Source organism: Lentzea sp. NPDC037011 (assembly GCF_055607425.1).
In genome coordinates this window covers 1-55,136 of the sequence record NZ_JBVJRT010000024.1, presented here as the reverse complement: position 1 = coordinate 55,136, position 55,136 = coordinate 1, and the positions used below count along the sequence as shown (strand labels likewise).

At 71.2% G+C, this 55,136-nt stretch carries 53 protein-coding genes and 2 tRNA genes (1 of these 55 running past the window's edge); 35 read left to right on the top strand and 20 right to left on the bottom strand.

Translation table 11 applies throughout. The features are described 5' to 3' along the window. Positions 1–447: the 5' portion of an NAD(P)/FAD-dependent oxidoreductase gene (locus tag ACZ7CH_RS39805; protein WP_360400838.1), read on the bottom strand. The gene continues 360 nt to the left of window position 1, outside the view; the window shows 447 of its 807 coding nt (coding positions 1–447); it begins with the start codon at positions 445–447; its stop codon lies beyond the left edge, outside the window. Positions 448–498: 51 nt separating this feature from the next. Here ACZ7CH_RS39805 and ACZ7CH_RS39800 point away from each other — a divergent pair, with 51 nt between their 5' ends. Both ACZ7CH_RS39800 and ACZ7CH_RS39795 read left to right on the top strand, forming a co-directional pair. Continuing rightward, positions 499–1,056, top strand: a complete 558-nt coding sequence (locus ACZ7CH_RS39800) for a helix-turn-helix domain-containing protein (RefSeq protein ID WP_360400840.1) — start codon at positions 499–501, stop codon at positions 1,054–1,056. 9 nt (positions 1,057–1,065) lie between these two features. After that, on the top strand, positions 1,066–1,335 hold the full coding sequence (locus ACZ7CH_RS39795) for a DUF2277 domain-containing protein (RefSeq protein ID WP_360400843.1): 270 nt from the start codon (positions 1,066–1,068) through the stop codon (positions 1,333–1,335). Here the strand turns inward: ACZ7CH_RS39795 and ACZ7CH_RS39790 are convergent. Next, entirely contained in the window at positions 1,332–1,520 is a 189-nt protein-coding gene (locus tag ACZ7CH_RS39790) for a hypothetical protein (protein WP_360400846.1), read from the bottom strand. The genes ACZ7CH_RS39795 and ACZ7CH_RS39790 overlap by 4 nt on opposite strands. Before the next feature lie 378 nt (positions 1,521–1,898). On the opposite strand from ACZ7CH_RS39790, the gene ACZ7CH_RS39785 reads away from it, so the two are divergent. After that, positions 1,899–2,549: a hypothetical protein gene (locus ACZ7CH_RS39785; RefSeq protein ID WP_360400849.1), complete on the top strand. Its 651-nt coding sequence runs from the start codon at positions 1,899–1,901 to the stop codon at positions 2,547–2,549. A 329-nt stretch (positions 2,550–2,878) separates the two neighbouring features. Here ACZ7CH_RS39785 and ACZ7CH_RS39780 read toward each other — a convergent pair whose 3' ends face one another. Together ACZ7CH_RS39780 and ACZ7CH_RS39775 are read right to left on the bottom strand one after the other, a co-directional pair. Next, complete coding sequence (locus tag ACZ7CH_RS39780) at positions 2,879–3,526, bottom strand: HNH endonuclease family protein (RefSeq protein ID WP_360400852.1); 648 nt, start codon at positions 3,524–3,526, stop codon at positions 2,879–2,881. A 72-nt stretch (positions 3,527–3,598) separates the two neighbouring features. Further along, a complete protein-coding gene (locus ACZ7CH_RS39775; RefSeq protein ID WP_360400855.1) occupies positions 3,599–4,549 on the bottom strand; it encodes a methionyl-tRNA formyltransferase in 951 nt (316 codons plus the stop codon). An 86-nt stretch (positions 4,550–4,635) separates the two neighbouring features. Here ACZ7CH_RS39775 and ACZ7CH_RS39770 point away from each other — a divergent pair, with 86 nt between their 5' ends. Together ACZ7CH_RS39770 and ACZ7CH_RS39765 are read left to right on the top strand one after the other, a co-directional pair. Continuing rightward, positions 4,636–5,892 carry a lysine N(6)-hydroxylase/L-ornithine N(5)-oxygenase family protein gene (locus ACZ7CH_RS39770; RefSeq protein WP_470376327.1) on the top strand — a complete coding sequence of 419 codons (1,257 nt, stop codon included), beginning with the start codon at positions 4,636–4,638 and terminating at the stop codon, positions 5,890–5,892. Continuing rightward, the gene (locus tag ACZ7CH_RS39765) at positions 5,889–7,424 is read left to right on the top strand and encodes an amidohydrolase (RefSeq protein ID WP_470376326.1); all 1,536 of its coding nucleotides are present in this window, start codon (positions 5,889–5,891) and stop codon (positions 7,422–7,424) included. The genes ACZ7CH_RS39770 and ACZ7CH_RS39765 overlap by 4 nt, the downstream gene beginning before the upstream one ends. On the opposite strand, the gene ACZ7CH_RS39760 is transcribed toward ACZ7CH_RS39765, so the two are convergent. Both ACZ7CH_RS39760 and ACZ7CH_RS39755 read right to left on the bottom strand, forming a co-directional pair. Further along, a complete protein-coding gene (locus tag ACZ7CH_RS39760; protein WP_360400864.1) occupies positions 7,402–7,728 on the bottom strand; it encodes an ArsR/SmtB family transcription factor in 327 nt (108 codons plus the stop codon). The two genes, ACZ7CH_RS39765 and ACZ7CH_RS39760, sit on opposite strands and share 23 nt — an antisense overlap. A 39-nt stretch (positions 7,729–7,767) precedes the next feature. Continuing rightward, positions 7,768–8,577 carry a hypothetical protein gene (locus ACZ7CH_RS39755; protein ID WP_360400867.1) on the bottom strand — a complete coding sequence of 270 codons (810 nt, stop codon included), beginning with the start codon at positions 8,575–8,577 and terminating at the stop codon, positions 7,768–7,770. 150 nt (positions 8,578–8,727) lie between these two features. Between ACZ7CH_RS39755 and ACZ7CH_RS39750 the strand changes: the two genes are divergently transcribed. Together ACZ7CH_RS39750 and ACZ7CH_RS39745 are read left to right on the top strand one after the other, a co-directional pair. Further along, the gene (locus ACZ7CH_RS39750) at positions 8,728–10,197 is read left to right on the top strand and encodes a CYTH and CHAD domain-containing protein (RefSeq protein WP_470376325.1); all 1,470 of its coding nucleotides are present in this window, start codon (positions 8,728–8,730) and stop codon (positions 10,195–10,197) included. A gap of 170 nt (positions 10,198–10,367) precedes the next feature. Beyond that, the gene (locus ACZ7CH_RS39745; protein ID WP_458434013.1) at positions 10,368–11,927 is read left to right on the top strand and encodes a beta-N-acetylhexosaminidase; all 1,560 of its coding nucleotides are present in this window, start codon (positions 10,368–10,370) and stop codon (positions 11,925–11,927) included. A 4-nt stretch (positions 11,928–11,931) separates the two neighbouring features. Here the strand turns inward: ACZ7CH_RS39745 and ACZ7CH_RS39740 are convergent, their stop codons facing one another. Next, positions 11,932–13,269: an aldehyde dehydrogenase family protein gene (locus tag ACZ7CH_RS39740; RefSeq protein WP_470376324.1), complete on the bottom strand. Its 1,338-nt coding sequence runs from the start codon at positions 13,267–13,269 to the stop codon at positions 11,932–11,934. 158 nt (positions 13,270–13,427) lie between these two features. Between ACZ7CH_RS39740 and ACZ7CH_RS39735 the strand changes: the two genes are divergently transcribed. The 6 genes from ACZ7CH_RS39735 (at position 13,428) to ACZ7CH_RS39710 (ending at position 18,280) form a co-directional block, all read left to right on the top strand. Continuing rightward, positions 13,428–14,822, top strand: a complete 1,395-nt coding sequence (locus ACZ7CH_RS39735; protein ID WP_470376323.1) for a GAF domain-containing protein — start codon at positions 13,428–13,430, stop codon at positions 14,820–14,822. A 58-nt stretch (positions 14,823–14,880) separates the two neighbouring features. After that, a complete protein-coding gene (locus tag ACZ7CH_RS39730) occupies positions 14,881–16,155 on the top strand; it encodes an FAD-dependent oxidoreductase (RefSeq protein WP_360400882.1) in 1,275 nt (424 codons plus the stop codon). After that, positions 16,133–16,690 carry a DUF402 domain-containing protein gene (locus tag ACZ7CH_RS39725; RefSeq protein WP_360400885.1) on the top strand — a complete coding sequence of 186 codons (558 nt, stop codon included), beginning with the start codon at positions 16,133–16,135 and terminating at the stop codon, positions 16,688–16,690. Before ACZ7CH_RS39730 ends, ACZ7CH_RS39725 begins: the two co-directional genes overlap by 23 nt. Beyond that, a complete protein-coding gene (locus ACZ7CH_RS39720) occupies positions 16,687–17,274 on the top strand; it encodes a nucleoside/nucleotide kinase family protein (RefSeq protein WP_360401014.1) in 588 nt (195 codons plus the stop codon). The genes ACZ7CH_RS39725 and ACZ7CH_RS39720 overlap by 4 nt, the downstream gene beginning before the upstream one ends. A gap of 67 nt (positions 17,275–17,341) precedes the next feature. Beyond that, the gene (locus ACZ7CH_RS39715; RefSeq protein ID WP_470376339.1) at positions 17,342–17,623 is read left to right on the top strand and encodes a DUF6412 domain-containing protein; all 282 of its coding nucleotides are present in this window, start codon (positions 17,342–17,344) and stop codon (positions 17,621–17,623) included. Positions 17,624–17,662: 39 nt separating this feature from the next. Beyond that, positions 17,663–18,280 carry a YidC/Oxa1 family membrane protein insertase gene (locus ACZ7CH_RS39710; RefSeq protein ID WP_470376322.1) on the top strand — a complete coding sequence of 206 codons (618 nt, stop codon included), beginning with the start codon at positions 17,663–17,665 and terminating at the stop codon, positions 18,278–18,280. Here the strand turns inward: ACZ7CH_RS39710 and ACZ7CH_RS39705 are convergent. Next, positions 18,262–19,770: a PucR family transcriptional regulator gene (locus ACZ7CH_RS39705; RefSeq protein ID WP_470376321.1), complete on the bottom strand. Its 1,509-nt coding sequence runs from the start codon at positions 19,768–19,770 to the stop codon at positions 18,262–18,264. The genes ACZ7CH_RS39710 and ACZ7CH_RS39705 overlap by 19 nt on opposite strands. A 203-nt stretch (positions 19,771–19,973) precedes the next feature. Here ACZ7CH_RS39705 and pruA point away from each other — a divergent pair, with 203 nt between their 5' ends. Together pruA and ACZ7CH_RS39695 are read left to right on the top strand one after the other, a co-directional pair. Then, the gene (pruA, locus tag ACZ7CH_RS39700) at positions 19,974–21,599 is read left to right on the top strand and encodes an L-glutamate gamma-semialdehyde dehydrogenase (RefSeq protein WP_470376320.1); all 1,626 of its coding nucleotides are present in this window, start codon (positions 19,974–19,976) and stop codon (positions 21,597–21,599) included. An 87-nt stretch (positions 21,600–21,686) separates the two neighbouring features. Then, positions 21,687–22,610 (top strand): proline dehydrogenase family protein, encoded by a 924-nt coding sequence (locus ACZ7CH_RS39695; protein ID WP_360400900.1) that lies wholly within the window; start codon positions 21,687–21,689, stop codon positions 22,608–22,610. On the opposite strand, the gene ACZ7CH_RS39690 is transcribed toward ACZ7CH_RS39695, so the two are convergent. After that, positions 22,597–25,017, bottom strand: coding sequence for a hypothetical protein (locus tag ACZ7CH_RS39690; protein ID WP_470376319.1), 2,421 nt, complete (start codon positions 25,015–25,017; stop codon positions 22,597–22,599). The two genes, ACZ7CH_RS39695 and ACZ7CH_RS39690, sit on opposite strands and share 14 nt — an antisense overlap. Positions 25,018–25,202: 185 nt before the next feature. On the opposite strand from ACZ7CH_RS39690, the gene ACZ7CH_RS39685 reads away from it, so the two are divergent. The 4 genes from ACZ7CH_RS39685 to ACZ7CH_RS39670 all read left to right on the top strand — a co-directional run bounded on the left by ACZ7CH_RS39685 (position 25,203) and on the right by ACZ7CH_RS39670 (position 29,319). Further along, positions 25,203–26,846: a bifunctional 3'-5' exonuclease/DNA polymerase gene (locus ACZ7CH_RS39685; protein ID WP_360400906.1), complete on the top strand. Its 1,644-nt coding sequence runs from the start codon at positions 25,203–25,205 to the stop codon at positions 26,844–26,846. A 155-nt stretch (positions 26,847–27,001) separates the two neighbouring features. Continuing rightward, complete coding sequence (locus ACZ7CH_RS39680; RefSeq protein WP_470376318.1) at positions 27,002–28,384, top strand: carbohydrate-binding protein; 1,383 nt, start codon at positions 27,002–27,004, stop codon at positions 28,382–28,384. Positions 28,385–28,439: 55 nt separating this feature from the next. Next, positions 28,440–28,511, top strand: a tRNA-Val gene (locus tag ACZ7CH_RS39675). 169 nt (positions 28,512–28,680) lie between these two features. Further along, the gene (locus ACZ7CH_RS39670) at positions 28,681–29,319 is read left to right on the top strand and encodes a helix-turn-helix domain-containing protein (RefSeq protein ID WP_470376317.1); all 639 of its coding nucleotides are present in this window, start codon (positions 28,681–28,683) and stop codon (positions 29,317–29,319) included. Here the strand turns inward: ACZ7CH_RS39670 and ACZ7CH_RS39665 are convergent. Next, positions 29,312–30,139 (bottom strand): hypothetical protein, encoded by an 828-nt coding sequence (locus ACZ7CH_RS39665; protein WP_470376316.1) that lies wholly within the window; start codon positions 30,137–30,139, stop codon positions 29,312–29,314. The genes ACZ7CH_RS39670 and ACZ7CH_RS39665 overlap by 8 nt on opposite strands. Before the next feature lie 152 nt (positions 30,140–30,291). Between ACZ7CH_RS39665 and ACZ7CH_RS39660 the strand changes: the two genes are divergently transcribed. Genes ACZ7CH_RS39660 through ACZ7CH_RS39645 form a run of 4 tightly spaced genes read left to right on the top strand, consistent with a single transcriptional unit; the run spans position 30,292 to position 33,421 of the window. Continuing rightward, positions 30,292–30,705 (top strand): hypothetical protein, encoded by a 414-nt coding sequence (locus ACZ7CH_RS39660; RefSeq protein ID WP_470376315.1) that lies wholly within the window; start codon positions 30,292–30,294, stop codon positions 30,703–30,705. Between the two features lie 7 nt (positions 30,706–30,712). Beyond that, positions 30,713–31,294, top strand: coding sequence for a DUF3558 domain-containing protein (locus ACZ7CH_RS39655; RefSeq protein ID WP_470376314.1), 582 nt, complete (start codon positions 30,713–30,715; stop codon positions 31,292–31,294). A gap of 3 nt (positions 31,295–31,297) precedes the next feature. Further along, positions 31,298–32,632 (top strand): PPE domain-containing protein, encoded by a 1,335-nt coding sequence (locus ACZ7CH_RS39650; protein ID WP_470376313.1) that lies wholly within the window; start codon positions 31,298–31,300, stop codon positions 32,630–32,632. 9 nt (positions 32,633–32,641) lie between these two features. Next, the gene (locus ACZ7CH_RS39645; protein ID WP_360400926.1) at positions 32,642–33,421 is read left to right on the top strand and encodes an ESX secretion-associated protein EspG; all 780 of its coding nucleotides are present in this window, start codon (positions 32,642–32,644) and stop codon (positions 33,419–33,421) included. Positions 33,422–33,427: 6 nt separating this feature from the next. Here ACZ7CH_RS39645 and ACZ7CH_RS39640 read toward each other — a convergent pair whose 3' ends face one another. The 6 genes from ACZ7CH_RS39640 to ACZ7CH_RS39615 all read right to left on the bottom strand — a co-directional run bounded on the left by ACZ7CH_RS39640 (position 33,428) and on the right by ACZ7CH_RS39615 (position 39,364). Further along, the gene (locus ACZ7CH_RS39640) at positions 33,428–34,588 is read right to left on the bottom strand and encodes a lactate 2-monooxygenase (protein ID WP_360400929.1); all 1,161 of its coding nucleotides are present in this window, start codon (positions 34,586–34,588) and stop codon (positions 33,428–33,430) included. Between the two features lie 40 nt (positions 34,589–34,628). Continuing rightward, positions 34,629–36,788 (bottom strand): protein translocase subunit SecD, encoded by a 2,160-nt coding sequence (gene secD / locus ACZ7CH_RS39635; protein WP_470376312.1) that lies wholly within the window; start codon positions 36,786–36,788, stop codon positions 34,629–34,631. A 47-nt stretch (positions 36,789–36,835) separates the two neighbouring features. After that, the gene (locus tag ACZ7CH_RS39630; RefSeq protein ID WP_360400935.1) at positions 36,836–37,162 is read right to left on the bottom strand and encodes a hypothetical protein; all 327 of its coding nucleotides are present in this window, start codon (positions 37,160–37,162) and stop codon (positions 36,836–36,838) included. After that, a complete protein-coding gene (locus tag ACZ7CH_RS39625) occupies positions 37,162–38,109 on the bottom strand; it encodes a tetratricopeptide repeat protein (protein WP_470376311.1) in 948 nt (315 codons plus the stop codon). Before ACZ7CH_RS39625 ends, ACZ7CH_RS39630 begins: the two co-directional genes overlap by 1 nt. A gap of 271 nt (positions 38,110–38,380) precedes the next feature. Continuing rightward, entirely contained in the window at positions 38,381–38,773 is a 393-nt protein-coding gene (locus ACZ7CH_RS39620) for an NUDIX hydrolase (protein WP_360400941.1), read from the bottom strand. A gap of 9 nt (positions 38,774–38,782) precedes the next feature. Then, a complete protein-coding gene (locus ACZ7CH_RS39615; protein WP_360400944.1) occupies positions 38,783–39,364 on the bottom strand; it encodes an FMN-dependent NADH-azoreductase in 582 nt (193 codons plus the stop codon). A gap of 82 nt (positions 39,365–39,446) precedes the next feature. On the opposite strand from ACZ7CH_RS39615, the gene ACZ7CH_RS39610 reads away from it, so the two are divergent. Together ACZ7CH_RS39610 and ACZ7CH_RS39605 are read left to right on the top strand one after the other, a co-directional pair. After that, positions 39,447–39,920 carry a MarR family winged helix-turn-helix transcriptional regulator gene (locus ACZ7CH_RS39610; RefSeq protein ID WP_458434032.1) on the top strand — a complete coding sequence of 158 codons (474 nt, stop codon included), beginning with the start codon at positions 39,447–39,449 and terminating at the stop codon, positions 39,918–39,920. A gap of 207 nt (positions 39,921–40,127) precedes the next feature. Continuing rightward, positions 40,128–40,451 (top strand): hypothetical protein, encoded by a 324-nt coding sequence (locus ACZ7CH_RS39605; RefSeq protein WP_470376310.1) that lies wholly within the window; start codon positions 40,128–40,130, stop codon positions 40,449–40,451. Here ACZ7CH_RS39605 and ACZ7CH_RS39600 read toward each other — a convergent pair. Further along, positions 40,448–41,635: an NAD(P)/FAD-dependent oxidoreductase gene (locus ACZ7CH_RS39600; protein WP_470376309.1), complete on the bottom strand. Its 1,188-nt coding sequence runs from the start codon at positions 41,633–41,635 to the stop codon at positions 40,448–40,450. The two genes, ACZ7CH_RS39605 and ACZ7CH_RS39600, sit on opposite strands and share 4 nt — an antisense overlap. A 178-nt stretch (positions 41,636–41,813) precedes the next feature. Here ACZ7CH_RS39600 and ACZ7CH_RS39595 point away from each other — a divergent pair, with 178 nt between their 5' ends. The 3 genes from ACZ7CH_RS39595 to ACZ7CH_RS39585 all read left to right on the top strand — a co-directional run bounded on the left by ACZ7CH_RS39595 (position 41,814) and on the right by ACZ7CH_RS39585 (position 44,931). Further along, positions 41,814–42,014: a hypothetical protein gene (locus ACZ7CH_RS39595; RefSeq protein WP_360400956.1), complete on the top strand. Its 201-nt coding sequence runs from the start codon at positions 41,814–41,816 to the stop codon at positions 42,012–42,014. 73 nt (positions 42,015–42,087) lie between these two features. Beyond that, the gene (locus ACZ7CH_RS39590) at positions 42,088–43,587 is read left to right on the top strand and encodes an AMP-binding protein (RefSeq protein ID WP_470376308.1); all 1,500 of its coding nucleotides are present in this window, start codon (positions 42,088–42,090) and stop codon (positions 43,585–43,587) included. A gap of 33 nt (positions 43,588–43,620) precedes the next feature. Continuing rightward, positions 43,621–44,931 (top strand): LuxR C-terminal-related transcriptional regulator, encoded by a 1,311-nt coding sequence (locus ACZ7CH_RS39585; protein WP_360400962.1) that lies wholly within the window; start codon positions 43,621–43,623, stop codon positions 44,929–44,931. Positions 44,932–45,156: 225 nt separating this feature from the next. On the opposite strand, the gene ACZ7CH_RS39580 is transcribed toward ACZ7CH_RS39585, so the two are convergent. After that, positions 45,157–46,395, bottom strand: coding sequence for a helix-turn-helix domain-containing protein (locus ACZ7CH_RS39580; protein WP_470376307.1), 1,239 nt, complete (start codon positions 46,393–46,395; stop codon positions 45,157–45,159). A gap of 30 nt (positions 46,396–46,425) precedes the next feature. Here ACZ7CH_RS39580 and ACZ7CH_RS39575 point away from each other — a divergent pair, with 30 nt between their 5' ends. The 3 genes from ACZ7CH_RS39575 (at position 46,426) to ACZ7CH_RS39565 (ending at position 48,676) form a co-directional block, all read left to right on the top strand. Beyond that, entirely contained in the window at positions 46,426–46,557 is a 132-nt protein-coding gene (locus ACZ7CH_RS39575; protein ID WP_360400968.1) for a hypothetical protein, read from the top strand. Between the two features lie 125 nt (positions 46,558–46,682). Continuing rightward, a complete protein-coding gene (locus ACZ7CH_RS39570; protein ID WP_458434469.1) occupies positions 46,683–47,165 on the top strand; it encodes a PH domain-containing protein in 483 nt (160 codons plus the stop codon). Further along, entirely contained in the window at positions 47,162–48,676 is a 1,515-nt protein-coding gene (locus tag ACZ7CH_RS39565; protein WP_360400971.1) for a PH domain-containing protein, read from the top strand. The genes ACZ7CH_RS39570 and ACZ7CH_RS39565 overlap by 4 nt, the downstream gene beginning before the upstream one ends. Before the next feature lie 10 nt (positions 48,677–48,686). On the opposite strand, the gene ACZ7CH_RS39560 is transcribed toward ACZ7CH_RS39565, so the two are convergent. After that, complete coding sequence (locus ACZ7CH_RS39560) at positions 48,687–49,622, bottom strand: GlxA family transcriptional regulator (RefSeq protein ID WP_360400974.1); 936 nt, start codon at positions 49,620–49,622, stop codon at positions 48,687–48,689. A 71-nt stretch (positions 49,623–49,693) separates the two neighbouring features. Between ACZ7CH_RS39560 and ACZ7CH_RS39555 the strand changes: the two genes are divergently transcribed. Next, positions 49,694–50,959 carry an MFS transporter gene (locus tag ACZ7CH_RS39555; protein ID WP_470376306.1) on the top strand — a complete coding sequence of 422 codons (1,266 nt, stop codon included), beginning with the start codon at positions 49,694–49,696 and terminating at the stop codon, positions 50,957–50,959. Here the strand turns inward: ACZ7CH_RS39555 and ACZ7CH_RS39550 are convergent. Continuing rightward, a complete protein-coding gene (locus ACZ7CH_RS39550; RefSeq protein ID WP_470376305.1) occupies positions 50,891–52,429 on the bottom strand; it encodes a helicase HerA-like domain-containing protein in 1,539 nt (512 codons plus the stop codon). The genes ACZ7CH_RS39555 and ACZ7CH_RS39550 overlap by 69 nt on opposite strands. Positions 52,430–52,501: 72 nt before the next feature. On the opposite strand from ACZ7CH_RS39550, the gene orn reads away from it, so the two are divergent. From orn to ACZ7CH_RS39535, 3 genes are all read left to right on the top strand, one after another. Then, a complete protein-coding gene (gene orn, locus ACZ7CH_RS39545; RefSeq protein WP_470372101.1) occupies positions 52,502–53,107 on the top strand; it encodes an oligoribonuclease in 606 nt (201 codons plus the stop codon). A gap of 66 nt (positions 53,108–53,173) precedes the next feature. Continuing rightward, positions 53,174–53,246, top strand: a tRNA-His gene (locus ACZ7CH_RS39540). 58 nt (positions 53,247–53,304) lie between these two features. Beyond that, a complete protein-coding gene (locus tag ACZ7CH_RS39535) occupies positions 53,305–54,930 on the top strand; it encodes an ABC-F family ATP-binding cassette domain-containing protein (RefSeq protein WP_470376304.1) in 1,626 nt (541 codons plus the stop codon). Positions 54,931–55,136: the final 206 nt, after the last annotated feature.

Here is a 55,136-nt window from a genome sequence, read left to right as displayed (position 1 = left end):
CACCTTCTTCTCCTCGCCGAACACGACAAGCCGCTGGTCGCGCACCTCGTAGCCGTGGCAGTACGGGCAGCCGAAGACGTCACGGCCCCAGCGCTCGCGCAGGTTTTCCGGCACCTCGTCGACCAGCCCGGTCGCGAACAGCACGGCGCGCGCTCCGACGGTGCGCTCAGCCAGCCGGACGGCGAACCCGTCGTCCCGTTTCGCCACGGACCGCACCTCGTCCCGCACGATCTCGCCGCCGTAGCCCTCGACCTCGGCACGGCCGTGCTTGAGCAGCTCCAACGGTGAGAAGCCGTCTCGGGAGAGGTAGTTGTGCATGTGCGCGGCGGGCTGGTTGCGCGGTTCACCGCTGTCGACCACCAGGACGCTGCGGCGCGCCCTGGTCAGCATCAGGGCGGCGCTCAGGCCGGCCGCTCCCCCGCCGATGATCACCACTTCGTAGTCCATGGGACCGAGGATGTGGTCGACAGCCCGAAAACGGCAACGTATGTTGCTGAAATGGCAACACTGGGACATCGGCTCGCCGCGTTGCGGGCCGAGCACGACCTGACCTTGGCGGAGCTGTCCGAGAGGACGGGCATCTCCAAGTCGACGCTGTCGCGCCTGGAGACCGACCAGCGCAAGCCGACGCTGGAGCTGCTGCTGCCGCTGTCGCGCACCTACCAGGTCACGCTGGACGACCTGGTCGGAGCGCCGGAGGTCGGTGACCCGAGGGTGCAGCTGAAGCCGCGCCAGCTCGACCACGGCCGCGTCGCCGTCCCGCTGACCCGCTCGATCGGCCCGCTGCAGGCGTGGAAGATGATCATCACCGACGACCGGCTGCACGAGCCGCGCGTGCACGAGGGCTACGAGTGGTTCTACGTGCTCAGCGGACGGGTCCGGCTGCGCCTGGGCGAGAAGGAGGTCGTGCTGCGGGCCGGCGAGGTGGCCGAGTTCGACTGCCGCCAGCCGCACGCGATGAGCAGCGCGGACGGCAGGCCCGCGGAGATCATCAGCCTGTTCGGCAAGCAGGGCGAACGCATCCACACCCGCGCCGCGCCGCCGAAGCGGTCATAGAGTGGGCGCATGTGCCGAAACATCCGGGTGCTCCACAACTTCGAACCGCCGGCCACCTCGTCGGAGGTGCAGGCCGCCGCGGTGCAGTACGTGCGCAAGGTCAGCGGTGCGGCCAAGCCGTCCGCCGCGAACCAGGAGGCCTTCGACCGGGCGGTGGCGGCCGTCGCGGCGGCCACGCAGGAACTGCTCGACGCGCTGGTGACGTCGGCGCCGCCGAAGGACCGCGAGGTCGAGGCGGCCAAGGCGAAGGCGCGGGCCGCCGAGCGCTACGCGCGCTAGTCCCCGGTGCGGGTGTCGAGGTACATGCAGATGAGCTTGGCGGCGACACCGGCGGAACCGACGATGAACGCCTGGTCCGGGCCGAGGGTGAGGGCGATGGCCCACAGCAGCAGCGCGATCAGCACGAGGATGACCGTCACCTGCGCGGCGTGCGGCCACTGGCCGAGGCGGACGGGCCACCTCATCGGCCGACGGGCACCCTCCCTTTCGGGTGAACGTCCAGCGGCCTGAACCGCCTTTCCCGCCATCGTGCTCCCTCGCTGCGAAATCTCCTGGTGAACCCATTGTCTTCAGTTGATCTTCTACGCAGGGTTACTCCTGCTGGTCGTGCGGTGAGCGTTGGGTGAGCGTCGGCGAACGGCAGACGAGCGGTCGGGTGGCTGATCGGTTGCCGGTCCGTCACGGTCTGTTCACCGAATGAGGCCCAGGGCACCACCCTGAGTGCCACACGATTGAGTGAACAAGCAACACTACGTAATCACTAGCCCGTTCGGAGCAGCGCCGTTTTTGTCAGACCCCTCCGCTAACGTCAGGTGAAGAAGGCGGTACGAGGGGAGAAAACGTTGCCGGACAACAACGTCAGCGTCACCGCACTGTCGTTCACCGAGTACGTCATGAGCGGTCAGCGTGGACGCATCAACATCGTGTCGGAACAACGGGGGATGTACCTGACCGACGACCCGAGGGTCTGCGGCTTCTACAACCCGATCCGCGACGCCATGCGCCGAGCGGTCAACTCCACCGAACCCGAGCTGGAGCTGAAGAAGGCCGTCATGGCCGCCAACCGCACCGGCCAGCCGCGGGCGTTCGAGGAGATCGCCGACGGCTTCCTGCCCTGGCTCGCCGCGTTCAAGGCGACCGGCGTGCCGGTCGAGGGCACCACCTACCGGGCCGGCGAGCTCACGCTCCGGGTGCGCCCGCACCTGGGTCTGCGGCGCAAGGACGGCTCCACCTACGCGGTGCTCGTCCACACCAAGGAGGTGCCGCTGACCAGGGAGGCGGCGAACGTCGGCCTGCGGATACTGCAGCACACCACCGCCGGCACGCTGCCGGGCGCCACGCCGATGGTGCTCGACGCGCGGCGCGGCAAGGCCTACCAGATGCCCAAGCGCACGAACCTGGGCAAGCTCGACGTGCTGATCGCGGCCGAGGCGATGGGCTACGTGACGCACTGGAAGCTGTCCGGCCTGTTCGAGTCGGTCCAGGTCGGCTAGCTCCGGCGCGACTCGGCCCGTCCACAACCGGGCCGGGTCACCGCGCGGATGTCGTTGCAGCCGGTCTCAGGTGCGAGTGGTCGTCCGCGGGTGGATGACCGGCGTGCGGTCAACGGTGTTGTTCAAGGCCAAGACCGGGGTGTCGTGGCGTGACCTGCCCGAGCGGACAAGGGCTGCTCCAGCAAGCCCATCCGCTCTCGCCTGAGCCGCCGCGGCATCCGGGCCACCATCCCCGAACGCCGCGGTCGACAAGCCAGCCGGGCCCGCCGCGGCCGGGCCGGGTCACCGCGCGGATGTCGTCGCCCACCGGCGACGTGCCCCCGAGGCGGTCAGCAGGCCTTGAGCAGCGCGGCCAGCGCGTCGTGCTCGGCCTGGTCGACGGTCAGCTTGTAGCTGATCTTCACCGAGATCCAGTGCTGGGCGTAGGTGCACCAGTAGGACTCCACCGGCGGCTTCCACTTCGCCGGGTCCTGGTCGCCCTTGCCGCGGTTGGTCTTCGCGGTCACGGCGACCAGCTGGATGCCGCCGAGGTCGTTTGCGAACGCCTTGCGCTGCTCGTCGGTCCACTTGTCGGCGCCGGAGCGCCAGGCCTCGGCCAGCGGCACGGTGTGGTCGATGTCGATCTCGGCCGCGTCCTTGACCACCACGTTGTCGTACGGGCTGGTCCAGGTGCCGGAGACGGCCTTGCAGTCCTTGTCCGTCGTGACGTCGGCGCCCTGGCGCTGCAGCACGATCTCCCTGGTGTCGCAGGAGTCCCCCTGCGACGCCCAGTGCGGGAACCGGTCGCGGCTGTAGCCGGTCATCTTGCCCTCGGGCGCGATCTGCAGCGCGTTGAGGTCGGTCGAGCTGCCCGGCCGCGGTGCCGGCGTGCTGGTCGTCGTGGGCCCGTCGTCCTTCGACTGGAGCTCCGTCAGGTACCAGCCCACTGCCACCAGCAGCACGAAGACGACAAGTGACGTCACCGCAGCGCGATTCATGCGGCAATGATCGACCATGCGGGTCACGGGCAGGTCACCCGGCCCGTGATTCCGCATGCCGGACGAGCGGTGTTACTGCGGACGCGAGGTCAGGTAGCCGCCCATGGTGCGGAAGTACTCCTGCGCCTTGAGCTCGGTGCCGTCCGCGGTGCGAACCTTCTTGACCAGCAACGCCTTGCTGCGACCGCGACGGGCCTCTGCGCCGGCGACGACCGCCACGCCGTCGCCCTCGCGGTAGAAGATGCGGCCGGGGGTGCCGCCGTAGACCTCGGCGGAGACGTCGGCCTCGATGATCTCCAGGCGCTCACCGCGGTGGAAGCAGAACGCGCTCGGGTACGGCGCGCACTGCGCCCGCACCAGCCGGTCCAGCTCCTCCGCGCTCCAGGTGAAGTCGATGCGCAGGTCCTCCTCCGCGCGCTTGTGGAAGAAGGAGGCCTGCGACCGGTCCTGCTTGGTGAAGTCCGTGCGCCCGGAGGCGATCTCGGCGAGGCCGTCGACGGTGATCGGGCCGAACAGCTCCAGCGTCTTGGCGAACAGGTCGGCGGCGGTGTCGCGCGGGCCGACGGGGACCGAGCGCTGCAGCACGATGTCGCCGGCGTCGAGGGTGTCGTCCATCATGTGCGCGGTCACGCCGACCTCCTTCTCGTCGTTGATCAGCGCCCAGATCAACGGGGAGAAGCCCGCGTACTTCGGCAGCAGCGAGTCGTGCACGTTCAGCGTGCCGCGCTTGGGCAGGGCGAAGACCTGCGGCGGGATCCACGTCCGCCAGTTGCACGCGACGATCACGTCCGGGTCGGCGGCCTTGAGCGCGTCGAGCAGCTCCTGGTCCTCCGGCCGTTCGCGGATCAGGACGTCGACGCCGTTCTCGCGGGCCAGGTCCTCGACCGAGTCGCTCCAGACCTTCTCGTACACGCCCTCACCCCTCGGGTGGGTCACCACCAGGACGACCTCGTGCTCAGATGCCAAAAGTGCCTGCAGGGTGCGATGACCCCAGGTCTGGAACCCGAACATGACGACCCTCATGGGGGTGTCCTCCTTCGACGCGGTGAGATACGGTCAGGCTAACCTAACGAAGTGCTTGCAGATAAGCTTAGGCTGCCCTAAGTTGAATGCTCGTGCACCCCATCTACGACGTCGTCGGCATCGGGTTCGGACCTTCCAACCTGGCGCTCGCCATCGCTCTCACCGAGCACAACGAGCAGGCCGAAACCCCTGTCACCGCGGTGTTCCTGGAACGCCAGCAGGCGTTCGGCTGGCATCGCGGCATGTTGCTCGACGACGCCACGATGCAGGTCTCGTTCCTCAAGGACCTGGTCACCATGCGGAACCCGACCAGCCGCTTCTCGTTCCTGTGCTACCTCAAGGACCGCGGCCGGCTCGTCGACTTCGTCAACCACAAGAACCTGTTCCCGCTGCGGGTCGAGTTCCACGACTACTTCGAGTGGGCCGCCGCGCAGGTCGACGACCTGGTCACCTACGACGCGGAAGCCGTTGGCGTGGAAGCGGTCGAGGACGACCTGTTCGAGGTGACGACCGCCACGGGTGACGTCTACCGCGCCCGCAACCTCGTCTTCGCCACGGGTCTGCGCCCGACCGTTCCCGAGGGCGTCGTGCTGTCGGACCGCGTGTGGCACAACAGCCAGTTCCTGCACCGCGTCGGTGAGCTCAAGGACCCGAAGCGCCTTGTCGTCGTGGGTGCCGGGCAGAGCGCGGCGGAAGCGGTCGCCCACCTGCACCGCGAGTTCCCCGGTGCCGAGATCTGCTCGGTGTTCTCCCGCTACGGCTACAGCCCCGCCGACGACAGCTCGTTCGCGAACCGGATCTTCGACCCGGAGGCCGTCGACCACTACTTCGACGCGCCGGACGCGGTGAAGCAGCGGTTGATGGACTACCACCGCAACACCAACTACTCCGTGGTCGACGTCGACCTCATCGCCCAGCTGTACCGGACCACCTACCGGGAGAAGGTGCTCGGCACCGAGCGGCTGAAGATGATGAACATGACCCGGCTCGTGGCGGTCGAGGAGTCCGCGACCGGCGCCCGTGCCGTGGTGCAGTCGCTCGTCACCGGCGAGCAGGAGTTCCTCGACACCGACCTGGTGCTGCTCGCGACCGGCTACGACGAGGCCACGCCGGCCCTCGGTGCGCTCGACGCGACGTGCGCCCGTGACGCCGCGGGGCGGCTCGTCGTGGGCCGGGACTACCGCGTGCGGACGTCGTTGCGCGGCGGCATCTACGTCCAGGGCGGCACCGAGCACTCGCACGGCATCACGTCGTCGCTGTTGTCCAACGTCGCGGTGCGGTCAGGTGAGATCCTGGACTCCGTGCTGACCAACACCCCCGTGCCGGTCCTCGCGACCGCGTGAGACTCGACCTGAAGCTGACGGGCTGCCGGGCCCTCACGATGGACCCGGCCCGCCCCGCCGCGCACACGATCGGCATCTGGCAGGGCCGCATCGCCGGGCTGGACGAGCAGGTCGAGGACCTGTCGGCGGCCGAGACCATCGACCTCGGCGGCGCCGTGGTGCTTCCCGGTTTCATCGACGCGCACACGCACCTGGCGTGGAACGGCCGGCGCACCGTCGACGTGACCGGGCTGGACACCGTCGCCGCCGTGCAGCACGCGTTGGCCGACGCACCCGGCACGGCGTGGATCGAGGCGTCCGGCTACGACCGGCGGATCATGGACCGCCCGCTGACCGCGGTGGACCTCGACGCGATCAGCGGCGACCGGCCGGTGTACGTGGCCGACCTGTCCGGGCACGCGTGCGTCGTGAACTCCGCCGTGCTGCGCCAGCTGCCGGGCATCACGAGCGACGGCTGGCTGACCGAGAACGAACAGCTGGCCGCGCGGTCGTTGCGGCTGCCCTACTCGGTCGACGAGGTCGTCGACGAGCTGCGGCGCAGTGCGGAGCAGGTGCTGGCCGAGGGCGTGACGATGTGCGCGGAGGCGGGCATCGGCGCCGGGCTGATCGCGTCGAGCCCGCTGGAGGCCCTGGCCTACCAACGGGCCGAGCTGCCGATCCGGGTGCAGCTCATGGTGTCCGCACACGTGCTGCACGACGTGGCCGCCGATCCGGCCGATGGCATCGCACGGGCGATCGACCTCGGGCTGCGCACCGGGTTCGGCGACGACATGCTGTCGTTGGGCGCCATGAAGCTGTGGACCGACGGCGGCATGATCGCGCGCACGGCCGCGTTGACCGAACCGTACGCCGGGAGCGACAACGTCGGGCAGCTCGCCGAGCCGGAGGAGCTCATGCGGGCGGCGATCGCCGACGCGCACAACGCCGGGTGGCAGCTCGCGGTCCACGCGATCGGCGACCGTGCGATCGACTTCACCCTCGACGCGGTGGCGCGGGCGCAGTCCGCACGACCGCGCCCGGACGCCCGGCACCGGGTCGAGCACTGCGGCCTGGTGCGTCCCGAACAGCTCGGGCGGATCGCGGCCCTCGAGATGATCCCCGTCGTCCAGCCGACGTTCCTGTGGGCCTACGGCGACGACTACAGCGAGATCATGGGACCGGGCCGGGCGCCCTGGCTGTACCGCGGGCGGTCGTTCCTCGACCACGGCATCACCGTGGCGGGCAGCTCCGACCGGCCGGTCGCGGACGGCGCACCGTTGCGCGGCATCGAGTTCATGGTGCGGCGGCGGTCGTCCGGCGGTCGCGCGGTCGGTCAGGACGAGGCGATCAGCGTCGAGGAGGCGATCCGCGCGTACACGCTCGGCAGCGCCTACGCGTGCCGCAAGGAGGACGTGCTGGGCAGCCTCGCCCCTGGCAAGCTCGCCGACCTCGTGGTGCTCGGCGACGACCCGCGCACCAGCGACGCGATCGCCGACATCCCCGTGCTGGCCACGATGGTCGGCGGGAACCTCATGCCTCAGCGATCCGCTTGAGCCTGGCGAGGCGGCTGTCCCACTGCGAGGCCAGCGACGCCATCCAGGAGGCGGTGGCGTCGAGCGCGTCGGACCGGACCGAGAAGCAGTTCTCCCGGCCGGCCCGCCGCGACGTCACCAGCTCGGCGCGTTCGAGCACGGCCAGGTGCTTCACGATCGCCTGGCGGCTGACCGGGAGCTCGCCCGCGAGCGCCGACGCCGACACCGGGCCGCGGGCGGCGACGAGGTCGAGGACCTGGCGGCGCATGGGGTCCGCGAGCGCGGCGAGGACCTCGCTGACCCGGTCCTGATCGTCCTGCTTCACCCTGCGGAGCCCTCCTGCAACCGTGCGGTTGCAGCAAGGCTACTGGAGGTGGAACGTGGCGGCCAGCGTCGCGAGCCGGTCGGCGACGTCGGCGTGGACGTCGGCCCGGCGCACCCACGCCTCGGTGCCGCTGCTCGCGGACGGCGGCGTGCCCAGCGGCGAGACCGCGTCGGTGACGCCGTACTCCAGCCGGTAGGCGAGGACCGCGATCGCCGACTCCAGCCAGAACGACGGGTCCGGCGCGGTGATCTCGCCCAGGCCGACGCGGAACCACACCGGCATCCGCGCGTACTGCCCGAGCGCGTCGGAGATGCGGCGGGCGGCGGCGTCCCTGATCTCGGCGCGGGCCTTCTCGCCCGCGCGCACGGCCTCGGTGCGCCACTCCTCGCCGACGGCCTCCTCGTCGGCCGCCAGCCGTTCGGCCGCGCGGAGCGCACTGGCCTCGTTGGCGTGGATCAGCCACTCCACCTGGCGCACCTCGTGGCTGAGGGCGTCGCGTTCGAAGCGCGGCACCCGTCCGCTGGCGAGCCTGGAGCGGGCCTCGTCGCGGCGCGCCTTGAGGCCCTCGAACTCCAGCACCTCCCGGCGCAGCTCGACCCGCATCGGGTCGGCGAGGAGCTCCTGCTCCGCGTCCCACGCCGTCCGCAGCGCACTGACCAGCGGCGCGATGTCGTCGGCGACCGCGTCGAGGTCCACCAGCGCGCCGTCGCCGGCACCGGACAGCCTGCGCTCCAGCGCCGTGAGCCGCGCCGTCACCCGCTCCAGCTCCGCGGCGAGCTGGCCGACGTGGCTGATCAGCGTGGCGACCTGCGGTTCGACGACGTCGAGGCGTTCCTTCTCCGTGGGCACGCGACCAGCGAACCGGACGGTGCCCGACCGGCCAAGGCGCGTACTCCTGATTGCACGCCATCGAGTACCGCTTCCGCCCGGCCGAGGCACGCGCCCTCACCCACCGTCACGACGCGGGTGAACTGGGCCGAAGCGGGGTATGAATGGGAAATGGCGACCTCTGCTACCGAGACCGAACGCAAGTACGAGGCCCCATCGGACGCGAGTCTGCCGGACCTCACCGAGATCACCGGTGTCGTGACGGGCCCCGAGGAGTTCGACCTCGAAGCCACCTACTTCGACACCGACGACTACCGCCTCGCCCGCGCCGGCGTGACCCTGCGCAGGCGCGTCGGCGGTCACGACGAGGGCTGGCACCTCAAGCTGCCCGCCGGCACCGACTCGCGCCAGGAGCTGCACGCCCCGCTCGGCCGCGCCGTGAAGACACCGCCGAAGGACCTCACGTCCCTGGTGCGCGCCCACACCCGCGGCTCGTCCCTGGCGCCGGTGGCGCAGATCAAGACGAACCGCCGCCGCTGGCAGCTGTCCAACGGCGACGGCGAGGTGCTGGCCGAGGTCGTCGACGACGTGGTGACCGCCCAGACCATGGGGTCGTCCACCCGCACCACCTCGTGGCGCGAGATCGAGGTCGAGCTCGGCACCGGCGACCGCGCCCTGCTCGACACCGTCGAACAGCACCTGGGCGACGCGGGCATCCACCGCTCGTCGTCGGCCTCGAAGCTCTCGCAGGTGATCGGCGTCAAGCGCGACCCGATACCGCGCGTGACGAAGAAGTCCACGGCGGGGGACGTCGTCCTCGCCTACCTGCACGAGCAACGCGCCGCCCTGCAGAACGAGGACCCGCGCGTGCGCCGCAGCGAGGACGACGCCGTGCACCAGATGCGCGTCGCCACCCGCCGCATGCGCTCGGCACTGCAGGCGTTCGGCAAGGTCGTCGACCGCGACGCCACCCGCACCCTGACCGACGAGCTGAAGTGGCTCGCGGGCGTCCTGGGCACCTCCCGTGACCTGGAGGTGCTGCGGACGCGCTTCGAGCAGGCCCTGCACGCCCTCCCGCCGGAGCTGGCCCTCGGTGACGTGGCCGCACGCCTCACCCGCCACTTCGCCCCGCGCGAGGCCGCCGCCCACGAGGCCTCCGTCGCCGCCCTCGACGACGAGCGCTACTTCGCCCTGCTGAACTCCATCGACACCCTGCTCACCGATCCCCCGCTCACCCCGCTCGCCGCGGGCAGGGCCAAGGACGTCCTGCCCAAGCTCGTGGAGAGGGCCCGCCACCGCCTGGACGCCCGCATCAAGACCGCCCTCGCCACCGACGACAGCGATACGCCCCTGCACGAGGCCCGCAAGGCCGCGAAGCGCCTGCGCTACTCCGCCGAGGTCGCCGAACCCGCGCTCGGCAAGCACGCCACGGCCCTGCGCAAGCGCGCCAAGGAGGTGCAGACCCTGCTCGGCGACCACCAGGACTCCGTCGTGGCCCGGCCGGTGCTGCTGGAGCTGGGACGGGGCGACGACAACGGGTTCACGTTCGGGCTGCTGTACGGGCAGGAGGTGGAGCTCGCCCACCGGACGGAGGCGGCGCTTCCGGCGCTGTGGCACAAGCTGTCGAAGGAACACCCTTAGACCGCAGGGATTCAGGGTCGGGCCGGGGGCGGGACGTCCCGCCCCCGGCCCGTTCGCGCAAGCCTCCGGGAACCGGCACAATTGGTCTGGACCTTGACATCCCGGCCGGGCGCTGAAACCGTGATCCCCAGCGCCGCCGCCACTTCGCTCCCTGCCCTGGAGGACGAGTCGTGGCACGACATCGAGCCAAATCCGCCCTGGCGGCCGTGCTGATCGCCGCATCTGGAGTCCTGGTGACCGGTACCGCCGACGCAGCCCCACCGCCCCCGCAGCTCGTTCCGCACCCCGCCCAGCTGACCGCGCGTCCCGGCGTGTTCACGCTGTCGCCGTCCGCCAAGATCCAGGTGACCACGCGGCACGCCGCCGCGCCCGCCGAGCTCCTGGCCGACACCCTGCGGCCCTCCACCGGTTTCCGCCTGCCGGTCACCGACCGGCTCGGCCACACCGGGATCGTCTTCGCGGGCGGCGCCGACCGGAAGGTCGGTCCCGAGGGCTACCAGCTCGACGTGACGCCGAGGCAGGTGGTCATCCGCGCCAACACGGCGGCCGGCCACTTCAACGGCGTGGCCACGTTGCGCCAGCTGTTGCCCGCCAAGGCGGAGGCGAAGCGGAAGCAGCCCGGGCCGTGGCAGGTCAGGGGCGCGAGCATCACGGACTTCCCGCGCTACCACCACCGCGGCGCGATGCTCGACGTCAGCCGGCACTTCTTCACCACCGACCAGGTGAAGCGCTACGTCGACCAGCTCGCCACGTTCAAGGTCAACTACTTCCACCTCCACCTGTCCGACGACCAGGGGTGGCGGCTGGAGATCAAGTCGTGGCCCGAGCTGACGAAGATCGGCGGCAGCACCGAGGTCGGCGGCCGCACCGGCCGGCTCTACTACACGCAGCAGCAGTACAAGGACCTCGTCGCGCACGCGGCGTCGCGCGGCATCACGGTGATCCCCGAGTTCGACATGCCGGGTCATACCAACGCCGCCCAGGCGAGCTACGCCGAGCTGAACTGCGACGGCCAGAAGCGGCCGCTCTACACCGGCATCGAGGTCGGCTTCTCGTCGTTGTGCATCAACAACGACGTCACGTACCGGTTCGTCGAGGACGTCGTCCGCGAGGTCTCGGCGATCACGCCCGGTCCGTACTTCCACCTCGGCGGCGACGAGGCCCACTCGACCTCCGACGCGGACTACCAGACGTTCATGGACCGCGCGCTGCCGATCGTGAAGAAGTACGGCAAGACCACCGTCGGCTGGCACGAGTTCGTCAAGACCACCACCGACACCTCCGTCGTCCCGCAGTTCTGGGGCACCAAGACGACCAACGCGGACGTGGCCGCGGCGGCCCAGCGCGGCAACAAGGTGCTCATGTCGCCGGCGAACCGGGTCTACCTCGACATGAAGTACGACAAGAACACCGCACTCGGCCTCAGCTGGGCCGGGTACGTCGAGGTGAAGGACGCTTACAGCTGGAACCCCGGCGCGTACCTCGACGGGGTCGGCGAGGCCAGTGTCCGCGGCGTCGAGGCTCCACTGTGGACGGAGACGCTGCGGACGACGGCCGACATCGAGCACATGGCGTTCCCGCGCCTGCCCGTGGTGGCCGAGCTCGGCTGGGCACCCGCCTCGGTCCACGACTGGGAGCGGTTCGCGCCGCGGCTGGGCGCGCAGGCACCCCGGTGGGAGGCGATGGGCATCGGCTACTACGCCTCCCCTCAGGTGCCCTGGCGCAAGTGAGCGGTCAGAAGTAGCCCTGCGCGCGGTCGGTGTAGCTGACCAGCAGGTGCTTCACGCGCCGGTACTCGGCGAGCACCGCGGTGTTCGCCGGGTACGCGTGGTAGTTGTTCACCCAGACCCGTTCCGCGCGCAGCTCCTGGCCGAGGCGGTGGGCCAGCACGACGTCGCGGGACCAGACGCCGGCGCCGATCTGGGCGGTGGCCTCGTTGGCGATCTTCACGGCGTCGTCGCGGTCGTCGAACCTGGTCACCGACACGACCGGGCCGAGCACGTCGTCGGCGAACACGCCGGAGCGGTGGTCGCCCTCGAAGATCGTTGGCTGGACGTAGTGGCCGGAGGCCTCGCCGCCGGTGACCAGGCGGGCGCCCTCGGCCCTGCCGCGGGCGACGTAGGCGAGCACGCGGTCGCGCTGGGCCAGCGACACCACGGCGCCGACCACCGTGTCGGTGTCGAGGGGGTTGCCGGTGCGCAGCTGCCGGGTGCGTTCGGTCGCGAGGTGCAGCAGCTCCTCGTAGCCCGCGGTCTGGACCAGCGCGCGGGACGGGGCCGTGGCCACCTGGCCCTGGTTGGCGGCGAACATCGCGAAGCCCTCCAGCGCCTTGTCGAGGAAGTCGTCGCGCTGGGTGGTGACGTCGGCGAAGAAGATGTTCGGGCAGCGGCCGGCGACCGCCGGGTGGTCATCAGATCCGGTGATCACGTTCACCACACCGGGTGGCAGCAGGTCGGCGATCACGTCCATGAGCACGTGGACCGACGCGGGCGTCTGCAGCGCGGGCTCCAGGACCACGGTGTTCCCGGCGCCGAGCGCGGGGGCGAGCACGCGGGCGGCGTGCAGCAGCGGGAACGCCCAGCCGAGCCTGCGCTGCACCACGCCGACGGGCTGGTGGGTGCGGTAGTCGGTGGTGCCGCAGCCGAGCTGCTCGACCGTGCCGACCTCGGTGCGGATGACGGCGGCGACCTGGCGGAACTGCTCGATCAGCATCGGGACGTCGTTGACCAGCGCCTCGCGCACCGGCTTGCCGTTGTCCCACGTCTCCGCGACGGCCAGCTCGGTGGCGTGCTCCTCGACCCGGTCGGCGATCTCACCCAGGACCGTGGCGCGCTCCCGTGCCGTGGTGCGCCCCCAGGCCTGTGCGGCACCGCCGGCCGAGTGCAGCGCACGGGCGCGATCGGCGTCGGTGCCGCGCGCGACCTCCGTGAACACCTCGCCGGTCACCGGCGTCACGTTCTCGGCGTACTCGCCGGCGACGGGTGGCACGTGGTCGCCGCCGATGAAGTGGTCGTACCTGGGCCGGTACGCGACCACGCTGCCGGGCTGCCCCGGTGCCGCGTACTGCGTCATTCTCGACTCCCTGCGGAAGATGGCCCACCGATCGCCTGAGGTGGGGGAAATGAGAAAGTAGGCAGCAGAACGTTGCATGCTCGTTGCAAGCCGTGGATGGACCAGTGACCGCCGACCACCGGCAACACGCACTGTTGCTCAGCCGGGTCAGAGATGCCGTGTTGAGTGGCACTCGCACGGCCGATTCGCCACGCTCCGTCATCTCGGCGTCGTGGCAGCGGTCACTCGCGGCCAACGTGAACCCCGACCTGCACACCGCGCCGACGGTGTTCGCCCAGGACGAGCTGCCGGACCTGCGTGAACGGCACCCGCTGCACCCGACGCTGCCGGTGCTGCGCGAGACGCTGCTGGGCTTCGCCGAGGAGGCGAGGCACATCATGGTGGTCGCGGACGCCCAGGGCCACATCCTGTGGTGCGAGGGCTCCCACCCGACCCGCTCCTACGCCGAGGACGTCGGCCTGGGCGCGGGGACGCTCTGGTCGGAGGACGCGGCGGGGACGAACGCGATGGGCACCGCGCTCGCGGTGAACTCCAGCGTCACCGTCCACTCCGCGGAGCACCTGGTGCGCACCTACCACCACTGGACGTGCGCGGGGAGCCCGGTGCGCGACCCGGACACCGGCGAGGTGATCGGCGTCGTCGACCTGAGCGGTCCGATGGAGACGATGCACCCGTCGATGGTGGCGCTGGTGTCGGCCTCCGCCCGGCTCGCCGAGTCGGCGCTGCTGGCCAGGATGAGCGCCCAGGACGAGGAGCTGCGGGCGCGCAACATGCGGCACCTGGTCGCGTTGCGCGGTGAGCCGGGCGCGTTGCTCAGCCCGACCGGCCGGGTCGTCGCCGCCGAGCCGTACGGGCTGGTACCGCCGCGCGTCGACGTGTCGTCGGACCGGGTGCGGCTGCCCGACGGCCGTGACGCCGTGCTGGAACCGCTCGCCCACGGGTACCTGCTGCGCGTTCCCCGGCAGCGGCTCGTGCGCCGTTCGGTGCTGTCGCTGTCGTTCCTGCTGCCCGAACCGAAGGTGGTGCTGGACGCCCGCGAGGTGCCGATCTCGTTGCGGCACGCGGAGATCCTGTGCGCGCTGACGGTGCACGGCGGCCTGACCGCCGACCAGCTCGCGTTGCGGCTCTACGGCGAGCGCGGCAACCCGACGACCGTTCGTGCGGAGTTGCACCGGTTGCGCGCGCAGCTGGGCGCCGGCGTGCTCGCGACCCGCCCGTACCGGCTGACCGCGCACGTGGAGGCCGACTTCCTGGCCGTGCGCGCCGCCCTCCGCAACGGTGACGTCCCGCTGGCCGCCTCCCGCTACCGCGGCACGCTGCTCCCCCGTTCCGAAGCGCCGGTCGTGCTGGCCGAGCGCGACGACCTGGCGAGCGGTGTGCGCCGGGCCGTGCTGTCACGCGGTGACGCGAACGCGCTGTGGACGTTCATCCAGACCGACTCCGGTGAGCACGACGCCGAGGCGATGGAACAGCTGGTCAGGCTGTTGCCGCCGAACGACGTGCGGGTCGCGATCACGACCGCCCGGTTGCGGAGGCTCAACCAGGACGATTGACAAGACTCTCAGCACATGAATATCTTCTCAACTAAGATACTTGGTTGAGGGGGAAGTAATGCGCGTACTCATCATCGGAGCGGGGACCGGTGGCCTGTGCCTGGCACACGGGCTGAAGAAGGCCGGCGTGGACGTGGCGCTGTTCGAACGCGACCGCACGCCGCGCAGCATGCTGATCGGCTACCGGGTCGGGATCAGCCCGGACGGCAGCAAGGCGCTGCACAGCTGCTTACCCGAGGAGGTGTTCGCCGAGTTCGTGCGCACCACGGCCCGGCCGCCGAAGCTGATCAACATGCGCACCGAGAAGTACCGCGAGCTGCTGGTCGCGGAACTGCCCGAGCAGAGCGACGAGTCCCGCAGCGAGAAGTCGGTGAGCCGCATCGCGATGCGGACCGCGCTGCTGACCGGGCTGGAGGACGTCGTGCGGTTCGACAAGGCGTTCACCCGCTTCAGCCGCAACGACGACGGCTCGGTCACCGCGTTCTTCGCCGACGGCACCTCCGAGACCGGTGACGTGCTCGTCGGAGCCGATGGCGCGCAGTCGAAGCTGCGCAAGCAGTACCTGCCGCACGCGCGGATCTCCGACACCGGCATCACCTCGATCGCCGGCAAGCTGCCGCTCACCCCGGAGAACCTGGCGCTGTTGCCACCGCAGGCGGAACGGGCCGTGACGCTGCTGCACGGCCCGCGCGGCTCGTTCGTGATCCTGCACGTCATGCGCTTCGACACCGCGGGCGTCGAGGACGACTACATCATGTGGGGCTACGCGGCGGCACACGACAAGTTCCCCGAGCTCGACGGGCTGGACCAGGAGCAGCTCAAGCAGGTCGTGCTGGGGATGACGCCGAAGTTCCACCCGAACCTGCGTGAGCTCTTCCGGCTGGCCGACCCGCGGACCGTGTTCCGGATCAAGGTCCGCACGTCGGAGCCGGTGCGGCCGTGGAAGCCCAGCAACGTCACGCTGATCGGTGACGCCGTGCACCTCATGACGCCGGGCCGCGGCATCGGCGCGAACACCGCGTTGCGCGACGCGGAGCTGCTGACCCGCAAGCTCACCGAGGCCCACCGCGGCAAGGACGTGGTCACCGCCATCGGTGAGTACGAGACCGAGATGGTGGAGTACGGGTTCAAGGCCGTGCTCGCCTCGCGTGAGCAGATGGACGGCACCGGCATGCTGCACAGGCCCGTGATCGGCCGGGTCGTGCTCGCGATGTTCCGCACGGTCCTGCGCGTCACGAACGCCGTTCCCGCGCTCAAGCGGCGCATGATGGCGAGGGACGCGGCCGAGCGTGATCACGTAAGTTCGGCGCATGAGGTTGTTCACGCCGGGTGAGGTGGTCGTGCGGCGGGAGGTGCTGCACGGCAGGGTCTGGTCGGAGATGCCGACCAGGGTCGTGGTCGACGAGCCGGGGCTGCTCGCGGTGTTCGTGGAGCCGGGCACCCCGCTCACCTACCCCGAGCACCACCACCCGCACCCGTGGGACCGGCCGGAACGCGGTTTCTGGCGCGGCCACGGCAAGCTCATGCTGCACCGCCCGGACGACGCCTACTCGGTCGACCTGTTCTGGCACGGCGAGGACCGCCGCTTCGGCAACTACTACCTGAACCTGCAGGCGCCCTACCGGCGCACGGCCGACGGTTTCGAGACCCTCGACCACGCGCTCGACTACACCATGGCGCCCGACGGCACGTGGCAGCAGCGCGACCTCGACGAGTTCGAGGAGCAGGTGGCGGCCGGCAAGTACTCCGCGGCGGAGGCCGAGGCGATCCGCGCGGAGGGCGTGAAGATCGAGCAGATGCTGGCGTCCGGTGAGATCTGGTGGGACACGGCCTGGGCGGACTGGGCGCCGTCACCGGGGTGGCGATGAAGGTCCGGCCGCTCTCCCACGACACCCTGGTCGCCGAGATCGTCTCCCGCGTCACCGCGCTGGACGGCCGGGTGCGCGTGCTCCTCGACGGCGCTCCCGCCGCCGAACCGGGCAAGCTCGCCGACGCGCTCGTGGAACCGTTGCGCGCCACGGGCCGTTCCGTCCAGCGCGTGTCCACACAGGACTTCCTGCGACCGGCGTCGGTGCGGCTGGAGCACGGCCGCACCGACCCGTACTCCTACCGGCACGACTGGTTCGACCTGGCCGGTCTGCAACGCGAGGTGCTCGACCCGGCCTTGGACGGCAAGGTGCTGCCGTCGCTGTGGAACGCCGCCACCGACCGGGCCAGCCGCGCGGAGTACGTGGACGTGCCGGAGAACGGCGTGGTGCTGGTCGACGGCACCCTGCTGCTCGACCGGTGGCTGCCCGCGGAGCTGACCGTGCACCTGTGGCTCTCGCCGGGAGCGCTGCGCCGCAAGACCGCCGAGCAGTGGACGCTGCCCGCGTTCGACGACTACGAGCCGGTGGCCGACCTGGTCGTGCGCTACGACCACCCCGACCGGCCGGGCCTCGTCGAGTCGTGACCCGTCCCTGCTCCACGCGGCGTTCCCGGGACCGCGCCCCCGCCGTGGCCGTACACTCGGGGACGTGATGCGGCAGGAGACCAGGAATCGGGCGGTGCTGCTGCTCGCCGTCTTCCTGCCCGCTCTCTACGCGTTCACGCTGCTGTCCTCGCCGGCCGAGGTCGTCGCGGCCGTGACCGCCTTGGCGCTCGCGTTGCTCGTCGTGGTCGCGCTCGTGCCGCGCTCGGTGGCACCGGCCCGGTCGCTCGCGATCCGCGAACGCGCTGAACGATCGGCGCAGCTGCGGCTGCGCAACCCCGACACCGCTGGTCGGCCCCGTCCCCGAGCACCGGGGTGCCGGACGTTCTGACACGTCCCGCACACCCGACTCAAGACGGAGAAAGAACCCTTGTTCGCTGACCTGGGCGCTGCCCTGGCGAGCTTCGGCACGCCCGCGCTCGCCATCGTCCTGTTCACCATCGTCGTGCGGCTCGCGCTGCACCCGCTGTACCGCGCCGCCGTGCGCGGGGAGAAGGCCAAGGCCAAGCTCGCGCCGGAGATCCGGGAGCTGCAGAAGAAGCACGGCAAGGACCTGGTGCGGTTCTCGGAGGAGTCGCAGAAGGTCTACCAGAGCAACGGCGTCTCGATGTTCGCGGGACTGCTGCCGATGCTCGCGACGGCCCCGTTCTTCATGGTCGTCTACCAGGTCGTCACCACGCCGAACCCGTTGCTGGAGGGCACGTTGTTCGGCGTCTCACTCGGTTCGCACTTCACCACCGGCTTCGCGTGGGTGTTCTTCGCGCTGTTCGCGGCGCTGGCCGTGGTGGCGTACCTGACCGTGCGGTGGCAGCGGTCGCAGCTGACCACCACGCCCGCGCCGGGGTTCATGACCGGGCTGGTGAAGGTGCTGCCGTTCGGCACGATCCTGGTCGCGGCCTACCTGCCGCTGGCCGCCGGGCTGTACCTGCTCACCACGACGACGTGGACGATCGCGGAACGGGCGCTGCTCTACCGCATCCTGAGCTGAAGCTGGGCGATCAGGCGCACCAGCGGGTCGTCCAGGTCCAGGTCGATCCGCCGCAGCCGGTACCGCAGCGTGTTTGGGTGGACGTGCAGCCGGTCCGCCGCGGCCCGCACGTCCCCCAGCGCGTCGAGGTAGGCGAGCAGCGACTTCGCGAGCTCCGGGTCCAGCGCGTCGATGCGGGGGTCGCGAATCCTCGGGTTGTCCTGCAGCAGCGCGAGGATCTCGCTCACCAGCACCTGCGAGCGCACGTCGGCGAGCGTGGCGACCTCGGCGTCGAGGTCGCGGGCCATCGCGTCGAGCACGCGTTCGGCCTCCTGCCGCGACACCCGCACCTCGTCGAGCGTGGCCACCGTCGAGCCGACCGCCGCCTGCACCGCCGTGTGCAGGTGGCGGCGGGCCGTGGTGACGATCTCGCGGGTGAGGTTCAGCAGCTGCGCGTTCGGGGCGAGGTCGGGCAGCAGCACGTAGGTGCGGCCGCCGGACTCGCTGACCAGCGCGCTGCGCCGGTACGCCGCCGCGTGCACGGAGATCAGGCCGGTCATCTCGGCTCTGCGCAGCTCGTGCTCGCTGCGGTCGCCCTCGGCGCTCCTGAGCGCGAAGACCACCACCGCGGCGGGTTTGCCGGGGTCGGCGCCGATCTGGCCGGCGACGGTGGCCGCGTCCATCCGGCCGGTGAGCAGGGCGGCGAGGAGGTTCTCCCGGAACCGGGACGTGGGCTGGTTGCGCTGCTGGATCAGGTGCGGGGCGGTGACGCGGGCGGCGCCGAGCAGTGCGCGTTCGGCCTGGGCGGTGAGCGGCTGGTCGCCCTCCTGCACCCAGATCGTGCCGAGCGGCTGCGACCCCGCGTGGATGCCGACGGCGATGCGGCGGCGGATGCCGAGCTCGGGGCGTTCGTCGATGCGCACGACCTCCTCGCCCGACCGCAGCAGGTTGTAGACGCCCCACTCGCGCAGCATCTTCAGGTACGGCTCCGGCCCCTGGCGGCCGAGGATCGACAGCCGGCGCAGCTCGTCGACCTCGTCGGACGACCGCGAGTAGGCCAGCACGCGGCTCGCGGTGTCCTCGATGCTGACGATGCCGCCGGTGAGGGTGGCGATCGTCTGCGCGAGCGCGAACAGGTCGCCGAGCACCTCGCCGTCGTCGGTCGTCGTCGTGAGCACGCCTTTGGCCAACGACTCCAGGTGCGCCCACCGCACCTCGGGCCTGACCTCCAGCAACGCCACGCCCGCGTCCGTCGCCGCCTGTTCGAGCGCCGGCGAGCTCTCCTTCACCGCGACGGCGGCGGCCTTCGCCCGTCCGGCAGCCTTGACCAGCGGCAACGCCGCCCGGCCACGTGCGCCGATGACCAGCGCGAGGTCCCCCGCCGCCACGTCCGGCGGGTCGTCCGGGTCCATGATCACGACGTCGCGCACGTCGACCTCCAGGCCGTGGGGCGCGACCTGCAGCTCGACGAGCGGGTCACCGAGCGCGATCAGGATGTGCCGCAAACTCATCCCCGCCCCACCCCCGCCGCTCCTGCTGCTGTTTCGGCACGCGGGGGCCCCGCGTTCCCTCCTGGGGTACGAAAGCTCCCCGCGTGCACTTCAACACTGTCGGATCGTACATCTGACCCGGTGAATCTTGGCCGGTCGGACAACGGATGGCGGCTTGACCGGACTTACGGTTGGGGCACCGACGATTCGACGAGGAGTTGCGAGTGGACGCGGTCACCCAGGTTCCCGCCCCGGTCAACGAGCCGGTCCTGCAGTACGCCCCCGGCACCCCGGAGCGCGCCGAGCTGCAGGCCAAGCTGACCGAGCTGCAGAAGGAGCCGCTCGAGCTGACGCTCACCATCGGTGGCGAGCAGCGCATGGGTGGCGGCGAGCGGTTCGACGTCGTCCAGCCGCACAACCACCGCTCGGTCCTCGGCACCCTCGCCGGCGCGACCCAGCAGGACACCACCGACGCCCTGCGCGCGGCCCGCGAGGCCGCCCCTGCGTGGCGCGCGATGTCGTTCGACGACCGCGCGGCGGTCCTGCTGCGCGCCGCCGACCTGCTCGCCGGCCCGTGGCGGCAGACGCTGAACGCCGCGACCATGCTCGGCCAGTCGAAGACCGCGATCCAGGCGGAGATCGACTCGGCCTGCGAGCTGATCGACTTCTGGCGCTTCAACGTGCAGTTCGCCCGCAACCTGCTGAGCGAGCAGCCGATCTCCTCCCCCGGTGTGTGGAACCGCACGGACCACCGCCCGCTGGAGGGCTTCGTCTACGCGATCACGCCGTTCAACTTCACCGCCATCGCCGGCAACCTGCCGACCGCGCCCGCGCTGATGGGCAACGTGGTGCTGTGGAAGCCGTCGCCGACCCAGTCGTTCGCCGCGCACCTCACCATGCGGCTGCTGGAGGAGGCGGGCATGCCGCCCGGCGTCATCAACCTGCTGCCCGGTGACGGCCTGGCCGTCTCCGAGGTCGCGCTGAGCTCCCCCGACCTCGCGGGCATCCACTTCACCGGCTCCACCGCGACGTTCCAGAAGCTGTGGGCGCAGGTCGGTGCGAACATCGCGAACTACCGCTCGTACCCGCGGATCGTCGGCGAGACCGGCGGCAAGGATTTCATCCTCGCGCACCCGTCGGCCGACCCTGACGTGCTGCGCGTGGCCATGATCCGCGGTGCTTTCGAGTACCAGGGCCAGAAGTGCTCCGCCGCGTCGCGCGCCTACGTGCCGCGCTCGGTGTGGAACAAGATCAAGGACCAGTTCCTGGCCGAGGTCGAGGCGCTGACCTACGGCGACGTCACCGACTTCTCGAACTTCGGTGGCGCGGTGATCGACCGCCGTTCGTTCGACAAGCTGTCGGGCGTGCTGCAGGCCGCGCGGGCGGACTCCTCGCTGGAGATCGCCGCCGGCGGCACCGCGGACGACTCGGACGGCTTCTTCGTCCGGCCCACCGTGCTGCTCGGCTCCGACCCGGCGAACTCCGTGTTCACCACCGAGTTCTTCGGCCCGGTGCTCGCGGTCCACGTCTTCGAGGACGCCGACTACCCGACGGTGCTCAAGCAGATGGAGAGCGCGGCGCCGTACGGCCTGACCGGCTCGATCATCGCCCGTGACCGCGCCGCCGTGGCGCACGCGCAGGAGGAGCTGCGGTTCGCCGCGGGCAACTTCTACGTCAACGACAAGCCCACCGGTGCCGTCGTCGGCCAGCAGCCCTTCGGCGGCGGCCGCGCGTCCGGCACGAACGACAAGGCGGGGTCGGTCCACAACCTGCTCCGCTGGGTGAGCCCGCGCTCCATCAAGGAGACGTTCGTGGCCCCCACCTCCCACCTCCACCCGCACCAGGGCTAGACCAGGCCCTCCTGGGTGAGGGGAATGTCGTTGCGCCACAAGCACTTCGACGTTCCCCTCACCTCTCACACCCCGAGGACGTGAACCATGTTGCGCTCCAGCCTCCTCCTGGCGTCCCGCAGCGCGGGTACCCGCAAGCTCGTCGAGTCGACGCCGCTGACCCGGCCCGTCGTCGAGCGGTTCGTCGCCGGTGCCGACGTCTCCTCCGCGATCCACACGACCGCCGAGGTGCTCGGTGACGGCCGCCTGGTCACGCTGGACCACCTCGGTGAGGACACCGTCGAGGAGTCGCAGGCGAACGACACCGTCGAGGCGTACCTGACGCTGCTGGCGCAGCTGGAGCGGCACGGGCTCACCGACGGTGCCGAGGTGTCGGTCAAGCTGTCGGCCGTCGGCCAGTCGCTGCCGGTGGACGGCGAGAAGATCGCGCTGGAGAACGCCCGCCGCATCTGCGCCGCGGCCGCCGTCGTCGGCACGACCGTGACGCTCGACATGGAGGACCACACCACCACCGACTCGACGCTGGGCATCCTGCGCGAGCTGCGGGTGGACTTCCCGTGGGTGGGTGCGGTGCTGCAGGCCTACCTGAAGCGCACCGAGCAGGACTGCCGCGACCTCGCGCACGCCGGTTCCCGCGTGCGGCTGTGCAAGGGCGCCTACCAGGAGCCTGCTTCCGTTGCGTACCAGGACAAGCACGACGTCGACCTGTCGTACGTGCGGTGCCTCAAGGTGCTGATGGAGGGCGCCGGCTACCCGATGGTGGCCTCGCACGACCCGCGGCTGATCGCCATCGCCGCCGACCTCGCGTCCGCGCGGTCGAAGGACACCTACGAGTTCCAGATGCTGTACGGCATCCGGCCGGAGGAGCAGCGGCGCATCGCGTCCGAGGGCAACCGGATGCGCGTCTACGTGCCGTACGGCGACGAGTGGTACGGCTACTTCATGCGCCGGCTCGCCGAGCGCCCCGCCAACGTGGCGTTCTTCGTGCGGTCGCTGCTCACGACCAGCTGAGCGCGCTCTCGGCCGCGGCTGCCGTCTCCAGCGCGAACTCCAGCTTCGCCTCGTCGCCCACCTCGCGTGCGATCCGCACCGCGCGGTGGGCGAGCCGGAGCGCCTTGTCGACCTCGAACCCCGTCTCCACGCACAGCCTGCTGTAGATGGTGAGCGCGTCGGCGTACCCCGGCTGCTCGTCCAGCTCCGGTCCGAGCAGGTGCCACAGCACGATCGCGGTGTGCGCGGTGTTCCTGGCCTCCTCCTTCCGTTCCGCGGCACGGAGCTTGCACGCGTGCTGCTGGAGCGCGGCGAGGTGGGCGACCGGTCCGGTCTTCGGGATCAGCACCCGCCACACGCCGAGCGCGAACTCCGATGCCCGCAGCGCGCGGACGTGGTGGTCCGCTTCGGACAGTGCACGGACCACCGGTTGCAGACCCGGCGCCAGTTTCGTGCCGAAGAAGTCGATGAGCTGCGACGGCAGCCGGTCGCAGATCTCCAGGAACTCGTCCGCGTGCCGCAGCGCCTCCTCGTGCCGGTCGTGCAGCAGCTCCTGCTCGGTGAGGACGGCGAGGGCGAGCACCAGGTCGACCTGGTTCCACACCAGGTCCCGTGCGACCAGTTCCCGGTGCACCGCAACGGCTTCCTCCGCCGCGTGCAGGTCGTCCGCGACGTGCACCACGGTGAGCAGCGCCGTGCCGAGGCCCTTGCGGTCGTCCGTCTCGCGCCACAGCATCACGGCCTCCTGCGCGACCAGCCGGGCGTCCGGGTCGCCGAGCTCGTGCACCGCCCTGCTGTACCGCGTCAGCGCGTCCGCCAGCTCCGAGCGGAACGTGTCGGGGTTGACGACCGCGAGCCGGCGGAACAGCTCGACGGCCTCCCGCAGCGTCTCGCTCGCGGCCTCCGCGCGGCGCAGGTCGGTGAGCATCACACCGGCCATGGCGAGGTTGCGGGCCAACTCCGGTTCGAACCGCGGGTCCTCCTGGGCGAGCACCCGCCAGTTCGCGATGGACAGCTGCATCGACTCGGCGGCGTGCTGCTTCTCGCCCTCGGCGTGGAAGCGGCGGGCCATCGCGGCGGCGACCCTGGCGTAGTCGCCGCGGAACAGCGAGGGGTGGTTCTTCGCCAGCTCCTGGAAGAGCAGGGTGGCGCGGCTGAGCGCCGTCATCGCCGCCTCGTCCTGGTGCAGCGCCTGGTAGCGGTAGCTGATCTGCTCCAGCGCGGACGCGAGCTGCGGGATGGTCTCCGGGTCGTCCTCCGCGATCTCGCGCCACAGCCCGATGGCCTCCTCGGAGACCTGCAGCACCTCGTCGCGGCGCTGGGCGTTGATGAGCCGCAGGCCGAGGTCCCCCAGCGCGTCCGCGAGCAGCGGCCGGTTCTCCGGGTCCCGCCGCGCCAGCTCCCGGTAGCACTCGACCTCCTGGCGGGAGGCCTCGACGGACTCGTGCCGCAGCCCGCACACCATCGTGCGGGCGCTGAGCATCCCGTACATCTCGGCGCGTTCCAGGGTGTCCTCGGCGCCCTCGATCAGCCTGCGGGTGAGCATCGACGGGATGGCGTCGGTGGCGAACCGCTCGTCGCGGAAGAGCCGGCGGGCCAGGTGCTCCGCCGTGGCGCGGGAGCCGATCTCCGCGGTGATGCGCAGGCTGTCGCGGGCCATGTCGCGGACGACCTCCGGGTGCTCGGCGACGAGCCGGTCGAGCCGCGGCCGCAGTGCGGGCCAGCGCAGGGCGGCGCGGGCGAGCAGGTCGGGGTCCGGGGAGTCCGGGGTGGCCACGGCGAGGTAGTCCTCGGCGATGCGGCCGGTGCGCGGACCGCTGTCGCGCCGGAGGAGCTGGCGGACGAGCTGGGTGCGGTTCACCTCGCACGGGTCGCCGTGCACCGCGGTGAGCGCGGCCATGTGCAGGTCGAGGGTGGTCTCGTCGGCGATGTTCGGCGGTGGTTCGTCGGGTGCGGTGACGCCGAGCTGCTTGGCGAAGTGCTCGCAGGCGAGGGTGAACGACTCGGCGCGGTCGGACGGGCTCGGCGGGAGCGCGAGCTCGGTGACCTCGTGGTCGAAGTCGGCGACGCGCTGGCGGGTCGAGGACCACCACCAGCCCGTGATCCGGCTCGCCAGCAGCACCCTGGTGCGCTGCGGGCCGTGCCGCAGGGTGTCCTGGAGCTGCTCGAAGACCTGCTGCCAGGTGCGGCGGTCGGCGTCGTCGAGGACCAGCAACCGCCCGTGCGCGTCGTCGTCCCACAGCTCCGCGAACCGCTGGAGCAGCCGGGTCTTGCCCGCGCCCGCCGGGGCGTGCACGAGCAGGGACGCCTGCGGGACGGGGCTGTCGCGCCACGCCACGAGTGCGTCGAGTTCGGGTTCTCTGCCGTGAAAGGGGACCACCTGGTGGGTGGGGTCCAGCAATGCGGCGACGCTGAGTGCTCGGTCCACGGCTTCATAGTCGGCCGGTGGTCAGGTGAGGGACAGCAAGACCACACCATCGGGGAATCTTCGCGTTTTTCCTTCACTCCTTCGCTGGCTGGCTTGGAGGAACTCCAACGGAATTGTGGTGCTGACGGCGGTGTAGATGGCCCGCTCGACCGAAATTGTCAGACCCCCTGGGCACAATCAGAGGCGTGCTGGTCTCCCTCGTCCCCGAAGCGGACGGCGCGGGGCGGTGGCAGGAGCTGAACGACGACGGGACCCCGGCGGGTCCCGCGACGTCAGCGCCGTCACTGGCCTCGGCCGTCGCGTCGCTGGAGCGCGCCCACAGACCGCGGTGGCTGTGGGCGGACACCGCGGAGGCCTACCCCGCGCTGCTGGCGGCCGGCGTGCGGGTGGACCGGTGCTGGGACCTGCACCTGACCGAGGCGCTGCTGCTGGGCGCCGAGGGCAGGCACCGCGAACCGCGCGAGCTGCCGGCGGCGGTGGCGCGCGCGTTGCGCCTGCCCGCGCCGGCGGACGTGGGCCCGCGCAAGAAGGACGTCGCGCTGACGTTGTTCGAACCGGAGCCGGTGGAGCTGCCCGGCGGCACCGACGAGCTGGCCGCGCTGTCGCTGGTCTTCCAGGCGCAGCAACGCAATCCGGCGTTGTCGCTGCTGATCGCGGCCGAGTCGGCGTCGGCGCTGGCGGCGGCGGAGATGACCCACCACGGGCTGCCGTGGCGGGAGGACGTGCACCTCGCGCTGCTGGAGGACCTACTGGGCCCGCGTCCCGGCCCCGGCGCGCGGCCGAAGGTGCTGCAGGGGCTGGCTGACCGGATCCGGGAGGCGTTCGGCGGCTACGACGTGAACCCGGACGCGCCGGCCAGCATCGTGCGGGCGTTCAAGCGCGTGGGCATCGAGGTGTCGTCCTCGCGGCGCTGGGTGCTGAAGAAGGTCGACCACCCCGCGGTGGCGTTGCTGGTGGAGTACAAAGAGCTCGCGCGCCTGTGGGCGGCGCACGGCTGGTCGTGGCTCGACACGTGGGTCTCGGCAGGGCGGTTCCGCCCGGAGTACGTGGTTGGCGGCGTCGTCACCGGCCGGTGGGCCTCCCGCGGCGGCGCGGCGCTGCAGATCCCGCGCCTGCTGCGCCAGGCGGTGCGCGCGGACGACGGCTGGCGCTTGGTGGCCGCCGACGCCTCCCAGCTGGAGCCGCGCATCCTGGCCGCGCTGTCCGGCGACGAGAGGCTGATCGACGTCTGCGGCGACGACGACCTGTACGCCGCACTGGCCGCGGACTCGTTCAAGGGCGAACGCCCCCGCGCGAAGATCGCGATGCTCTCCGCCATGTACGGCGGCACCTCCGGCGAGGCCGGCCCGCTGCTCGCCGTGCTGCGCAAGCGCTTCCCGGTCGCGGTCGGCTACGTGGAGGCCGCGGCCCAGGCAGGTGAACAGGGCCGCATGGTGCGCACCCGCCTCGGCCGCACCTCCCCGGAACCGTCCGCGTCGTGGCAGGACCTGGTCAACGGCGCCGACGACGCGGGCAACGTGTCCAGCTCCTCCCGCCAGGCCGCCCGCAACTGGGGCCGCTTCACGCGCAACTTCGTGGTGCAGGGCAGCGCCGCGGACTGGACGGCCGCCCTGCTCGGCGTGCTGCGCACCCGGTTACCGCGCGAGGCGGCGCTGGTGTTCTTCCAGCACGACGAGGTCCTCGTGCACTGCCCGGCAGCCGACGTCGACGGGGTGGTGGCGGCCATCGCGGAGGCGGGCCAGGCGGCGACCCGGCTGCTGTTCGGCGACACACGGGTGCGGTTCCCGATGAACGCCGTGCCGGTGGAGTGCTACGCGGACGCGAAGTGAGGGCCGTCGGCAAGATCCGCGCACCTCGCGTGTCCAAACGAGACGTAGCGGCACCAGCGCGCTTTGTGGCCGTTCGTCCGAATGGCCGCTTGTCCACGGGTCGTGAGAGCGCTCTCATAAATGGACTGCACCCGTGACAAGGAGGTCACTCGCGCATGAGGCAACGCAGTCGCATCCTCGCGGCCACGACAGCTCTTCTTGCCGCGGTACCCCTGGCGATCGCCGCCATGTCCGCCAACGCTTCGATCCCACCCCCTGCAGCGGGATGGACGCAGGTGTGGGGCGACGACTTCAACGGAGCGAGCGGAACCCTGCCGTCCAGCTCGAACTGGATCTTCGACCTGGGCCACGGCTACCCCGGCGGACCTGCGAACTGGGGCACCGGGGAGATCCAGAACTACACGAACAGCACCAGCAACATCAAGCTCGACGGTGCCGGCAACCTGCGCATCACCGCGCTGAAGGACGGCGCGGGCAACTGGACGTCGTCGCGCATCGAGACCCAGCGGTCGAACTTCAAGCCGGCGCCGGGCGGCAAGCTCGCCATCGAGGGCCGCATCCAGATGCCGAACGTCACCGGTCAGGCGGCGCTGGGCTACTGGCCGGCGTTCTGGGCGCTGGGCTCGCCGTTCCGCGGCAACTACTGGAACTGGCCGGGCATCGGTGAGTTCGACGTGATGGAGAACGTCAACGGCATCAACTCGGTGTGGGGCGTGCTGCACTGCGACGTCGCACCCGGCGGTGCGTGCAACGAGTTCACCGGCATCGGCAACTCGCGGGCCTGCCCCGGCGCGTCGTGCCAGACGGCGTTCCACACGTACCGCTTCGAGTGGGACGACGCCGGGAAGTCCTTCAAGTGGTTCGTCGACGGCCAGCAGTACCACACGGTGACGCAGGCCCAGCTCGGCGCGGGCGTGTGGGACCGGATGACGTCGCACGCCGGGTACTTCATCCTGCTGAACCTGGCGATGGGCGGCGCGTTCCCGAACGCGTTGAACAACAACCAGCCGACCCCTGTCGCTGCCACCCAGTCCGGGCACTCCATGGTCGTGGACTACGTGGCCGTCTACACGGCTGGCGGTTCGACGACGACTCCGCCCACGACCACGACGACGACCTCGAACCCCGGCGGTGGTGGTTCGGCGTACAGCGAGCTCCAGGCGGAGAACGCCTCCGAGCGCTCCGGCGGCTCGGTGGCACCGGCCGAGGGCGGTTCGGGTGTCCACCAGATCGCCAACGGCGGCTACCTGAAGTTCTCCGGCGTCAACTTCGGCTCCGGTCCGGCGCGGCAGTTCTACGCCCGCGTCGCCTCGGGTGCCGCCGGCGGCGTGAGCGGTCTGGTCGAGGTCCGGCTCGGGTCGCGCACGGCGGCGCCCGTGGGATCGATCGCGGTGGGCAACACCGGGGGCTGGGACTCGTGGAGAACCATTCCCGCGAACATCTCGAACATCTCCGGGACGCACGACGTGTACGTGACGTTCACGAGCGGCCAGCCGGCGGCGTACGTGAGCGCTAACTGGGTGAAGTTCGGCCTCTAGACCCTCGTGTTCATCGGGCCGTGCCCGTCCGCTAGAATCTCGTCCTGCACCACGAGGACGATTAGCTCAGCGGGAGAGCACTACCTTGACACGGTAGGGGTCACTGGTTCAATCCCAGTATCGTCCACGTTTCTCGGGGCGAGGCGTGTCGACGGAAAGCGTCGACCACCTCGCCCCGTGGTGTTTTCCGGGGGCCGAGCCCCCAGACCCCAGCCGGCGGGCTTCGCCCCCGGACCCCCGTCGCGCTCATGGCGCCGCATCCCCCGGGATGTGGCGCCTTTTGCTTTGATTGACCCGTGTACGCCGAACGTCCCGCCCCCGCCGGTCTGACCTGCCTGTGGACGCGCACGGTGTCGTCGGAGACCGTGCAGCGCGTGGTGCCCGACGGGTGCACGGATCTGATGTGGACACCCACGACGGGCGCGTTGTTCGTGGCCGGTCCGGACACCCGCGCGCAGCTCGCTTCCGTCGCGCCCGGCACGTTGTACGGGGTGCGGTTGCCGCCCGGCGCGTTCCCGTCGGTGTTCGGCGTGCCGGCGTGCGAGGTGCGCGACCTGCGGGTGCCGCTGGCGGAGCTGGTGCCGTCCGCGCGGCTGTCGGCGTTCTTGGAGGTGGTGTCGTTCTGCGCGGCCCGCGTGGTCGTCGACCCCGCTCTCGCGGGTACCGCCGCGTTGCTGCGCACCGGTGACGTCAGGTCGGCGGCCTGGGACATCGGGCTGAGCGAGCGGCAGCTGCGGCGGCGGTGCCTGGACGCGTTCGGCTACCCGCCCAAGGTGCTGCAGCGGGTGCTGCGCTTCGACCACGCGCTGCGCCTGGCGTGGGCCGGCCGCCCCTTCGCCGCGGTCGCCGCCGACGCCGGCTACGCCGACCAGGCGCACCTCTCCCGCGAGGTGCGCGCGCTGGCCGGTGTGTCGCTGAGGCAGCTGATCAGCTGATCCGGCCGTAGCTGCGCAGCGTGAGCAACGCGTCGATCGTGGCGATGGACCGCCACTCGAACGTGACGACCGGCGTGAACGCGGGGAAGCCGAAGTTCCAGCCGCCGTCCTCCTGCTGCCCCGCCTGCAGCTCGTCGAGGTCGCGTTCCAGCTCCGCCTCGCTGAACCACGACCGCGCCAGGCTGCCAGCCCGCGCCGCGAAGAAGTGCGGCGCCATGCCCTCCCCCTGCGCGTACCCGTCCGTGCTGGGCTTGAGCTGCCCGATCCGCGCCGCCGCGAGCTCCGCCCGTTCCCGGTCCGGCACCTCGTCGAGGAACATCACCGCGGCCCGCAGCTCGTACGGGTGGGTCTCGCCGAGCGCCTCGACCTGCCGCCAGCAGTAGTCGGTGGCCCGGTCGAGCCACGGGTGGGTGACCCCCAACGCGTGCAGGGCCGCCGCGATCTGGGCGGTGAGCAACAACCCGCCCTGGTCGTCGAGCGTGATCCACGGCGCCACCGGGTGCCCCTTCGACGTGGACAGCCCGAACGGCACACTCCCGTCGGGACAGGTCGCATCGAGCCAGGTCAGCACCGACCCGGCCGGTTCCGGCGCGCTGACCTCGGCGAACATCTGCAACGCCCGCAACGCGTGCAACGGCTGGCTCGTCGGTCCCCGGTGGTCCGGCTCCAGCCCGTGCCCGTACCCGCCGTCGTCGTTGCGGTGGGCCAGCACCGCCCGCACCACCGCGTCCCCGCTGCCGCCGTCGAAGGCGTACTCGAACCACCGCTGCTCCAGCGTGCGGGCGTTGTGCCAGATGAAGTCCCTCGCGCGTTCGATCATGCCTGCGAACCTAAGCCGCCTGGTCGCGCCACGTCTTGGACGAAACGGCCATGTGACCAGGTCAGCTCACTCGTTCGCCCGCCGGGGGAACCGGCGCTGTGCAAAAATCCTCCAACAGGGGTGTGTGGAAGTTCTGAGGGGAGCTGGCCGAGATGCTGATGTTCGACGCGGTGACACCTTGGTCCTCGGTCGGGAAGGCCGTCGGAGCAGCCGCTGCCGCCGCAGGTGCCGCCGCCGGTGCCGCCGGAGCGGGCACCACGAGGTTCGCCGTCGACCCGGACCAGGCCCAGAAGATGATCACGGGGCTGGAAGAGGCTTCGAGGCAGCTGAAGGACCTGATGCGTGACGCGGAGATCCTCAAGTCCACCGGGTCGCCCGGTCCCGATCCCTACAGCGGCCTGGCCACCATCGCGATGCGCCGGGCGGCCGGCGAGGAGGCCGGTGGCTACGCCTGGGCGAACCAGGCGGCAGTGGACGCCCTGGACACGACGGTCGCGAACATCAAAGCAGCTCTCGCGCAGTACCGCGGCACCGATGACGACGCATCGAACGCGATGGGAAGGTAGTACCGCCTTGAAGCGCACGACCCTGTTGGCGACCTTGTTCGTGGCAGCCGCCCTGGCCGGCTGTTCCGACGTCAAAGGCGGCACGCCCACGACCGGCAACACGCAGCCGCCGGTCACCGAGACGAGCGACACGGGTTCGACGGGGGCACCGGCCACCGAGCTGAGCCTCGACAAGATCAAGGACAAGCCCTGTGACGCCCTGACGGCTGCCCAGGTCACGACCCTCGGCAACGTCCAGGCCCCCAGGCCGCGGAAGGGCGCTCTGGGCCCGGCGTGCGTGTGGGACGGCAAGGAAGCACTCGACGACTCGACCTACGAGATCTCGGTCGCCACCGACCAGGTCTTCGAGAGCCAGCTGGCCAGCTCTCGCAGTGCCGCGGTCTTCAGCGAGAAGACGATCGACGGCGTGCGGACCTTCAGCAGGGACAGCACGGACGGCACTCGCATGTGCCTCACCGTCATCGAGGCGGGCAAGACGGGCAGTGTCGGGGTGTCGATGAACCTCGCCAAGAACAAGGTCGCGACCCAGAAGCCGTGCACGGAGACCGAGAAGCTCGCGGCGACGGTCATCGGAAATCTGAAGGGGTAGGCCATGGCTGGGGATGAGCCGAACATCGCAAACTTCGCGCTGCTCCCGTTCGCGGGCGGCGAGACGATCTACAACTGGTTCGACAAGGGCCAGGGGCCGAGCCAGAGCACGGCTCAGGCCAGTGAGGGCTGGCGCAACCTCGCGAGCAGCCACAACGACATCGCCGAGCTCATCAACAAGGCTGTGCGCGACTCCGGCGCCGCCTGGGAGGGGCAGGCGGCTGACGGCGCTCGCAGCACCACGTCGCCCCTCGCTACCTGGGCGGACGTGACGAGCAAGTCCGCACAGGACGCGGGCAAGACCGCCGACTCCATCGGTGAGGCCTACTCGAACGCCAAGTTCCAGATGTCGAAGCCGCCCGAGGTCCCGGACAAGCCGTTCCTGAACGACTGGGCGCCCTGGGACACCGACTACGACAAGGCAGTCGAGAAGAACCAGGAAGTCAGCGCCCAGAACATCCGGGCGTTCAACCAGTACGCCGAGTCGGTCAACCAGACCACGAACCAGATGCCCACCTTCATCTCGCCGAACGCCGACACCGCGAAGATGCAGGAGCAGGTCAGCACGCCGATCGACAGGGTGCAGCCTCCTGGTACCGGCACGCCTCCCGGCACGGGCACGCCGCCGGGCACGGGGACGCCGCCCGGTACCGGCACGCCGCCGGGCATCGGTGGCCCCGGTGACGACACCGGCACGTCGGGCTGGAAGCCGCCGGGCTCCGGTGGCGACGACACCAACCCGTCGCAGCTCAACCCGAACGACCCGCGCAACCGGCCGCCGGTCTTCGTGGACCCGAACGACCCCCGCAACCGGCCTCCCGGCCTCGACCCCACCATCCCGCCGGGCGGGCGGTTCGACCCCAACGACCCGCGCAACCGGCCGGGTGGGCCGAACGACCCGCGCAACCGGCCCGGTGGGCCCGGGGTGCCCGGCGGTGGCCGGCCCGGTGGGGGCGGTGGTGGCGGTGCCGGTGGTGGCATGCGGCCGCCGGGTGCCGGTGGCATCGGTGGTGCCGCCGCGGCCGGGCTCGGCAAGGGGCCCGGTGGCATGGGCGGCATGGGTGCCGGTAGCGGCTTCGGTGGTGCGGCCGGTGTGGCCGGTGCCGAGCAGGGACGTGGTGGCGCCGGTGGCTTCGGGCCCGCGGGTGCGGGTGCGGGTGCGGGTGCGGCCGGTGGTCGTGGTGCCGCGGGTGCGGCCGGCATGGGCGGCATGGGTGGTGCCGGAGGCCGCGGTCAGGGTGACGAGGACAAGGAGCACAAGTCCGCGTCGTACCTGCAGGAGACCGAGGACATCTTCGGCGACGGGACGATGGTCGCTCCGCCGGTCATCGGCGGTTAAGGGGGAATTGTGCTTCGGAGCAGGGTCGCCATCCCTGTCGTCGCGCTGTACCAGGCGTGGCAGGTCGCGGGTCTGCCGCAGCTGCACAGGGCGTTGGTCACGCAGGTCGACTTCGACTCGGAGTCGCTCGAGGAGGGCGACCTGAGCGGGTTGGAACGGCTGCAGCGCACGGCGTGGGCGCAGCTGGAGCAGACCGGGCTCGCGCGCGGCGGGGAGATCCACCCGGACCTCGCCGGCGCGTTGCGGCTCGTGGTCGAGGCCGGTGCGGAGTACTGGGCGTTCTTCAGCCAGAAGGACGGTCCTCAGCAGGCGGTCCTGGTCGTGTCGAACGGCCAGGACGCGCTGCGGGTCGTGCTGACGCCGGACCAGCTGTTCGTGCTGGAGCCGGTGCGGGCGGACGAGGCGCCGCAGTCGCTGGTGGCCGCGCTGCCGCCGACGCCGGCCGGGAAGGGCGCGCCGATCACGTTGCCGGAGGACGCGTTGCAGCAGAAGCGGCAGCCGTCCTACGAGGACACCGGCTCGTTCCTGCAGCAGAGCCGGCCGACCAGCACGCCGAACGACCAGCTGGTCGCGCAGCTCAAGACGATCATGTCGGAGCCGCGGACCGGTGGTGGCCAGCTGTACTCGGCCAAGCGCGACCACACCGGGCGCAAGCAGCGCTGCGCCGCCCCGCTCACCTACCTCGACACGGTGAGCGGGCGGTACGTGGCGGCGAAGAGCGAGGGCTGGCTGCGGGTGCAGCCGGCCGACTTCGGCACCCTCGCCCGGCTCACCGCGACGATGCCGTAGCGGGACTCAGGAGAACCGCAGCGCGTCCGGGCCCAGCTCGGCCGGGCTGCGGTGACCCGAGAGCCCCAGGGTCAGGTCGAAGTCCGCGAGCAGGCCGCGCAGGACGTGCTTCACGCCGACCTGCCCGCCGTGCGCCAGCCCGTACGCGAACGGCCGCCCGACCAGCACCGCCTTGGCACCCAGCGCCAGCGCCTTCACGACGTCGGCGCCGGTGCGGATGCCGGAGTCGAACAGCACGTCGACCTGCTCCCCCACCGCCTCCACGACGGCGGGCAGCACGTCGAGCGACCCGACGGCGCCGTCGACCTGGCGCCCGCCGTGGTTGGACACGACCACACCGTCCATTCCGGACTCGACCGCTTTGCGCGCGTCGTCTGGGTGCTGGATTCCCTTGAGGACGATCGGTCCGTCCCAGTGCTCGCGCAGGAACGCCAGCCGGTCCCACGACTTGTCGGTGCCGGTGAACAGCTGCACCCACCGCAGGATCGCCATCGGCAGGTCCTCCTCGGGCGACTTCGCGAGCCCCGCGCGGAAAGCCGGGTCGCTGAACGGGATGGCGGTCCCGACGCCGCGCAGGAACGGCAGGTAGGCCTGGTCGAGGTCGTGCGGCCGCCACGCCAGCGTCCACGTGTCGAGGGTGACGACCAGCGCCGTGTACCCGGCCTTCTTCGCCCGCTCCAGCAGCGACGCGCAGACGTCCTGGTCGTTCGGCCAGTACAGCTGGTACCACCGCGGCCCGGCGCCGGACGCCTCCGCGACCTCCTCGATCGTGTGCGACGACGCCGTGGACAACACCATCGGCACGCCCAGCTCGGCCGCGGCCCGCGCGGTGGCGAGCTCCCCGTCGGGGTGCAGGATCGACTGCACGCCAACGGGTGCGAGCATCACCGGCGCCGGCAGCTCGGTGCCCAGCACCGTGACGCCGAGGTGCCGTTCGGTGGCGTCGGTGAGCATCCGCGGCACGATCCGCACCCGGTCGAAGGCCTCGCGGTTCGCCCGCACGGTGGCACCCGAGCCCGCACCTCCCGCCACGTACCAGAACGGACCCGGTCCCAGCCGGGACCGCGCGGAGTCCTCCAGCGCGTCCGGGTCGGTGGTGAACGGCGGCACGGTGCCGCCGAGCCCCTGGAGGTAGATCTCGTTCTGGTACGCGGCGAAAGAGGTCATGGCCCCTACTCTGCTACGAGTCCCGCGGCGTGAGGAAGAGCTACACGCGGGCTCCCGCCGGTGCCTTGCGGGTCGCCGCCCGCACCGGGCGCGGCCACCGCTGCTCCAGCCAGATCGCGACCGGCGCCGCCGTGACCACTGTGGACATCGTGCCGAAGATCAGGCCGATGAGCAGGGCGGTCGCGAAGTTCGCCAGTGAGCCGTCGCCCAGCACGAGCAGTGCGGCGAGCACGAACAGCACGCCGATGCCGGTGTTCACGGTGCGTGGCACGGTTTGGACCACGGCGTCGGAGACCACGTCCTGGTAGGCGGCTTTCAGGCGGGAGCCGCGCAGGGTGCGGAGGCGGTCGAAGACGACGACGGAGTCGTTGACGGAGTAGCCGATGACGGTGAGCAGGGCGGCGAGGAACACGCCGTCCGCGGTCTTGCCGAGCCACGCGAAGATGCCGACGAGGACCAGCACGTCGCTCAGCAGTGCGGCGACCGTGGCGACGCCGAGGCGCCAGTCGAAGCGGATGGCCAGGTAGCCGAGCTGGGCCGCGACGGCGATGGCGAGGCCGATGACGGCGTTGCGGCGCAGTTCGGAGGACAGCGACGGGCCGATGAGCTCGTTGCTCGACTGGCGGGCGCCGCCGTCGACCGCGGAGTTCACGACCTCGCCGATGCGGTTCGAGGCGGCGTCGTCGATCGGGCCGGTGCGCAGGGAGACGTCGCTGCCGGAGGACGACACGACGACGTCCTCGAAGCCCGCGTCGGCCAGTGCGCCGCGGACGCGGCCGGCGTCGACGGGGCCGCCGGCGGTGAAGTCGAGCATGCGGCCGCCGGTGAACTCGACACCCAGGTTGAGGCCGCGCAGGAACAGGCCGGAGACCGCGACCAGCACCAGGACGGCGGCGCTGCTCAGCCACAGCCACGGGCGGCGGTACAGGACGAGCTTCAGCCTCGACCGGACGAAACCGAGCGAGTCCAGGCCGCTCAGCCGGGGCCGCTTGGCCACGAAACGCGTGCCCATCGCCCACAGCACCAGCACGCGGGACAGCACGAGCGCGCTGAACATCGACGCGAGGACACCGATGGTCAGCGTCACGCCGAAGCCGCGCACCGGCCCGGTGGCCAGCCAGAACAGCAGGCCGGCCGCCAGCAGCGTCGTCACGTTGGAGTCCGCGATGGCGCTCAGCGCACCGCGGAAGCCCGCCTCGGACGCCCGCCGCAGGTTCGCCTTCCGCGCGTACTCCTCGCGGGCCCGTTCGAAGATCAGGACGTTCGCGTCGACCGCCATGCCGATGGCCAGCACGAAGCCGGCCAGGCCCGGCAAGGTCAGGGTCGCCCCCACGGCCAGCAGTCCGGCGTAGGCGACACCCGCGTAGCCGACCAGGGCGACGACGGCGAGGAAACCGGCGAGCCGGTAGGCGAAGACGAGGAACAGCGAGGTCAGCGCGATGCCGATGATCGCGGCCTGGGCGCTCGCGTCGATCGCCTCGGCGCCGAGGGTGGCACCGACCGTGCGCTGCTCGATCACCTCGACGGGCACGGGCAGTGCGCCGGAGCGGATCACCAGGGCCAGCTCGTTGGCCTCGGCCTGGGAGAACCGGCCGGTGATGGTCGTGGCGCCGCCGGGCTGGCCGCCGCCGCACGGGGTGTCGGTGCTGACCTCGGGTGAGGAGACGACGTTGCCGTCGAGCTTGAACGCGATCTGGCGGCCGGGGTCGCCGGAGGGCACGCAGGCGGCCTCGCCGGTGACCTTCTGCCACGTCTTGGGCGCGTCGCCCTGGAACTGGATGTTGACCACGTAGCCGGCGCCCTGCTGGTTGCGCACGGCGGTGGCGTCGGAGATGCCCTCACCGGTCATGACCTGGGCGCCGTTGCGTTCGACGGTGAGCTGGGCGGTGCGGCCGAGGACCTTCACGGCCTCTTCCGGGTCCTGCACGCCGGGCAGCTCGACGACGATCCGGTTCTCGCCGGAGCGGGCCAGGACGGGTTCGGCCACGCCGAGCTCGTCGACGCGGCGGCGCAGCACTTCGAGGGCGCGGTCGGTGGAGTCGGAGTCGCCCTTGGCCTCCAGGACGATCTGGGTGCCGCCGCGCAGGTCGAGGCCGAGGCGGGGATCTGTGGTGAGCAGCAGGAAAGCGGAGGCGACGAGGACGCCGAGCGACAGCAGTGCGCGCACGAGCAGCCCTCGTCGCGCGGTGTCGCGCGACATGGGTGGGAGAGCCTTCCGGGAGGAAAGTGGTGGCTGAGAACGCGGTGTCAGCGACCGGAAGGCGGTGAGCGGTCCCGCCGCGGGGTCCAGCGGACGCCCTCGGGCGTGCGGTGCACGCGCCGGGTGAACGCGACGAGGAACCGGACGGGCAGCGCGGGCTTCGCGACCGGCGGCACGTCGGCGGCGAGCTGGGCCAGCGGCACCTGGGCGGCCTGCTGGTTGTGCGGTTTGGGGACGGCTCCTGGCAGGTTCGCCACGTCGTGCGTGTGCTGCACGACCGAGCCCCCGACGTGGGCGGCGGGTGCGGGCGCGGCGAGGACGAACAGCTGTCCGAGGAACAGCATGATCGCGAGCGCGACCGCGTTGCGCCGCATCACCGCCTCCTGCCTCCCCCGACGTAGACCAGGGCGCCGCCGACCACGGCGCACAACCAGGAAAGCACAAGAGGCTGCATCGTGGTGGCGCCCAGCACCAGCGCGACGGTCCAGCCGGCGAGCAACGCGGCCGACGCACCGAGCAGCGACACGGTTACGGCGAGCTTGCGCAGGTGCCACAGCGCCTTGAACGGGCGCAGCCGCAGGCCCACGACCAGGCAGCCGAGCACCAGCGCGGAGGTCAGGAACGCCAGGTAGGGAGTGGGGCGGGGCATGCCGGCGAGCAGCGCCAGCAACCCGCCGCCGACCAGCAGCAACGCCAGCGTGCGCAGCGACCGCCACACCTGCGCCTTGTTGAGCTGCGTGGGCGGCTTGGCGGTGCGGCGGCGCTGCACGGTGGCGAGGTTCGCCTTCGAGTCGGCGTCGGACGGGTCGAGCTTGATCGCCTGGCGGTAGGCGTGCTCGGCGGTGCCCCAGTCGCGCATCCGCAGCGCCGCGTCGCCGAGGACCTGGGCCGCGCGGACCTCCGACGGTGCGAGCTGCGAGGCGTGCAGTGCGGCGTCGAACGCCTCCACCGCGCCGTCGGGGACGTCGGCGAGCACCTCGGCCAGCACGACGTAGCCGCGCCAGTCGCCCGGCTTCTGCCGCACGGCCTCCCGTGCCGCAACCGCCGCCTCGGGGTGGCGGCCCAGGTCGCTCAACGCGAGCGCGGCCAGCCGCTGCGACCAGGCCCGTTCCCCGTCGAGCACCATGGCGCGCTTGGCCGAGTCGAGGGCGGGACCGGGTTCGCGCAGGTCGAGGTGGGCGGCGGCGAGCCGGCACCAGGCCTCGGCGTGCCGAGGGTTCGCCGTCACCAGGGGACGCAGCAGGTCGATCGCCTGCCGCGGCTTCCCCGAGGCGGCGAGCTCAGCGGCGCGCAACAGCACCGCGGTCGTCGGCTCGGACACGCCGCCCAGTGTGACAGCGCACCGCGGCACCTCGAACGGGTGACCGCCTGGGCACTCTTCGCGCTGGTCAGCGTGGTCGTGGTGGATGTGGATGTGGACGCGCGGGGACCGGGTGCGCCGCTTCACTGCGCACGAGGCCCCCGCGCGATCGACGGCCGGTCAGATGGAGTGACGGGCCGCGATCCCTGCCGCACCTGCTGCAACGACGGACCGCGGCCGGTGAGTCCCGGTTGCACCGAAAGTCACGCGCATCACGTGGCAAGCGCTTGCCTCAGGTCAGCAGGCCCGCCTCGTGCAGGTGGGCGAAGATGATCCGGACGACCGGTGAGATCCGGTCCACGTCGGCGGTCGTGAGCCACGCGAGCTCCTCGATCTCGCTCGCGGCGGCCAGCTCCCCCGTGAACGACGCCGTGTAGCAGGTCATCCGCACGGTCACCCCCGACGAACGGCCGTGCGCCTGCGCCTCGAACGTCCCGACGTGCCGCGCCGAGGCGGCATCGATGTCGACGGACAGCTCCTCGCGGATCTCGCGCACGAGCGTCTCGACGTCGGTCTCCCCCGGCTCGCGCTTGCCACCGGGCAGGTAGTACGTGTCCTTGCCGGCCGAGCGGGTGCCGAGCACCCGGCCGTTCTCCAGCAGGATCCAGGCGATCTTGTCGATCATGCCGCCAGGCTAGGCGGACGCGAGCTCCTTGACCACGCGGTGCGCGTCGGCCAGCGACTCCACGGCCAGCTCGCGGAACTGGTGCATCTGCGGCACCACGTCGGCCAGCGTCAGCTCGGCGTGCACGAACTCCAGGGTGCGGTCCAGGCCGATCATCGACAGCACGGCCCGCAGGTACGGCTCCTGGAAGTCGAAGCCCTCGCGCGGCGTGCCCGGCTTGTAGGAACCACCGCGCGCCGTCACGACGACGACCCGCTTCTCCCCCAGCGGCCACGTGCCGTCCTCGCGGGCGAAGAACTCCGAGGTCGCGACCTGGTCGATCCACGCCTTCAACGTGGACGGGATCGAGAAGTTGTACATCGGCGCGCCGATCAGGAGCACGTCGGCGGCCTTGAGCTCGGCGGTCAGCTCGGCCGCGATCCCCTGCTCGGTGCCGTCCTTGTGCGGCACGGGCACGGCGTGGAGGTCCCGGTAGGTGTAGCCGCCCTCCGGGTTGGCCGCGCGCCAGCTGTCGGCGAAGGCCCTGGTGATGTCGCGGGTCACGGACCCGTCGTAGCGGATGCTCGAGTCGAGGTGCAGCAGGTTGGTCATACCCAGAACATACGAGTGAAGAACTTCCGAGTCAAGATGTTCCGAACTGAGAACATCTCCTACGGGAGGTAGGATGGGTCACATGCAGGAGCAGCCGGAACTCATCGCCGCGTGCGCGGAGAAGTGGGACTTCAACTGGCTGCTGCACCGCGCCGCCCAACGCGTCGGCGCCGCGTTCGCCGAGGAGATCCAGCGGTTCGGCATCTCCCTGCGCGGCCAGCTGATCCTCCAGGCGCTCGCCACCGAGGAGGCCCAGCGCACGCAGCTCGCGCTCGGCGCCATGCTCGGCCTCGACAAGACGACGCTGACCAGCGAGCTCGACAAGCTGGAACGCGCCGAGCTGCTCGTGCGGGTGCCCGACCCGTCCGACCGCAGGGTGCGCACACCGGTGATCACCGACAAGGGCCGCGCGCTGCAGAAGGAGGCGGGCGACGCGCTCGCCGAGGTCGAACGCGCCTTCCACGCCCGCTTCTCCCCGCAGGAGATGGAGACCATCCGCAAGGCCCTGCAGGACCTGTCGCGCGGCGAGGGTCCGACGCACGGCTCCTGCATCTAGCCGGACTCAAAATTCCGCGTTCAGGCCAAGCTCAGGTCTCCGACGTGGGCGAATTGCGTCGAGCCATGCGCCTGATATCCGCACTATGTGCTGCCGGAATTGATGTCCGTCAGCAACAGCCTTCGTTTTCTGCCTGTGGGGACATAGACGTTCTGGAACTCCCCTCTCGGAGGAACTCTGCTCTCCCCTCTGGGCAACATGCCGGGCTTGACCCAGCTAGGCGCCTACATCCCGTCAACGCACTACGAATCCGACGATCCGGTGTGGGAAGCGACGTGGCAACCAGCCACCGTTGTGAGTGCATCGGAGCGTTGGATCCGCATTCGTTACCGGAACAACTTCCGGGACAAGCGCGGCAACGTCGTGAAGGCCTATCGACCACCACGGGTCTGGCCCGTCCTCTGCGAACATTCGGCGCCGACACGCGAGTTCCGCATCGACGCCGAATGGCTGCCGCCGACGGATCGGCGCCCATTCTTCCTAGGCAGCCTTGCGCCGGGTCAGGCGCACACCGAACGAACTGACGACTAGGCCAGCGACCCCAGGTCGGCCTCCCGCAGCTGGGTCGGCGTCACCGTCGCCTGCGCGTCCACCAGGGCCTGCAGTGCCGTGCCGTGGTCCCAGACGTTGACGTTCATGGCCGCGCGCAAGCGGCCGTCGCGCAGCCAGAACGCGATGAACTGCCGCGACTCCAGCTCGCCGCGGACCACCAGCTCGTCGTCAGGGCCGGCCAGGCCGCGGTACTCCATGCCCAGGTCGTACTGGTCGGTGAAGAAGTACGGGGACTTCTGGTACGGCTCGTCGAGGCCCAGCAACGAGCCGGCGACGTGGGTGCCCTGGTCCTTCGCGTTCGCCCAGTGCTCGACGCGGACGCGGTGGCCGTACCGCGGGTGGTCGTGGGCCGCGATGTCGCCGGCCGCGAACACGTCGGGTGCCGAGGTGCGCAGGGTCGCGTCGACGGCGACGCCGCCGGCGGCCAGGTCCAGGCCGGCGGTCTCGGCGAGCTCCAGGCGGGGTGCGGCGCCCACGGCCAGGACGACGACGTCGGCCAGCAGCTCGTCACCGTTCTCCAGCACCACGCCGGACGGGGAGAAGCGGGCGACGCCGGTGCCCAGGCGGAACTCCACGCCGTGCGACTCGTGCAGGCGGCGGAACATCGCGCCCACCTCCGGTCCGAGCACGCGCACCAGCGGTTCGGCCAGCGGGTCCACGACGGTGACGCGGCAGCCGTGGCCGCGGGCGGCGGCGGCCACCTCGCAGCCGATCCAGCCCGCGCCGATCACCAGGACGTGCCGGTCCTCGCGCAACGCCGAGCGCAGGGCGTGGGAGTCGTCCAGCGTCCTGAGCACATGTCCTTGTGCGCCAGGCAGAACGCGTGGGCGGGAGCCGGTGGCGAGCAGCAGCCGGTCGTAGGTGCGGACGGCGCCGTTCGAGTCGACGAGCGCGTGGTCGCCGGGGCGCAGCTCCAGCGCGGAGACGCCGAGCTGGAGGTCGATCTCGTTGTCGGAGTAGAAGCTCGTCTCGTGCACCCAGGCCGGTTCGGCCGCCTTGCCCAGCAGCACGTCCTTGGACAGCGCGGGCAGTTCGTACGGGCGGTGCAGCTCGGTGCCGAGCACGGTGATCCGCCCGCCGAAGCCGCGGTCTCGGAGCGCGCCCGCTGCCGTGGCACCGGCCAGACCGGACCCGACGATCACGATGCGTTGCGGTTCCGCCATCTTTCACCCCTTCAGGTGACGTGCTCTCGTCTCACGTGCGACGCTATCCGCAGCTCGGCGCGGTCGCGCGGCGGAGAAAGCGAAAATCTCCGTCATGACCCTGGGTCACGTGCGTCTCAGTGATGCGAGCGCCCGGGGCCGTCCGGGCCGGCGCCGGACGAGCTGGAGGAGCACACCCGTGGGAGCCAATGAGGAGTGGCAGGTGAGCTGCCGCGACATCGCTTCGCGCCGACGGGACATGACGGTGTTCGTCAGCCAGGGGCACATCGTGATCAACGTGCCGCCGGGCGAAGCCGCCGTGTTGACACCGCTGGAGGTCGGCCGGCTGCGGGCCGCCCTGCGCGAGGCGGTCGTGGCCGCCTCGAACACCGAGGCCTGAACCGGATCAGCACCTTGTGATCGCGATCACACCGTTACCTACTCGCAAGTAGGTAAGTGGCAGAGTGGGGCGCATGCTGACCCGCGTGCTGCTGACCCTGGTCAAGGCCGGAGTGATCCGCCCGCTGGGCCCGCGCGGGCTCGCCGCCACGGCGACCGGGTTCCTCCACTGGAACATCACGCTCGCGTGGGGGTACCAGACCGGCGCCGGGCGCCACCCGGACCGCGCGGCGATCATCGACGACGACGGCGTGCTCACCTACGCCGAGGTCCACGAGCGCACCACCCGGCTCGCGCACGCCTTCCGCCAGAGGGAACGCATCGGGCTGTTGTGCCGCAACCACCGCGGCTTCATCGAGACGCTCACCGCCTGCACGAAGATCGGCGCCGACGCCGTGCTGCTCAACACCGGCCTGAGCCGCGGTCAGCTCGCCCAGGTCGCGCAGGACCAGCGGATCGACCGGTTCGTCGCCGACCGCGAGTTCGCCGACGTGCTGCCGGACCGCCCCACGATCTTCACCGACGAGCTGGAGTCGTTGGCCCGCACCGGTTCCGACGCACCGCTGCCCCGCCGTCCCCCGCGCGGACGCCTGATCATCCTCACCTCCGGCACCACCGGCAGCCCCAAGGGCGCGCGCCGCCCGGAGCCCGCGAGCCTCGCCCCGGCCGCCGCCCTGCTGTCGCGGATACCGCTGCGGCACGGTGACGTCATCTCCATCACCTCGCCGCTGTTCCACGCCTGGGGCCTCGCCGCGTTCCAGCTCGGGCTCGTGCTCGGCGCCACCCTCGTGCTGCGCCGCCGGTTCGACCCCGAGCAGGCGTTGCGCGACGCCGAGCGGTGCACCGCCATGTTCGTCGTTCCCGTTATGCTGCAACGGATGCTGGAGACACCGCACCGGCCGAAGCTGCGGGTCATCGCCTCCAGCGGCTCCTCGTTGCCGCCCAAGGTCGCCACCCGCACCCTGGAGGAGTTCGGACCCGTCCTCTACAACCTCTACGGGTCGACGGAGGTGAGCTGGGCGAGCATCGCGACACCGGAGGAGATGCTGCGCGACCCCGGAACCGCGGGTCAGCCGCCGCTGGGCACCCGACTGGCCATTGTGGACGAGCACGGCGCACCGGTGGCCCCCGGCGAGACCGGCCGGATCTTCGTCGGCAACGAGATGCTGTTCGACGGCTACACCAACGGCACCAGCAAGGAGTCGCTGAACGGCCTGATGTCCACCGGTGACCTCGGGTACCTGCGGGACGGCCTGCTGTTCGTGGCCGGCCGCGACGACGAGATGATCGTCTCCGGCGGCGAGAACGTCTACCCGCGCGAGGTCGAGGACCTGCTCTCCCAGCTCGACGGCGTCACCGAGGTCGCCGTGCTCGGTGTGGCGGACGAGGACTTCGGCCAGCGCCTCGTGGCGTACGTGGTGGGCGACGAAACCCTGACGGCCGACCGGGTGCGCGACCACGTGCGCGCGAACCTGGCGCGGTTCTCCGTGCCCCGCGAGGTCTTCTTCGTCGACGAGCTGCCCCGCAACGCGGCGGGCAAAGTGGTGAAACGGCAGCTGCGGGGAACGGGCTAGAGTCTGCCCCCGGAGTGAGGGGGCTAGAGGTCCATGACGGTTCCCGGCCGGACGGCTGACCCGCGGTCCACCGCGGTGCACAACCTGCGCGAGGCCCGCATCGCACTGGACGAGGGCAGGCCCGGCGAAGCTCTGGAGTTCGCGGAGAAGGCCGTCGCCGCGTTCTCCTGGCTGGACGACGTCGAGGGCGTCGCGGAGGGCGTGCTCGCCCAGTCGGTGGCACTGGGCAAGCGCGGTCTGTGGCCCAGCGCGCTCGACACCATCGACCGGGTGCAGGAGATCGCGGCGGCGAACCGCCACATCGGACTGCAGGCGCGGTGCAGCTTCTCCCGCGCGGTGGTGGAGCTCCGCCTCGACTCGCGGGAACGCAGCTTCACCTCGTTCGCCCGCGCGCTCGGGCTGGCCGAGCTCACCGGCGACAGCGAGCTGATCGGCTCGGTGCTGTTCGAGCAGGCGCGGGTGATGCGCATGCAGTACCACGAGCACTGCATGATCCGCACCGAGGAGAGCCGCTGCAGCCTCGACGGCGAACCGTGCGTGCGCAAGCTCCGGCGCGCGGAGGCGTTGTGCGCGCAGGTGCGCGACCGGTGGAAGCAGGTCGGCGACCCGGTGCGGATGGCCGTGGTCAACGTCCTGCTGACACACGTGCGCATCGATCTGGGCGAACTTGACCGCGCGCACCGCAGCTGGCAGCGCGCTGACCAGTTGCTTGCCGGAAGGAACCGGCCGGTGGCGCGTGCGGAGGCGCTGATGGCGCGGGCGCGGCTGAGCGGGGCGCGCGGCCGCTACCCCGAGCAGATCACCCAGCTGACGCAGGCAGCCGAGCTGGCCATGAGCTGCCTCGCGCGCGAGGTCGCGGTGCACGCCCACCAGCAGCTGAGCGAGGCCTACGAACGGGCCGGCGACTTCGAACGGGCGTTGCGGCACGCGCGGGTGCAGCTGGAGCAGTACCGGTTGTGGGAGCTGCAGGAGGGCAGGGACCTGCTGCGGATGCGCGAGCACGACCCGTCCTCGCGGCTGGTGGAACAGTTGGCGCACAGGCGTTTCGAGCCCAAGCGCGAGGACGCGGTGGTGCGCGTGCCGCAGACCGGCGAGCTGCGCGAGACCGGTACCGCCGAGCACACGAACACCCGGATCGCACGGGCGTTGCGGGCCGGGCTGACCAAGCGCGGCATCGAGGTGCTGCGGCTCGTGGCGGCGGGCGCGAGCACCACGATGATCGCCGACGCGCTCGGCCTGTCGCCGAAAACGGTGCAGAACCACCTCCAGCGGATCTACTCGACGCTCGACGTCAACGGGCGCTCCGGCGCCGTCGTGTGGTGGATGAGCCTGACCGACTCGTAGTCATGCGTTGTCAACCGGTTGACAACTGCCCCGACCGGCCTGCTCACCGTTCGACCGTTCGGCCGCTTGCCGCTGACGGGGTGGTGCCGGAATCCGGGTGATTTACCCATGTCGTCACGGTTGAATTGGGTGATGTGACGGGTATCTGGTCTGTGTCATGCTCCGTTAACAAGGTGTCCCGATCACGAGCGAGGGGCGGTCATGACCGGGCAATGCGGCCCGCGCTCAGTGCTTGCGCAGAGCGATGCGCGCCACGTCGCGCCAGAGGAGCGGATCGACGCCCTCGGGGTTGATGTGCTCCAGCAGCGCGGCCAGCGCCGTGCGCGCGGCACCGCCGCCGTCCGGGTCGACCTCGTCCGCGGCCCGCACGAGCAGCAGGTGGCACCGCAGCTGGTGCTCGGCTTCGAGCGCACCGGTCGCCAGCGCCTGCTCCGCGAGGTCCCGCGCGCGGTCGACCTCCCCGTCGCGCAACGCCAGCTCGGCGCGCACCGCGCGGGCGTGGGCGAGCAACCCGTCCGGGCGGCGCAGCGCGGCGGCGGCCCTCTCCACCTCGTCCAGCAGCGCGACGACCTCGTCGAGGTTCGCACCCGGTGCCCGCAGCGCGAGGGCGGCACCGGCGAGCCGGACCCGGCAGCGGAACTCGGGGTCGCCGTCGTGGCCGGCGAGCAGCGCCAGCGCCTCGCGCATGCAGTGCGCGGCCTCGGTGCGGTCGCCGAGCCGGTCGGCCACCCTGGCGCGCACCCACCACGTGGAGATCGCCAGCCGGTCGCGGCCGAGCTCGGGCAGCCGCACGGACAGCTGCTCCACGACCTGTTCGGCGTCGGCGAGCCGGCCTGCGGCGGTGAGCTCGGCGCACAGCGCGATCAGGGCGCGGGTGCCGACCCGGCGCACCCGGTCGCCGTCACCGCCGGCGAGCTCGACGGCCTCGGTCGCGGCCCGCACGGACTCGGCGGACCGGCCAAGGCGCCGCAACGCCGCGGCGCGCAGGACCTCCACCAGCGCGTCCACCGCGGGGCCGGGAGACCACGACCGGCGCAGCTCCGCCGCCGCCAGCAGCAGCCCCTCGTCGTCGTGCTGCCTGGCCAGCACCACGAGCCTGGTCCAGCGCGCGCTCCAGCCGAACATCTGCTCGTCCGCCCGCTTCCCCAGCGCCTCCAACAGGTCGACGGCGGTCACCAGGTCGCCGTCGTGGTAGGCGAACAGGGCCTCGCACCACGCCAGCGCCTCGTCCTGCACGGCGGTGCGGTCCTCGTCGACCACCAGCTCGGTGGGGTCGACGCCCAGCACCTCGGCGAGCCTGCGCACGACGGCGGGCGACGGCACGCGTTCGCCGGACTCCAGTCTCGACACGTAGCTCATGGAGACGCCGGGGCAGGCGAGGTCCTTTTGCGACAAACCGCGTTGCAGCCGAACCGCCCGCAACCGCGCGCCGAACCTCGTCAAAGACTTCCTGCCCTCATCCACGGTCGCCACCAATCGGAACGGAGCACCTCAATGAAGTTGCACAGTATCGCTCGGACCATCGCCGCCGTGATCCTCGGTTTGGGCGCGGTAGCGGCGATCTCCGCGACGGCGTCGGCCGACCCGGCCGAGCTGTTCACGCCGCCGTACAGCATCGCGCACTGATCACCCCGGCCGGTGCCGGTGCGGTCCCGCCTCCCTCGCAAGCGCGACCGCACCGGCACCGGCACACCAATTGACACACCTGGCCACACGGGTGCGCACCGGTGAGGCACAGTTGTGGGGTGACTCTGCAACTGCGCGCGCCACGTCACCAGGTCAGCCCGAGGTCGGTCCTGCTGTGGACGATGCAGGCCGCCGTGTTCTGGCTGGTGCTCTTCATCCCGCAGCTCGTCGTGTTCCTGCTGGTGCCCCAGCCGCCCACGTGGGAGCTGGTGCTGCTGGTGGCCACCGGTGTCGTCGGGCTCGTGCACACGGCGGTCGAACCGAGCTGGCGCTACCGCGTGCACCGCTGGGAGACGACCTCCGACGCGGTCTACACGTTGTCGGGCTGGCTGAACCAGGAGTGGCGGGTCGCCCCGGTCTCGCGCATCCAGACCGTCGACACCAAGCGCGGTCCGTTCCAGCAGCTGCTCGGCCTGGCCACGGTCACCGTCACGACCGCGTCGGCGGCGGGACCGGTGGAGATCGAGGGCTTGGACCACGAGACCGCGCGCAGGCTCGTGGAGGAGCTCACCACCACGACCCAGGCCACGCCGGGTGATGCCACGTGACGACACCCGCGAACCTGCCCGCGGGGCTGCCCGCCGCACCCGAGCTCGCGGAACCGTTGTCGCAGTGGCACCGGTTGCACGTGCGGATGCTCATCGTGCGCCCGCTCAACGAGGGCATGGCGATGCTGGTGCCGATCCTGGTGCTGCTCTTCACCGGTGACGGCGAGAAGTGGCGGCTCATCGCGAGCGGCGCCACGGTCACGATGATCCTCGCGTTCAGCTTCCTGCTGTGGCGCACCACGAAGTACCGCATCACCGACGACCAGGTGGAGCTGCACACAGGTCTGCTGACCCGCAAGCAGCTCTCGGTGCCGCGCGATCGCATCAGGACGGTCGACCTCACCTCGAAGCCCGGCCACCGCGTGTTCGGGTTGTCCGCTGTGCGGATCGGCACCGGGCAGCAGGACACCCCCGGCACCGACGGCCTCACGCTCGACGCGGTGACGTCCGAGGAGGCCGAGCGGCTGCGGGTGCTGTTGCTGCGCAAGGCGGTCGCCCAGCCGCGGTCGGCCGAGGACGGCGCGGCACCGGCTGACCCCGCGCCGTCCGAGGTGATCTCGCAGCTCGACCCGCGGTGGCTGCGGTTCGCGCCGCTGTCGCTGTCGGGCCTGGTCGCGATCGGCGCGGTGTTCGGCGTGCTGTCGAACTACGCCGACGACCTCGGTCTCGACGTGGTGCACGACCTGTGGGGCTGGCTGTTCGAGCACCCGAGCTTCCAGCTCTTCGGCGGGTTCGCCATCGCGCTGGTCGTCCTGGGGCTCGTGCTGTCCGTGCCGCTGTACGTCCTGCAGTTCTGGAACTACCGGCTGACCCGTGAACCGGACAGGACCCTGCGCGTGCAACGGGGGCTGCTCACCACCCGCTCGGTGTCGGTGGAGGAGCAGCGGCTGCGCGGCGTCGACGTCCAGGAACCGCTGCTGGTGCGCGCCGGCAAGGGCGCGAAGGCCGTCGCGGTGACAACGGGTCTGGGCTCGAAGGGCGAGAGCAGCCTGCTGCTGCCGCCCGCGCCGATCGCGGTGGCCCACCAGGTGGCGCGCGACGTGCTGCGGGTCGAGGACGACCCGACGACCAGGGCGTTGCGCGGGCACCCGTTCGCCGCGTTGCGCCGCAGCCTGGTCCGCCACGTCGTGCCGTGGGTGGTGATCGCGGCGGGGCTGGCGGTCTGGGCGCCGTCGTGGGCGTGGCCGATCCCGCTGGTGGTCCTGCCGTTCTCCGCGCTGGTCGGCTGGGACAACTACCGCTCGCTCGGCCACGCGCTGGACCCGCGTTACCTGGTGACCCGCAACGGTTCCCTGGTCCGCAGCACGGTCGCGCTGCAACGCACCGGCATCATCGGCTGGCGCATCCAGCGGTCGTTCTTCCAGCGCCGCAGCGGTCTGCTGACCGTCGGCGCCACGACGGCGGCCGGGGCGGGCATCTACCGCGTGACCGACGTCGGCGAGTCCGACGGGCTGGCGCTCGCCGACGAGGCGGTGCCGGACCTGTTGCGCCCGTTCCTGGTCGAGGGCTGACCGCCCGGCGTCAGGCCGTGCGGAACGTCTGCCGGTAGGCGCTCGGCGACACCCCGATCGACGCCGCCAGCTGCTGCCGCAACGCCGCTCCCGTGCCGAACCCGGCGTGGTTCGCGACCTGGTCGACCGGCAGGTCCGTGGACTCCAGCAGGTGCCGCGCGCGGTCGAGGCGCTGCTGGGTCAGCCACTGGCCGGGCGACATGCCGGTCTCGGCGCGGAACCGGCGGGTGAACGTGCGCACGCTCATCCGCACCTGCGCGGCCATCGCGGCGAGGTCGAGCGGTTCTTGGAGCCGTTCCAAGGCCCACTCGCGGGCGAGCGCCGTGGAGGTGTCCGGGTAGCTCGGCACCGGGCGGTCGACGAACTGGGACTGGCCGCCCTGCCGCCACGCGGGGACGACGCAGTAGCGGGCGACCCAGTTCGCCACCTCGCTGCCGTGGTCGGACCGGATGACGTGCAGGCACAGGTCGATGCCCGCGGCGACACCGGCCGAGGTGAGCACGTCTCCGTCGTCGATGAACAGCACGTCCGGGTTGAGCCGCACCTCCGGGTAGAGCGCGCGGAACTCCTCGGTGGTGCGCCAGTGCGTGGTCGCCGGCCGTCCGTCCAGCAGCCCGGCGGCGGCCAGCACGAACGCGCCGGTGCAGATCGACATGATCCGCCGGGCGTTCGTCGTCGTGAGCGCCTCCCGCACCGCCGGTTCGAGCCACCCCTCCCGTGCGGGCCGGTAGTGCGTGCCGGGGACGAGCACCGTGTCCGCGTCCCGCAGCACCTCCAGGCCGTGCTCGGGCGCGATCGTGAAGCCGCCGCTGGTGGGGATCGGGCGGCGGTCCGGCGAGCAGACGACCACCTCGTAGCGGTCGGCGAGCCGGGCGAACATGTGCGTCGAGCTGCCGATGTCGAACGCCACCGACTGTTCGAGCGCGAGGACGGCGATCCGGTGCATGGCCCGATACTTTCACATGTTGGCCATCGGGCCACTGGTCGCCGGGTCGGTCATCACCGAACCTTGTCGGCGTGAGACTGCATTGGGCCTGGGTTGTCGCAGGTGTGTCGTTCATCGCCCTGGTGGGTGCCGCGTCGTTCCGCGCGGCGCCGGGTGCGTTGATCGAGCCGTTGCAGAGCGAGTTCGGCTGGTCGACCGGCACGATCTCGCTCGCGATCTCGATCAACCTGTTGCTGTACGGGCTGACCGCGCCGTTCGCCGCCGCCCTGATGGACAGGTTCGGCGTGCGGATCGTGGTCACCTACGCGCTGACGATGGTCGCCATCGGCAGCGGACTGACCGTGTTCATGACCGAGTCGTGGCAGCTCGTGCTGCTCTGGGGCGTGGTGGTCGGGCTCGGCACCGGCTCCATGGCGCTGGCGTTCGTCGCCACCATCACCGGACGCTGGTTCGTGCGGCACCGCGGCCTGGTCACGGGCGTGCTGACCGCGGGTGGCGCGGCCGGGCAGCTCGTGTTCCTGCCGACCGTGGCGTGGCTGTCCGAGAGCTACGGCTGGCGGCCGGCGTCCCTGGTGATCTGCATCGCGGCGCTCGCCGTGGTGCCGCTGGCGGCGTTCTTCCTGCGCGAGTACCCGCGTGACGTCGGGCTGCTGCCGCTGGGCGCGACCGAGGACACCCCGCCGCCGCCCGGTGGTGGCGCGGTACGGCGGGCGATCGGCGGGTTGCTCTCGGCCGCCAGGACCCGGCCGTTCTGGTTGCTGGCCGGCGGTTTCGCGATCTGCGGCGCCTCGACGAACGGCCTGGTGGGCACGCACTTCATCCCCGCCGCGCACGACCACGGCATGCCCACGACGACCGCGGCCGGGCTGCTGGCGCTGGTGGGCGTGTTCGACGTCGTGGGCACGATCGCGTCCGGCTGGCTGACCGACAAGGTCGACTCGCGGATGCTGCTGGCGGCCTACTACGCGCTGCGCGGGCTGTCGCTGATGCTGCTGCCGCAGCTGTTCGGCGAGTCGGCGCACCCGTCGATGCTGGTGTTCATCATCTTCTACGGCCTGGACTGGGTCGCGACCGTGCCGCCCACGGTGGCGTTGTGCCGCCAGTACTTCGGCGTGTCCGGCCCTGTCGTGTTCGGCTGGGTGTTCGCCTCGCACCAGGTCGGCGCGGCCATCGCGGCGTCCGCTGCCGGGCTCACCCGCGACCACCTGGGCAGCTACGACCTGGCCTGGTACGTCGCGGGCGCGCTCTGCATCGGTGCCGCGGTGCTCTCAGCGTCGCTTGCGCGAGGTGCCGAAGACGCCCCGCGTGATCTCGCGGGCCAGGGCGCTGCCCGCTGACCGCAGGAACGACTTCACGGCGCTGTTGCCGAGGACCTTCTCGACGAGCCCCGGTTCCTCCTCCTCCCGCCGCTGCGGAGGAGGAGGAGGAGGAGGAGGAGGAGCTTCCGGGGCTCGTTCCTGGTGCGGTGGCGCGACTTTGGCCATCAGCTGCTCGTAGGCCGACTCGCGGTCCACGGTCTCGGCGTACTTGCCGTGCAGGTCGGACGCCTGGGCCTCCTGCCTGATCGCGTCGGTGCCGATGGTGTCCATCAACGACCGCGGGGCGCGCAGCCGGGTCCACGCGACCGGCGTCGGCGCGCCCTTCTCGCTGAGCACGGTGACGACCGCCTCGCCGATGCCGAGGGACGTGAGCGCCTTCTCCAGGTCGTAGTGCGGTGTCGTCGGGTACGTCTTCACCGTGCGCGCCAACGCCTTCTGGTCGTCCGGCGTGAACGCGCGCAGTGCGTGCTGGACGCGGGCGCCGAGCTGCGACAGCACCTCGTTGGGGACGTCGGTGGGCAGCTGGGTGCAGAAGAAGACTCCGATCCCCTTGGACCGGATGAGCTTCACGGTCTGGGTGATCCGGTCGAGGAACGCCTTCGAGGCGTTCGCGAACAGCAGGTGCGCCTCGTCGAAGACGAACACCAGCTTGGGCTTCTCGACGTCGCCCTCCTCCGGCAGCGTCTCGAACAGCTCCGCCAGCAGCCACATCAGGAACGTGGAGAACAGCACCGGGTTGCCCTGCAGTTCGGCCAGTTCGAGCAGGCTGACGACGCCCTTGCCGTCGCGTTCGCGCATCAGGTCGGCCGGATCGAGCTCCGGTTCGCCGAAGAACCGGTCGCCGCCCTGCGCCTCCAGGTTGACCAGCGCCCGCAGGATCACCCCCGCCGTGGCGCTGGAGACACCGCCGATGCCCTTGAGGTCGCCCTTGCCCTCGTCGCCGGTGAGGTGCTGGACGACGCTGCGCAGGTCCTTGGTGTCGAGCAGCGGCAGGCCCTTCGAGTCGGCCCAGTGGAAGATCAGGCCGAGCGTCGACTCCTGGGTGTCGTTCAGGCCGAGCACCTTCGACAGCAGGATCGGGCCGAAGCTCGTGACCGTCGCCCGCAGGGGCACGCCGATGCCGCCGGTGCCGATGGAGAGGAACTGGACCGGGCAGGCCTGCGGCTGCCAGTCGTCGCCGGTGTCCTGCGCGCGGGCGGTGGTGCGGTCGCTCACCTCCCCCTGTCGCGACAGACCGGACAAGTCGCCCTTCACGTCCGCCATGAGCACCGGAACACCGTGGGCGGAGAGCTGTTCCGCGAGCAGCTGGAGGGTCTTCGTCTTGCCCGTTCCCGTTGCGCCGGCGACGAGTCCGTGCCGGTTGACCATGGACAACGGGATGCGGACGTGGGCGGTCGGTTCCACCTGGCCGCCGACCAGCACGGCACCGAGCTCGATGGCCGCGCCCTCGGAGGCGTACCCCGCAGCGATCTCAGCTTGAGCCGTCATGCACGGGGAGCGTAACCAGGTTGCTGCACGCCGCCACTCGAAGTTGACGCTCCGCGCAGTAATGTTCGGGGCGTGATGGATCGTCTGGTGTGGATCGACTGCGAGATGACCGGACTCGACCTGGGCAAGGACGCTCTGATCGAGATCGCGGCACTGGTCACGGACGCCGAGCTGAACGTGCTCGGCGACGGCGTGGACGTTGTGATCCACGCGGATGACGAAGTGCTGGCCTCGATGCCGGAAGTCGTCATGGAGATGCACGCCAGGTCGGGCTTGACCGAGGAGGTGCGCGCCTCCGCGGTGACGCTGGAGGAGGCCGAGGCGGCCGTGCTCGCCTACATCAAGGAGTGGGTGCCGGACCCCCGGACCGCTCCCCTGGCCGGCAACTCCATCGCCACCGACCGCGGGTTCATCGCCCGCGACATGCCGGCGCTGGACGCGCACCTGCACTACCGGATGGTCGACGTGTCGTCGATCAAGGAGCTGTGCCGGCGCTGGTACCCGCGGATCTACTACGCGCAGCCGGGCAAGGGCCTCGCGCACCGGGCGCTCGCCGACATCGTCGAGTCGATCCGGGAGCTCGCGTACTACCGGCGCACGGCGTTCGTGCCGCAGCCGGGACCGACGAGCGAACAGGCCCAGGCCGTGGCCGCTGACCTGCTGAAGAACGTCGACTAGACCCCTGATTTTTATCTCGGTGGATGCCGTTGCTATGCTTTCCTCGCCGGTCAACGACTGGCAATGGTGGGTGTAGCTCAGCCGGTAGAGCACTGGGTTGTGATCCCAGGTGTCGCGGGTTCAAGTCCCGTCACTCACCCTTTGTCGAAAGGCCTCCGCACCTGCGGGGGCCTTTCTTCACGTTCAGGGGAGTTTCGATGACCACGCTCGTCGCGAAGGACCTCGCCGCAGGTCACGGTGACCGCGTCCTGTTCTCCGGCCTCGACCTGGTGGTCGCGCCCGGCGACGTGATCGGGCTCGTGGGCGTCAACGGCGCCGGCAAGTCGACGCTGCTGAAGACCCTGGCCGGGCTGATCCCCGCCGAGTCGGGCCGCGTCTCGCTGAACCCGCCCTCGGCGAACGTCGGGCACCTGCCGCAGGAGCCGGACCGCCGCGAGGGCGAGACCGTGCGGGACTTCCTGGCCCGCCGCACCGGTGTCGCCGCGGCCCAGGCCGACCTGGACCGCGCCACGGAGGCGTTGACCGCGGGCGACGACGAGGGCTACTCGGACGCGCTGGACCGCTGGCTCGCCCTGGGCGGCGCGGACCTGGAGGAACGCTCGCTGGAGGTCGTGGCCGACATCGGCCTGACCGCGGGCCTGGACGCGCTGATGACGTCGCTCTCCGGCGGTCAGGCGGCACGGGCGGGCATGGCGTCGTTGCTGCTGAGCCGCTACGACGTGTTCCTGCTCGACGAGCCGACCAACGACCTGGACCTCGACGGCCTGGAGCGGCTGGAGAAGTTCGTCACGGGCCTGCGCGCCGCCACGGTCCTGGTCTCGCACGACCGCGAGTTCCTGGCCCGCACGGTGACCCGCGTGCTGGAGCTCGACCTGCACCAGAACCAGGTGCGCTCGTACGGCGGCGGCTACGAGTCGTACCTGGAGGAACGCGCGCGGTCGCGGCAGCACGCCCGTGACGACTACGAGGAGTTCGCCGACACGAAGTCCTCCCTGGAGGCCCGCGGCCGGATGCAGCGCGCGTGGATGGAGAAGGGCGTGAAGAACGCCCGGCGCAAGGCGGGCGACAACGACAAGAACGCCCGCAAGTTCCGCGCCGACGCCACCGAGAAGCAGGCCTCGAAGGCCCGCCAGACCGACCGGATGATCGAACGCCTGGAGGTCGTCGAGGAACCGCGCAAGGAGTGGGAGCTGCGGATGGAGATCGCCGCCGCACCCCGTTCCGGCGCGGTCGTGGCGTCGCTGCGGGCGGCGGTGGTCTCCCGCGGTTCGTTCACGCTGGGCCCGGTGGACCTGCAGGTCGACTGGGCGGACCGGGTGGCGATCACCGGCGCGAACGGCGCGGGCAAGTCGACGCTGCTGGCCGCGTTGCTGGGCCGGGCCCCGCTGTCCTCCGGCCACGCGACGCTGGGCTCCGGTGTCGTGGTGGGCGAGGTGGACCAGGCGCGCGGGCTGTTCCTGGGCCCGCTGCCGCTCGTGGACGCGTTCCAGGAGGCCGTGCCGGACATGACGCCCGGCGACGTGCGGACGTTGCTGGCGAAGTTCGGCCTCAAGGCCGCGCACGTGCTGCGCCCGGCGGCGTCCCTGTCCCCCGGCGAACGGACGCGGGCGGCGCTCGCGCTGCTGCAGGGCCGCGGGGTGAACCTGCTGGTGCTCGACGAGCCGACGAACCACCTCGACCTGGCGGCGATCGAGCAGCTGGAGCAGGCGCTGGAGACCTACACCGGCACGTTGCTGCTCGTGACGCACGACCGGCGGATGCTGGAGGCGGTGCAGGTGAACCGCCGCGTCACCGTGGCCGACGGCCAGGTGACGGTCCACTGAGGACAAGCGGAAGGGGCCGCACCCGGCGTGGCGCGGCCCCTTCGATGCTCTAAGCACCTGGCCAGAAGTCTTGCCCGCCCCTCCTTGCTGCCCAGGGCGTCTGCAAGTACCACTCGGTGTCAGAGTTGGTGGTGCCGCTGGTGATCAGCGGTTAGTGTCCGGCCCTGGTCGTGGGGTGACTCTCAAGTACCACGCCCCCGATGGTG

Excerpts from the sequence above, each read along its gene's own strand:
- ACZ7CH_RS39790 (WP_360400846.1), bottom strand. The coding sequence starts at position 1,520 with ATGAGGTGGCCCGTCCGCCTCGGCCAGTGGCCGCACGCCGCGCAGGTG.
- ACZ7CH_RS39695 (WP_360400900.1), top strand. The coding sequence starts at position 21,687 with ATGTTGCGCTCCAGCCTCCTCCTGGCGTCCCGCAGCGCGGGTACCCGC.
- ACZ7CH_RS39620 (WP_360400941.1), bottom strand. The coding sequence starts at position 38,773 with ATGATCGACAAGATCGCCTGGATCCTGCTGGAGAACGGCCGGGTGCTC.
- ACZ7CH_RS39665 (WP_470376316.1), bottom strand. The coding sequence starts at position 30,139 with ATGATCGAACGCGCGAGGGACTTCATCTGGCACAACGCCCGCACGCTG.
- ACZ7CH_RS39590 (WP_470376308.1), top strand. The coding sequence starts at position 42,088 with ATGCTGACCCGCGTGCTGCTGACCCTGGTCAAGGCCGGAGTGATCCGC.
- ACZ7CH_RS39740 (WP_470376324.1), bottom strand. The coding sequence starts at position 13,269 with ATGACGCAGTACGCGGCACCGGGGCAGCCCGGCAGCGTGGTCGCGTAC.
- ACZ7CH_RS39770 (WP_470376327.1), top strand. The coding sequence starts at position 4,636 with ATGCTCGTGCACCCCATCTACGACGTCGTCGGCATCGGGTTCGGACCT.
- ACZ7CH_RS39600 (WP_470376309.1), bottom strand. The coding sequence starts at position 41,635 with ATGGCGGAACCGCAACGCATCGTGATCGTCGGGTCCGGTCTGGCCGGT.
- ACZ7CH_RS39575 (WP_360400968.1), top strand. The coding sequence starts at position 46,426 with ATGAAGTTGCACAGTATCGCTCGGACCATCGCCGCCGTGATCCTCGGT.
- ACZ7CH_RS39630 (WP_360400935.1), bottom strand. The coding sequence starts at position 37,162 with ATGCGGCGCAACGCGGTCGCGCTCGCGATCATGCTGTTCCTCGGACAG.
- ACZ7CH_RS39750 (WP_470376325.1), top strand. The coding sequence starts at position 8,728 with ATGGCGACCTCTGCTACCGAGACCGAACGCAAGTACGAGGCCCCATCG.
- ACZ7CH_RS39715 (WP_470376339.1), top strand. The coding sequence starts at position 17,342 with ATGCGGCAGGAGACCAGGAATCGGGCGGTGCTGCTGCTCGCCGTCTTC.
- ACZ7CH_RS39610 (WP_458434032.1), top strand. The coding sequence starts at position 39,447 with ATGCAGGAGCAGCCGGAACTCATCGCCGCGTGCGCGGAGAAGTGGGAC.
- ACZ7CH_RS39775 (WP_360400855.1), bottom strand. The coding sequence starts at position 4,549 with ATGAGGGTCGTCATGTTCGGGTTCCAGACCTGGGGTCATCGCACCCTG.
- ACZ7CH_RS39725 (WP_360400885.1), top strand. The coding sequence starts at position 16,133 with ATGAGGTTGTTCACGCCGGGTGAGGTGGTCGTGCGGCGGGAGGTGCTG.
- ACZ7CH_RS39560 (WP_360400974.1), bottom strand. The coding sequence starts at position 49,622 with ATGCACCGGATCGCCGTCCTCGCGCTCGAACAGTCGGTGGCGTTCGAC.
- ACZ7CH_RS39705 (WP_470376321.1), bottom strand. The coding sequence starts at position 19,770 with ATGAGTTTGCGGCACATCCTGATCGCGCTCGGTGACCCGCTCGTCGAG.
- ACZ7CH_RS39640 (WP_360400929.1), bottom strand. The coding sequence starts at position 34,588 with ATGACCTCTTTCGCCGCGTACCAGAACGAGATCTACCTCCAGGGGCTC.
- ACZ7CH_RS39730 (WP_360400882.1), top strand. The coding sequence starts at position 14,881 with ATGCGCGTACTCATCATCGGAGCGGGGACCGGTGGCCTGTGCCTGGCA.
- ACZ7CH_RS39800 (WP_360400840.1), top strand. The coding sequence starts at position 499 with ATGGCAACACTGGGACATCGGCTCGCCGCGTTGCGGGCCGAGCACGAC.
- ACZ7CH_RS39550 (WP_470376305.1), bottom strand. The coding sequence starts at position 52,429 with ATGACGGCTCAAGCTGAGATCGCTGCGGGGTACGCCTCCGAGGGCGCG.
- ACZ7CH_RS39660 (WP_470376315.1), top strand. The coding sequence starts at position 30,292 with ATGCTGATGTTCGACGCGGTGACACCTTGGTCCTCGGTCGGGAAGGCC.
- ACZ7CH_RS39650 (WP_470376313.1), top strand. The coding sequence starts at position 31,298 with ATGGCTGGGGATGAGCCGAACATCGCAAACTTCGCGCTGCTCCCGTTC.
- ACZ7CH_RS39585 (WP_360400962.1), top strand. The coding sequence starts at position 43,621 with ATGACGGTTCCCGGCCGGACGGCTGACCCGCGGTCCACCGCGGTGCAC.
- ACZ7CH_RS39535 (WP_470376304.1), top strand. The coding sequence starts at position 53,305 with ATGACCACGCTCGTCGCGAAGGACCTCGCCGCAGGTCACGGTGACCGC.
- ACZ7CH_RS39780 (WP_360400852.1), bottom strand. The coding sequence starts at position 3,526 with ATGAATCGCGCTGCGGTGACGTCACTTGTCGTCTTCGTGCTGCTGGTG.
- ACZ7CH_RS39680 (WP_470376318.1), top strand. The coding sequence starts at position 27,002 with ATGAGGCAACGCAGTCGCATCCTCGCGGCCACGACAGCTCTTCTTGCC.
- secD (WP_470376312.1), bottom strand. The coding sequence starts at position 36,788 with ATGTCGCGCGACACCGCGCGACGAGGGCTGCTCGTGCGCGCACTGCTG.
- ACZ7CH_RS39615 (WP_360400944.1), bottom strand. The coding sequence starts at position 39,364 with ATGACCAACCTGCTGCACCTCGACTCGAGCATCCGCTACGACGGGTCC.
- ACZ7CH_RS39795 (WP_360400843.1), top strand. The coding sequence starts at position 1,066 with ATGTGCCGAAACATCCGGGTGCTCCACAACTTCGAACCGCCGGCCACC.
- ACZ7CH_RS39720 (WP_360401014.1), top strand. The coding sequence starts at position 16,687 with ATGAAGGTCCGGCCGCTCTCCCACGACACCCTGGTCGCCGAGATCGTC.